Below are 43507 nucleotides of genomic sequence, written 5' to 3'. Positions count from 1 at the left end.
ACTTTTGCTTTCAAATCAAAACTATATTTAACCATACAAAAAGTGCTCCATAATCATTAGATTTCTTGTCTAACAATTATGAAGCACTTCATTTTTGGTAGCTTTTTTCCATTTGATTGTTAAATGGTGCCACTTGCTATCAACGAGATTTAGACCTGAACTTGAAGTTAAATAGTTCAAAGAATAAAAATTTTTAATATCTGGAGTTGGTAGATCCTTATATTTTGAATCATTTTTAAATCCATCTGGTTTTTCAACACTGTGTCGAAGATAAGTTGGGATTTTAGTTAAACCAACGTTATATTTGCTTTCAGGATTACCGGGATAACCAATCGCTATATGTTGACCAGATACTCCGTTGAGGTCAAATGAGGCTCCTTCGTTATTAATATCTCCATATGATTTAGAAGTGTCTGGATAAGTGTCAAACTCAATAGCCACACTATTTTGAATAGCATTTTTAGCGATATTAATAACGTTTGTTTCATCAAAATTCCAATCGGTTCCCCAAACACCTAAGGTTTCTCCATTTCCTGGCAACCATTGTTTCTCTTTTAAGTCGTAACCGACGGAATGAGAATTAACTCCGTTAGGATCATTATGTAACACAAAAGCCATACCATCTCCAGGCCTAGTACCAGCAATGTTGGTGATATTATCAGTATCTTTGTAAAATCCTAAATAGAGCCACATTGAAACGGTTTGGTCGTTATTGATATTAAAGAAATTACCACTAGTTAAATTGCTCCAGATTCCACCGACTTGTTTATGGTCGTTGGTCATTTGGATAACAGATGTATCTTTACTATTTGGATTTTTAGAACTTGGACTAACAATGGTAGCAGAATTGCCATCAAAGTTAGCTTTAACGAAGTTATTATCGCTCCATTTGAGCCCCTTTGGCGCGGTGTTTAAGGCATTGTTGAGATCTTGCGCATTACTATGTATTTCTCCGTCGCTATTTGCTGGTGCAGCTGAAACTTTTTGACTGGTCCCCATACTAGTCAGTAACAAAAAAATTATTGATAGAATTCTCAGAACTTTTACGTATCGTCGATATTTTTTCATGATGCCCCTTTTATAAATAGAAAACTCAATTTATAAAAAAAGTGTATCAAAAATATGACTTAATTTCCGTGATAAGGGGCTGGAATATCACTCTATTTTTATATAAAAAATATAAATAAATATTATATTAAATATATCATTTTCCTGATATCAAGATTTTAAATGGAATCTAACAGGGTCCAATTGATCACACCGGTATATTGACCAGCACTTGGATTATCATTTAAAGATAACAAGATACCACTCTGATCGGTCCAAGGTAGCGTGATATCTCTTGTCTCGGTTAGGTCATTTTGTTTGGTATATTGGGCAATGTTGACATTATGGGACAAATCAAGGGGATGACTATCCGGATTTTGACGGTAAACTAGTGAGCCATCGAGATCTTTTTTAGTATTTTTGTTGACCAAAGGTGTTGCTGCAGCTTGGACGACCCAACTAGTACCTTTGGAACGGCTGTCGATTACATTGACGTGCCAGTCGTTAATCCTTGGAATAAGTTTATTTTTGGTGCCATAATTAACGTCTTTGAATGCTACATGACTGGAAACTTCGCCAAAAGCTACGGTGCCACCAATCTGAATCGTTCGGTTCAACGTATTAGTTTCGCCGAGATCTCCATTTTCATCTTTTACAAAGAAGCTGACGTTGGTTGAATCGCTAGTTAATAACGATTTATCGATGTGTAAAGTAAAGGAGCCATCAGAGTTGACTAATCCGGTAATTGGTTTGGCGGCCTCATTATTGATTTTTTGATAGACAGTGAGTTTGGAAAAATCAATTGAACCGCTCCCGAGAAATTTCACCTGAGCCGGGATGTCGACACTTTCGTCTTTTTGAACCTTGATAATGTAAGGAGAACTACTCTCCAAAGTGATTGAACGAGGATCGATAATGAAAGATGAGGAGTCAGTATCAGTGATCAAGTTGTCACCATCGAAATGAGCATGGGCACTAGGAACGGTTAATTGTTCGTTAGCTGTAGCGGCAGCTCTTCCGTGTAGTGAAATAGTAGCTGTTCGATTATCTTTATTTAAATTTTGCAATAATGTGTAATTAATTTCTTTAGTTGAGGCGTCAAAAACACTACTTGGAATGGTTTCTGTTTGACCGTTAGCGTAAGTTATTTCACCACTATTGAATGTAACATTATTTGGAATGTCCATTCTGGCTTTAATGTTTGACCACTCTCTGGTCCAGCCGATATAACTTAAATTATAGTTGTACGTTATTTTGTCATTAGCGTTGACGTGACTATTTTCTGATACTTCAGTATTTTCGGTGTCGTTATGAATAGTGGATGTTGCTTGGGCGTCAACATATGAAGGAATTGACTCAAAAGCAATCAAATTATTTTCAGTATATTTACCAGTAGATCCAGTAAATCCCCAATATAATTTTCCATCTTTGGAAGCAAAGGTATTCGTGTCAACATTGATTGAGCGAGTTATTTCTGAACTTAGGGGAGTACTTGTAACGGGATCTTTGTCATCATAATGGTAGGTCAATTTTCCAATGGTACTACCAGTGTCAGGCTTTTGCCAATCAACAGTTAAGTGATGCCATTTGCTGTCGACTAAATTGAGAAATTCACTGGGAGTCCCACCATAAGCATTCTGGTGATACATTATGAAAAAGTTCTTTTTGTCACCATTGGAATTTTGTGCGTATTGGGGGATGTAGGTAATTGTCTTTCCGGGATATCCGAAGGCGATATGAGGGTCGTAATTTTTTGAACCAGAATATGACAGATCAAAAGAAGCACCTTCGCCTTTGATATCATCATAAGAACTTACACGGTCAATGAAGGTATCAAATTCGATGGCAATACTATTTTGAATAGCAGATTTAGCAATGTTAGCACTATTAGTTTCAGAAGTATCCCAATCAGTTCCCCAAACGCCAAGTGTTTCTCCGTCACCAGGAACAGTTTTACCATCTCTTATTCCGGTTGAATGAGCATTGATTCCACGTGCATCGTTATGTAAGACAAAGGCCATACCATCGCCTGGAAAAAAGCGGTTAGGGTCGGTGATACTTTTTGCGTAGCCAAAATACAGCCACATCGAAACTTTTTGATCATGGTTGATGTCAAAGTAATTATCCTTGTCGAAGTTGCTCCAAATTCCACCAACTTGATTATTAGTATTAGTCATTTTAATAATACTAGTATTAAGCGAATTAGGGTTCTTTGATTGAACGATTTGAGCTGAATTGCCTTCGAAATTAGCCTCAGAAAAAGCACCATCAGACCAGCTTAGTCCTTTAGGAACAGTCTCTAAGGCATTTTCATAGTCAGCCTGATTGGTATCAGCCGCTAAAGCTGATTGATAGGTTAGTGGTAGTATTAATAAAAATGTAAATAGAATAAATAAAAAAATATAAAAACTGTGGGTAAGTCTCTTATATTTATTCATAATAAATCCCTCTCAATTAAAAAAATCCTCAATATTCAATCGAAGTGTAACAGGTTTTTGAACTTATGTCATACTTTTAGTATATTTTTACCACTTTATTTTTATATAAAAACTATAAATAATAGTATATTAAATATATAGATAATCTTATTAATATAAATAATTATTAATGTAGACAAACCGTATAATAATAAAATTTGGCAACAATTAAATTGCTTAAAATAAAATGTTTTACAATTTCTTCGAATAAGCATAAAATATGTATAAATAATTGAAAAAGGAGGGGTTATTTTTGGAAATTTTTAAAGATAATCAACCAATTCCTTTAAATGATCACTTATGCTTTTCTTTGTACGCTACTTCGCGAGCAATTCAAAAGCTATATCATACTGGATTGAGTGAATGTAAGTTAACATACCCACAATATTTAGTTTTAGTTGCTTTATCAGAACACGATGAACTGACAGTTAAAAAATTAGGTGAGCTTTTGTCACTAGATTCAGGAACATTGACACCATTGCTGAAACGTTTGGAAAATGAAAAGTTGGTAATTCGGAATCGCAGTAAAGATGATGAACGTGTGGTTAATGTGGAATTGACTGAAGCTGGGAAAAAGAAGCGTCAAGAGGCCAATAACTTACCAGAAATTTTGGTCCAAAAAAGCGGTCTTTCAGAAGATGAATGGTTTCAACTAGAAAATTTGTCAAATAAGTTGTATAAAAATATTACCGATTAGAGAATAATTTTTAACAATCTGAATACGTTATAACGATAATAAAAAAAGAGGACATTACTGGTACTGCAGAATTGCAATACAGTAATATCCTCTTTTTTATTGTTAGTTCTATTTCAATTTTTTAACACGACTGAATAATGATTTGTCGTCAGGAGTTTTGTGATCGCCAGTTCGGCCAATATCATAATCAGAATCTTGCATAGCTTCAACTTTCCCCATCAAATAACCATTACCAACTTGTGAGAAGAAGTCATGGTTACTAGTACCAGTTGAGATACCGTTCATAACGATAGGGTTGACATCTTCAGCGTTGCCATCAGGAAAGAGTGGCTCTTGACCTAAGTTCATCAAAGCTTTGTTGGCGTTATAACGTAGGAAGACTAAAACTTCATCGACCCAGCCAACTTCTTTATAGAGTTCTTGGGTGTATTTTTCTTCATTATCGTAAAGAGTATAGAGTAAATCATACATCCAATCTTTCAATTCAGCTTGTTTGTCCTCACTCAATTCGTTAAAACCTAATTGGAATTTATAACCAATGTAAGTTCCGTGAACGGATTCGTCACGAATGATCAATTTAATGATTTCAGCAACATTAGCTAACTTGTTATTACCAAGATAATAAAGTGGAGTGTAGAAACCAGAGTAGAACAGGAAGCTTTCTAGAAAAACACTGGCAACTTTCTTTTGAAGGGGTGTGCCGTTTTGATAGATATTGTTGATATATTTAGCTTTCTTTTGTAAATACTCATTGTGATCGGTCCAGTCAAAGATTTCCTCGATTTCTTCAGCACTATTTAAAGTACTAAAAATTGAAGAATAACTTTTAGCATGAACGGATTCCATGAATTCGATGTTGTTGAAAACTGCTGTCTCAGCTTGAGTTCTGACATCTTTTAACATAGCTTGGATACCATCTTGAGATTGGAGAGTATCAAGCAGGGTTAAGCCGCCAAAGACGTGTCCAACAACGGTTTGTTCTGCAGGAGTCAAAGTGCGCCAATCATCTAGATCATTGGAAAGGGGAATTCTGGTATCGAGCCAAAATTGTGAAGTTAACTTTTCCCAAGTCTCTTTATCGATTTGGTCTTCAAGTTTGTTCCAATTCATTGATTTGTAATATGTGTCGACCATTATAAAAATTTCCTCCTAGATTGAGCAGCTTTCACACTCATTACTACCAATCTCATCATTATTTTCAGTGAAAGTTCTGACGTAATAGAGTGACTTGATGCCTTTGTAATATGCATAGTTACGCAAAATACTTAAATCACGTGTAGTTTGTTTAGAATCATTTTTCCATTCGTAAATACCAGCTGGAATTTCTGAACGCATAAAGAGGGTCAAACTCATGCCTTGATCGATATGTTCTTGGGCAGAAGCATAAGTGTCAATGACTTTACGCATATCAGTGTCATAAGCAGATTTGTAATACTTGATCGTATCATTACTCAAGAAAGGAGCTGGGAAGTACAACTTACCGTTTTTCTTTTCTTGACGTTCTTCAACGAGTCTAGTTACTGGTTGTAAGCTAGCACTAGTATTATTGATATACGAAATTGAGCCAGTTGGAGCAACAGCCATTCGGTAGGCGTTATAAATTCCATAACGCATAACATTTTCCTTTAAAGCTTGCCAGTCGCTGATATCAGGAATATCTATATCATTAAATAATTGCTTAACTAGTTCTGATTTAGGAGCAAAACTTTGAGTAGTGTATTTATCGAAGTAAGTTCCGTCAGCATATTTAGACTTTTCAAAATTAGCAAAAGTTTCTTTTCGTTCTTTAGCAATATTATTACTTTCAACTAAAGTCCAATAGTTTAACAGCATGAAGTAAACGTTGATAAATTCAATTGCTTCTGGTGAGCCATATTCAAGATGATGGCAAGCTAAATAAGTATGAAGTCCCATAGCACCCAAACCAATAGAATGGCTCATCTTATTACCATTGGCTACTGGAGGAACAGCAGAGATATTAGAAGCGTCACTGACGAAAGTTAAGGCACGAGTCATTGAACGAATCGATTGACCAAAGTCAGGGCTTTGCATCATATTTAAAATATTAGTTGAACCAAGATTACAACTGACGTCAGTTCCCAATTTAACGTATTCTTGAGCGTCATTTAGTTGTGATGGGATTTGGACTTGTTGAATCTCTGTACAAAGGTTACTCATGATAATTTTTCCATCGATTGGGTTGTCACGATTAACAGTATCGATGTTCAAAACATAAGGATAACCAGATTCTTGTTGTAACTTACTGATTTCATCCTCAAGTTCACGTGCTTGAATCTTATATTTTTTGATACGGTCGTCGTTGACCATATTGTCGTATTCTTTAGTGATATCGACGTATGAGAATGGAACACCGTAAACTCTTTCAACTGAATAAGGACTGAAAAGGTACATGTCTTCATTTTTACGAACTAATTCATAATACTTGTCAGGAACTATTACGCCTAAGGATAAAGTCTTCACACGGATTTTTTCATCAGCGTTTTCCTTCTTAGCAGACAGAAATTCGATAATGTCTGGATGGAAAACATTCAAATAAACTGCACCAGCACCTTGTCGTTGACCGAGTTGGTTACTGTAACTGAAACTATCCTCCAACAATTTCATAACCGGTAAGACACCTGAGGAAGAATTGTCGACTCCCTTAATAGGTGAACCGGATTCACGCAAGTTAGACAGTGTAATACCTACACCACCACCAATTCTAGACAATTGTAGAGCACTATTGATTGTTCGGCCGATACTATTCATATCGTCAGTCACTTGCAATAAGAAACAGGAAACGTATTCTCCACGGCGTTTTCTACCAGCATTCAAAAACGATGGTGTAGCGGGTTGATAACGTTGGGCAATCATTTCTGTAGCCAAGCTCTTGGCTAATTTTTCATCACCGTTGGCATATAAAAGGGCGTTAAAAAGGATTCTCATCTCATAATTTTCGAGATAAAAATTACCGTCATTAGTCTTTAAAGCATATTGATTATAAAACTTATAGGCAGCCATAAATGATTGAAATTGGAAATGTTGGTCTAATAAGTAGTTATAAAGTTTTTCGATGAAGCTTGGTGAGTATTCATCTAAAACATTTTTTTCGATAAAATCATTTTTTACGAGGTAGTCAATGTGGTTTTGAAATGAATCAAATTTCATTGTGTTCGGTTCAACATTCTCCGCAAAAAAAGCTGTGACGGCTTCCTTATCTTTATTTAGAGGAATTTTACCATCTTGGGGGATGTTGATTTCGTTATTTAATTTAAAATAACTAATTTTGCTTGCATCAAGGTTATTTAATCCCAATTTCATTCACTACTTTCTTAAAATTTTCGACATCTTTGTTGGTTCCATTGAATTCAAATTCAAAAACTACTGGGACTTCTAATCCAGCAGCGATGTCTTTGGCAGTGTGGTTGTAAAGTGTGTTGAAATTTCGATTGCCACCGCCAGCAACGCCAACACAATTTTGAGCATTATCTTTATATTGAAGAAAATCGATGACCGGATCCATCATGTCGTCGTCATAAGCTGGCACAATAAGAATAAATGGCCGACCCATTTGGTAAAATGGATCGGCGTCGGTTATTTCATAGCCATCTATTCCTAGCTTATTAACGAAACGTTTTGTTTGTCCGGTGATAGAATAATAAGCTATTTCTTTCATAATTTAGCCCACTAATGCCTTTAGACTATCAGGACGGAAACCAACGATTGGGTCACTGACTGAGTTCATAACAACTGGAACACTCTTAAATCCTTGTTTTTTCAAAGCATCAAGATATTGTGGATCTTGATTGATATTTCTCTCTTCAAAAGAAACATTATGTTCCTTTAAATATCTCTTAGTCATTTTGCATTGCATGCAATTATTCTTGCTATATACGATTACGTTATTCATGTAGAGCACCTCTCTTTAGTTACTAAATCAGTATAATCATTCGGTTGAAAAAACACAATATATTGTATTCGTTATAGTGATACACACACGATATAGCGTGGTTATACTGTAAGCGCAAACTTATGTACGCCTTGGGGTAGACAATTTTGCATCTCAATTTCAAATAATTTTCTGATTCGTGGTAAAATTAGCGTAATGACTATTATAAAGTTATTAGTTAAAATTGAAAGAGTTTTAGACAATTAATTTTGGTTGGGAGAAAACTATGAATTCTTGGAATTTTGTGGGAATTATCGCATGGATTATCGTGATTGCATTGTTAGTCTTTGTGGTATTCAATATTAGAAATCGTCACTTAAAAATTCTTGTACAGAAAAAAACAAAAATAACTTGGACTACGATTTTGGTCGATTTTTTAGAGATCTTAGTAGTTATTTTGATGGTAAGCGGATTGTTATACACTAGTCTGTTTACAAAAGTTGATTTGACAGATAAGAACGATGTTAATGTTACTTATAAATATGATCCAATGATTATCCAAACAACTGATGACGGACAAGGGTACTACGTAAAAATTGATAAGAAGGAATCCAGTTCTTCGACAGATGTTTATCAATATTGGTTGAATAATTCGAAATATACTATTTCTAGTCGTAATGCGACAATCTCTGATTCAACGTTACCATTCACTGTTTCAGGTTTGCGTTTAGATTGGCCAATGAAGAAAATTAATAAGTATGATTCGAAATATCAGTATGCATATGTAATTACGGTTCATGCTAAATATAAGAACAATTTCATCAATGGTTTAGGGTTAAAAGCTAATCGCTTTGCAATGGAATATCGAGTCTTGAGGGTTCCAGCTAGATCATTTATCAATGTAGGCAAATAAAAAAACTCGACCAATTGGCCGAGCTTTTTATTTGGTTAAGCTTTTTTAATCTTTTTGATACTAACAACGATCTTGTTGTTTAGTTCAGTTTTGTTTGCATTATCTTTGGGATCATTTTTAACGATTTCCATTAAAGCTGAATGTTCGTAAATCTTTTCAACTTTTCCTTGGAAAGGATAATCCATATCTTCATCAACGGAGCAGTTGTATACAGTGCCAACCTTCAAGTCTTCTATTTTCATATGTAAAATCTCCTCGGATTTATTAATTAACAGACTAGTATATTAATATAGTAAAAGAAATATTTCAAACATAGGGGTTCAGGAATGGATAAAAAAATTATCGTAATAACGGGTGCTAGTGGAACCGGTAAAACCACTATCAGTAAATATTTGAAAGATACCTATCATATACCAAGTGTTATAACTCACACTACTAGATTACCACGTGAAGGCGAAAAAAACGGTGTAGATTACTATTTTGAAACGAAAAATTCCTTTTTAAAGAATCATTATTTAGAAAAAGTCGAATACAGTGGCAATTGGTATGGTTCATCAGAAGAAAGTTTAAAAAAAACTTGGGAAAAGTATGATGCTGCCAGTATCGTAGTCGATACACAAGGCGCCATCTCTTATAAAGAAAAATATGGAAAAAATGCCGTTGTAATATTTCTTGAAGTTGATTTTGAAACAGTGACGAATCGTCTCAAGCAACGTGGGGATGAAACGAAAAGATTACTAAGTCGAATAAACAGCGATGAATTCAAACGTGATCTGCAAATACCGAGCGAATTAAGCGGTAAATGTTATAAAATTTCTAATAAAAATCTCGAAAATACTAAAGAAAACGTTAACAAAGTACTAAAATTGGAAAAAATCAAATAAATAATTAATTCACAAATGGGTTTTAACACTTGTTATATCGGGTGTTGAAACCCTTTTCTTTTGTGAATTTCAAAGTGTAACATTCTTATACAATTGTTGTAACAGTTCTGCAATATTCAGGGAGTAATATAGTGGTCGTTGAGTGATAAGAAATTAATAATTATAAAAAAATTAAACAATTAAAAACTATTTCACATACGGGGGATTTCAATCTTGAATACAAACGTTAAAAAAAGTCTAATTTCATTTACAGCTGCTGCAGCATTGGCAGTTACAGGTTTAGGTCTATCAAATGCATCTTCAGCTAAGGCTGCTACAGTTATCCAAAACGCACCTTCAGTTGTTCATACAAAGAATGATTCAGCATTATTCAGAAATCCATCATCAGATTCAAAGATCACAGGTCGTGCACTTGCATCAAATACTAGCTGGCGTGTTGCTAAGGCTGTTCAAGATGACAATGGTACAACATGGTATCTTGTAGGTTCAAACGAATGGGTAAGTAGCGTTGACGTTACTACACAAGCTGCTGTTACAGAATCAGCATCAACATCTACAACAGATTCAACACAAGCAACTGCTGAAAATGTTATCAGCACAGCTAAGAAGTATTTAGGTACACCATATGTATGGGGTGGCAAGACTCCTTCAGGATTTGACTGCTCAGGTTTCACATCATATGTCTTCAAAGAAGCAACTGGTAAGAACATTGGTTCATACACAGTAGCCCAAGAAAGTGCCGGAACAACAGAAGCAGTTTCACAAGCATCAGCCGGAGATTTACTATTCTGGGGTGGCAAAGGTTCAAGTTATCACGTAGCTATTTACTTAGGTAACAACCAATATATTGCTGCACCACAACCTGGTCAATCAGTTAAGATTTCAACAATCTCAGGTTACTTCATGCCTTCATTCGCTGTTAAGGTTCTATAATTCAATTGAAATCAACCCTAAAAGATCACCCTCTTCGGTGGTCTTTTTTTCTGTCTTAAAATAAAATAGAAGACGTATTACTGAATAAAAACGAAGAGGAATACCATGGAAAAATTAATTGAAGCAGCAAAAGCACAAATCAAACCCAAGATGCATGTTAGTTTTGGAGGAGGACGGACAGTAGGTCGGTTGATCAAAGCCGTAAAAGAAATGGATATAACTTTCTCAAGTCCTTCCGAAAGTACGCGCCAGCTTTGTGCAGAGTTAAACATTCCGGTTTTACCGCTTGATCAAGTAACTAAGTTTGATGTAGCTTTTGACGGTTGTGATAATTTGGATAAAAATTTAAACGTTTTAAAAAGTAATGGTGGAATTCACACATTTGAGAAACTGTATGCCAATTTATCCGACCGCTATATAATTTTATCTCCTAAGACACGCCTGAGTGATGTCTTAAATCCAGAAGTACCATTATGTTTGGAAGTATTAGCAGATGCAATTCCACAAATTTTACAAAAAGTAGAGCAATTGGGTGGTCACGGTCATGTCCGTCAATCAAGTGACATTGCCGGAATCGTCAGAACTAATAATGGATTTGGTTTAATTGACTGCAGCTTTGAGAATTATGAAAATATCTCCGAAATAAATCGTCAATTAGCCGTTATGAACGGAGTTTTAAGCACTTCTTACTTTGAAAATATTGTGACTGACGCTTTGTTGAGCGATGGGGATGAAGTAGTCCATTTGACGAAGTAGAATGGTTTTAGGATTCAGACTGAATTTAAAAAAAGAGAGGAACTTACTAGAATTACAGCAATTACTACAATTCTAGTAAGTTCCTCTTATTCAGAATCTTTATGTTCTTGATGCCATTTCTCAATGTAAGCTAATCGTTGTTTGAAGAACTTTTCCTTACCTTGTTCTGTTGGTAAATAGTATTTACTATTTTCAACTTCTTTAGGAACAGTCTTCATGGTCGTTAATTTATCCGCAAAATCATGTGCAAGTTGGTAATCTTTGCCGTAACCGAGATTCTTCATCAATTTAGTTGTTGCATTGCGAATCTGTAAGGGAACGGGAAGATTGCCATATTTTTTTACATCCTTTTTGGCTCTTAAACTAGCTTTGTAGACGGCGTTTGATTTGGGGGCAACAGACAAATAAATGACTGTTTCAATTAAATGGACGTCACATTCGGGCATACCAAGAAACTGGCAAGCTTGAAAAGCGTTGATAGCAACATTTAAGGCGTTTGTGTCCGCTAAACCAATATCTTCACTAGCAAATCTGACCAATCTTCTGGCAATGTAAAGCGGATCTTCACCGCCTTCAAGCATACGTGTCACCCAATAAATAGCAGAGTTAGTATCACTATTACGCATCGATTTGTGCAGAGCTGAGATGATATTGTAGTGTTCTTCACCGTTTTTATCGTATCTGAGCGATTTAGTGTTGAGTAATTGGCGAATATCATCTAAATCAACTTTCGTTTTCCCAGCTTCAGAATTCGAATTAATTACGGCCATTTCCAAAGTATTCAAGGCCACCCTAGCATCACCATTGGCATAACTAGCGATTAAATGGATCGTGTCAGGATCAATTTCGACTTCAGTTTGAAAGGCTTTTTTATTAGCGAGAGCTTTTTTTAGTAATTCGACTAAATCATTCTCAGTCAAAGACTTCAAGACGAAAACTTTGCAACGTGACAAAAGGGCAGAATTGATTTCAAATGATGGATTTTCGGTCGTTGCTCCAATTAAAGTAATGCTGCCTTTTTCGACAAATGGCAAAAAAGCATCCTGTTGGGCCTTATTGAAACGGTGGATTTCATCAATGAAGACGATCGTTCTTTGCCCCATTTCACGATTCATTTCAGCTTCTTGCATGACTTTTTTTATATCATTGATACCGCTAGTGACAGCGCTAAAAGTAATGAAATTAGCTTGCGTTTTTTTGGCGATTATTTCAGCAAGAGTAGTTTTACCAACCCCCGGAGGCCCCCAGAAAATCAAAGAGGGTATTTTGTCTTGATCGATGATTTCACGCAATATTTTTCCAGGACCAATCAAATGCTGCTGACCGACAAAACCATCAAGCGTGGTGGGACGAATTCGATTAGCTAGAGGTGAATTTTCGTCATCATTGTTACTAGAAAAAAGTGATTCTTGTTGCATACTTTACCTTCTTTAACTGATTGCTTGTTGAATCTTCTTTTCGTTATAACCAAGTAAAATTAAGAACATTAATAAATATAGTCCTAAAGGAATTAGAGCAAAATTCAAATTGATAGCTGAAATTGTTCCAGCCGACTGGGTTTGATTAGAGACATATCCAGAAATTTGTAAGGATTCAGCGGTGATCAAACCACCCAAACCAAGTCCTAAATTAACACCAAAGTCGTCAGTAGAAGCGAGTACTCCTTCAGCTTGAATTCCCATAGTGGTGCCATAACGGATCGTATCAGCAATCATTATTGAAACTAAGCCAATAATAAAGCCACCACCAATACAATTAATGAAAATACCAGTAAAAATTACTGGTAAAACTTCGGAATAAGCCCCAATCGTGATAATAATTTGACCAACAAAAGCAGTGACGATGCCAATTAGCATCGTATTTTTTTTGCCTAATTTAGTCGAGACGAAGTAGATAGCTACGACACCAATTAAAGCCGTAAAAGTGAAACTGTTGGCCAAAGAAACCATTTTTTCATCTTGGATAACGTATTTAAAGTAATAAATCGTTGTCTGATTTTTAATCGAAGTTGTTAACCAATACAAGAAAATCACTATTGAGATAACGATCCAAGGTTTATTTTGCTTCAGCATTTTCCAAACTTCAGTTAATGGTTGGTGACTGATTTCTTTGTTTGTGTAACGTTCTCGAACATGGAAGAATGTGTTGAGGATCAAAGCTAAAGAAATAGCTCCGAATAAAATGATTGTTCCTAAGAATCCTTTTTGCTGATCACCCTGACCAAATAGACTTACGAGCGGAATTGTGAAGACCGCTACGATAATCTGAACCGAACTACCACAAAATTGACGAATAACACCTAATAAAGTTGTTTCTTTTTCATTATTAGTCATCGTTGGCAAAATGGAAGTGATGGGCAGGTTAACAGCTGTATAAAAGAATCCTAGGCCTAAGTAAGTTACGTAGGCCCAAACTAATTTTCCCGTGTGGGGAAGAAAATTAGGTGTAACAAAGGTTAAAATGGCGAAAACGACATATGGAAATGAGTACCACAAAAAGAAGGGGCGACTTTTGCCCCATCTCGAATGAGTATTATCAATCATGACACCAATCAATAAACTTTCAAAAACATCAGCTGTTCGAGCCACAACAAATAAAATCGCAACTTCATTAGCCGAGAGTCCGAAAACATCAGTGTAGAAAAATAGTAAGTAAGTGGTCATCATTTGAAAAACTAAATTGTCAGCCGCATCGCTGAGTCCATAACTGATCCTTTCAGTTATAGAGGTTTTCCATTTATCCAAATTACTTAGTTAAACGACGATAAAGTTCACGTCCGACGATATCGTTTGTCCACATCCAAGCGATATGACCGAGAGCTTCAGAAATATGTTCTTCACTAGGTTGATCTGAGGGGCTTGGAACAGTCTTCATCATCGGCATGATTCCTAGATGAAAAGCGACCCAGATTGCTAAACCAAAAATAGCACCGCTACCTTTGCGAATGAAAGGTTTATATTCGGATAAAACTTCATAAATAACCGCAAATGAAGTTGAGAAACCAAAGTGCATCAAGAAACTTGCCCATGGCATTTTTTGTTCAGAATATGTATAAGTTCCACGAGTAATCTTCTTAGGAATGCCAAATTGTTCCATTAGAGTTTGGGGTGGGTTAACGGCATCACGTTCTGGAGTTCTAGGAGGCAAAACGTTTTCCCAACCTAATTTAACGAAACCAGAAATCAAACCAGCAGCCACACCAGCAGTGATAGCAGCTTTTAAATCAACTTTTTGTGCTTTATTCAAATGCATAACAAATCTCCCTCTATGATTATTTTAATTAAATTATAAATCAGAGAAAAAATGAATTCAGGTATTTAGTCTTGATAGAGGTGGATAAGTTTTATTGGGGAGAAAGATGCCGTCCTCCGCACAATCCCTGTGATGAGCTGGAACGCTGCCGGCACTATTTTGAGCTTTTTCAAGCCCGGAAAAATCTCAAAACTAGGCCTTTTTGTAGGTGCTAAAGCACCAACAAAAATTTGGCGGCTGAGTCATCACAGGGATTGTGCTCCGGACTAGATCCCAGTTTTATTTTTTATTTGTTTGCTATAAAAATAAGAAATCAATGCTAATGGAAATACCATTAATAAAGATTTTCTATATCTTTTATAACCAAACTAGAATGAGAACCATTGTACCGCACACAAAAAAATCATATTTTCATTACCGTGAATAGGATAACTATTCCTAAATAGGTAGAAGAAAATAAAACATAGAATCACCATTTAGTCTGGAGCAACAGCTCTGGGAAATGCTCAGCCGTGAAATTCTACTTAGCGCTTTAGCGCTTACGTAGAAGGCCGAGCTTGGAGACTTTTTCCGGGTCTGAAAAAGGCTTCAAGTCGTGCCCACAGCGTTCCAGCATTTCCCAGAGCTGTTGTGGAAGACGGCATATTTAAACCCCTTTCATACTTTCTTCACATATTGTTATTAATTAATTCGTAATTTGGATATCAGATATTCATAAATTACCGTTATTATTTAAGCATAGTCAAATAACAAAGAGGTGACCGGATGAACAAATAACCCTTCCGTTTTAATTAATGAAATAAAAATTATTGAAAACAAATACATGAATAGAAATAAACCCCTTAAAATATATTTAACCCTTAAACTTAATTAATATATCTCCCCCCTTAATAGATATATAAAATTGACGTAAATTTTTGAAAGAAGTGACCCGATGAAATTGGAGAAAATGCATTTCTAAATAATCACTTAATGAGATAGAACAAACCCTTATATAAAACCCTATTTTTTAAAAGTTTAATCCCCTTAAACATAAATAAAACTTTATCTCCCCCCTAAAGATAAAAGTTTAAAAATAAAGACAACCAAATTCCTCCCCTGAATTTGGTTGTCTTTTTATGGTTGATAAGTGTAGGGGATGTGTGCGACTTGTGGCACTTGATCCCAAGGTACAGGATAGCCAGCTCCGTGAGCACAAAAAACTGAATCCGGTGTGTTTTCTAAGTCGGAAACTGGTTGATAATCTCTTTCTTCGATAATTTCTTCGGCGTTATGACAAGGTTGATAACCTAAAACGACACATTCCAGATGACCTTGACCATGTGTGTAGGCAGTCACTTCTTTAGAGTAACCTTGCATCGTAGCGACAGGGGCAGTCCCTGTTAAAACGGAAACTTCGGGATTTAAAGTATTAGGTTCATCGAAAGTTCCGTGCATTTTCTGAATGTCATTTAAAGCCCGGCCAACATTTGCAGTATCAACTTCTAGTCGGAACTGGTACCACGGTTCTAGTAATTGACAGGCGTTTTTTTGTTTGAGCATCATCAAGCCCTGTCTAACAGCTCGCCAAGTTGCTTGTTTAAAATCGCCTCCGACCGAGTGAACATTGCTAGCTCGACCGTTGATCAGAGTGATCTTCATATTAGTTATGGGAGCACCGATTAAGACTCCTAAATGCTCTTTAGCTTTCAAATTTGAGAGCACTTGATGTTGCCAGTTGCTAGCTAAAATATCCAAATTGCAATCGCTGGCAAAACTCAATTCATCGGCAGGTTCCATCAATAAATGAACTTCAGCATAGTGGCGCAAAGGCTCGAAATGTCCGACACCTTCGATTTTGTCGGTAATAGTTTCTTTGTAAAGAATACTACCTTGGTCAAAGCCGATATCCAAATCATAGCGATCACGCATCAGTTGTTGCAAAATTTCGAGTTGAACTTCGCCCATGATCTGAACGCGGATCTCTTGTAATTGACTAGACCAAGTAACGTGAAGCTCTGGGTCTTCATCTTCTAATTGGCGCAGGGCAGTCAAACAAGTGTGTAAGTCGTTATCTTTAGGGTCGACGGTGTAATTCAAAACTGGTTGGATCAAGGGACTCTTTTCGTCGGTCTGTTTGCCCAGACCAAGTCCTTGATAAGATTTATCTAAACCGGTAATAGCACAAACTTGTCCAGCAGGAACTTCTTGGACCATGTCGAATTTAGCTCCATTATAAATTCGTAATTGATTAGCTTTTTGATCTTGATACAAGACAGATTTATTATGTAAAGTTCCACCAGTAACCTTGACCCAAGTTAGACGTTCACTTTTTTCATCGTGAGAAATTTTGAAAACTTTGGCCGCAAAATCAGTTTGGTAACTTGGTTCTACAGTCCATTTTTCCAAACCACTCAAAAATTCAGTTATTCCAGTTAACTTTAAGGCAGAGCCGAAGAAACAAGGAAAAATCTGACGTTTTTGGATCATTGTTTGAATAGTAGAATCAGCTAATTGACCAGTTTCTAAAAATTGATTCAAAACTTCGTCATCTTGAACAGCAATTTCTTCTAAGGTATCTTCTGATAAAGTCTCTGAAAAATTAATACAGCTATCAGTCAGATTTTCTTTAAGATCAGTTAACACCTTGTCAGTTTCGACCCCAAGCGCATCGATTTTGTTAACAAAAATAAAAGTCGGAATCTGATAGTGTTTTAACAAGTTCCAAAGGGTCCTAGTATAGCCAGAAACGCCGTCTGTGGCCGAAACAACTAAGATAGCATAATCTAAAACACTTAAAACTTGTTCAGTTTGAGCGGCAAAATCAACGTGTCCTGGAGTATCCAACAAAGTTAAGCTTAGATCGTCGAACGTTAAATTAGCTTGATGGGAGAAAATCGTGATACCACGTTTTTTCTCTAAATCATCAGGATCTAAAAAAGCATCACCCTTGTCGACACGACCAAGTTTTTTTAATTGACCACTGTGATAAAGCAGTGCCTCAGAAAGAGTAGTTTTTCCAGCATCAACGTGAGCAGTGATACCAGCAACGATATGTTTCATAATTTTTCTCCCTTCACTAATAGGTCTTATTGATGTTTTATAAATTGATTAGAAGAAGCATTACAGTAATATTATTGTTAATACAACTATTATTTCTAAATTAAACGAAATAAGAAATAGAATTAGGATTTAGTCTGGAGCACAAGCCCTGTGATGACTCAGCCGCCAAATTATCCTTAGTGCTTTAGCGCTTAGGATAAGGCCAAGCTTTGAGATTTTGCGTACTTTGCAAAAGCTCAAAGTTGCGCCGGCAGCGTTCCAGCTCATCACAGGGCTTGTGCGGAAGACGGCACTTTACACTATTAGTTAATATTCTATACTTAAAGCCGCCGTCATCAAAATTTCTTCATAATTAATTACTATTTATTTCGCAATTTACTAACCGTATATTCATAAATTCCCGCTATTATTTAAGCATAGTCAAATAACAAAGAGGTGAAAGCTTCAAGACTATAAATCTCCAAGAAATAAATAATCATTTAAAATTTAATTAATAAAATTAGATAAAAAATATATCCTCCCCAGATATACATCAATTTAAAACTAAAGGAAGTAAAAATTATGAAAAATAATATGACAAAAAGAGCTCGCCAAGCGGCAAGCTCTCTTCTTATGGGATTAATTTTTAATTTTTGCGGCCTGTTCATCATTACAGTAGAGGAAATGTCCAGGTAAGACTTCTTGTAGTCTTTGGTCATCCAAGAAAGGACGTTTATGGTCAAAGTCGATTCTTGTTCTTGTCTTCTCAACTTCAGGGTCTGGAACTGGGATAGCAGACAAGAGGCTCTTTGTGTATGCATGAAGCGGGTTGTTGTAAATCTCATCTGAATCGGCCAATTCAACGATTTTACCACGGTACATAACGGCGATACGGTCGGAAATATACTTAACCATGGAAAGATCATGGGCGATAAAGAGATAAGTTAGACCTTTTTTCTTTTGGATATCTTGCATCAAATTAACAACTTGGGCTTGAATGGAAACATCCAAAGCGGAAATAGGTTCATCGGCGATAATGAATTGAGGATCAACAGCTAAAGCTCTAGCGATACCGATACGTTGTCTTTGTCCACCTGAGAATTCATATGGGTAACGAGTCATATGTTCTGGGTTCAGATTGACCATATCGAGCAATTCGCGAACGCGCTTGTCACGTTCTTCTTCACTGTTGACAAGATGATGAACATCAAGTCCCTCAGCGATAATATCTTTAACTTTCATTCTAGGGTTCAATGAAGCATATGGATCTTGAAAAATCATTTGCATCTCACGACGGAATTCCTTCATCTTAGGGCCATGATTTTTAATAGTACTGATATCTTGTCCATTGAAGTAGATATGTCCGTCAGTTGGATTATAAAGTCTGATGATCGAACGTCCAGTAGTACTCTTACCAGAACCAGATTCACCTACTAAACCGAATGTTTCACCTTTATAAATGTCAAAAGATACATCATCAACAGCCTTAACCATGTTAGGTTTGCCAATGTTAAAATACTGTTTTAAATTTTTTACAGATACGATTACTTCTCTTTGATCAGTCATTTTCCACATCGCCTCCTAACTTCTTAAATTTTTCATAACGTTTCAAAATGCTTGCTGGTGGGGTAACTTTTGGTGCGTTGGGGTGAAGTAGCCAAGTTGCGGCGTAATGATGTTTGGAAACCTTGAAGAAAGGAGGTTGCTCTTCTTCATCAATTTCCATTGCATAAGCGTTTCTTGGTGCAAATGCATCACCCTTAGGTGGATTCAAAAGGTTTGGTGGCGTACCAGGAATTGAATTCAAACGGTCAGATTCACTAGTATCCAAAGTAGGCATTGAATCTAACAAGCCCCAAGTATATGGATGTTGAGGGTTGTAGAAGACATCGTCAACTGAACCATATTCAACGAGACGACCAGCATACATAACAGCCACTCGATCAGCAATACCAGCTACGACACCTAAGTCGTGGGTGATAAAGATGATAGAAGTACCAATTTTTTGTTGTAATTCTTTTAATAGATCAATAATCTGAGCTTGAACAGTAACGTCAAGAGCAGTTGTTGGTTCATCGGCAATTAGAATTTCTGGGTAATTAACGATGGCAATAGCGATAACGATACGTTGTCTTTGACCACCTGAGAATTGGTGAGGATAGTCATTCATACGAGCTTTAGGATTAGGAATACCAACTAGACGAAGAACCTCTTCAGCACGTTTTAAAGCATCCTTTTTAGAAACGTTGTTGTGAATCAAAAGTGGTTCGGCAACTTGTTTTCCAATTGTCATAGTAGGGTCAAGTGAAGTCATGGGGTCTTGGAAGATCATGGAAATTTTATTTCCACGAAGTTTGTCCATTTCCTTATCACTTCTTTGAAGAAGGTCATCTCCATGATAGAGGACTTCTCCTTGTGAGATTGTTCCATTCTTAGCTAATAACTGTAAGATGGAACGAACTGTGATGGATTTACCAGAACCAGATTCACCAACGATAGCTAAGGTTTCACCGGCGTTTAAGTGAAAATCAACACCACGGATAGCATGAACGACACCGTTATAGGTATCAAAATCGACATGCAGATTTTTAACTTCTAAAATTTTATCCATTTCGATTTCTCCTTAGTTAGTTTTCTGATGATTGTGGATCAAAGGCATCACGTAAGCCATCACCTAGAAGGTTAGTAGCAATCATGATAATACTCAAGATAATAGCCGGAGCCCACATTTGATATGGTAAGAATCTAAAAGCTTTTTGACCATCTGATAGAAGTGTACCTAGAGAAGCATTAGGTGCCGGAATACCGATACCAATGAAACTTAGGAAGGCTTCAAAGAAGATGGCATTTGGAATTGTAAACATTGTTTGAATAATAATTGTTGATGAAAGGTTAGGAATCAAATGTTTTGTCGCAATTTTCATTGACGGTTCACCAAGAGTTCTTGCGGCTAAAATATATTCTTGTTCTTTCAATTGGAAAGTTTGCGCCCGGACTAGACGAGCCATAGTGACCCAACCAGTGATTGCCAGAGCAATAACGATTGATGTTAGACCAGGTTTTAAAACAATCATCATCAAGATAACCACGATCAAGTTAGGGATTGAAGAAACGATTTCAACGATACGTTGCATGAATGTATCAGTTTTGCCGCCTTTCCAACCAGAAACGATACCATAAGGTACCCCGATAAGAAGATCAACTAATGTAGCTAAGATAGCAACGACTAATGAAAGTCTTGTACCATAAATGATTCTTGAGAGAAGGTCACGTCCAAGATAGTCAGTACCTAGAATGTAGAAAGCACCCTTAGGAGCACCGGCTTGCTTGTAAGCATCGACCATTTTACCACCCATGTTTTGGTAACCGTTCATACCAGGGATGTTTAAATTACCAAGTTTAGGGGGCAAGTTGGATAGTGTAACTTGTTGAGCATTAGGATTATGTGGTGCGATAACTGGGGCCAAAATTGCCACAACTACGATAATTGAAAGAAGTGACAAACAAACGACCGCAACTTTATTTTTGAATAAACGACGACGAACATCTTGCATGTAAGTTAATGACGGTGTACCAATTTTTTCTTGATCGGCGTTATTTTCGTCATGGATTAATTTAAATTTGTCCTTAGGAATTTGAGGAATCTGTTCCATTATTCTTTACCTCCGTTTCCTAGTCTAATTCTTGGATCGATTAGTCCGTAAAGGATATCGACGATCAAGTAAACTATGATTAATAAGAATGAATAGAAGATTGTTAGACCCATAATTGTTGGGTAATCATTAGTAGTAATTGATTTAACGAACTGTTCACCGATACCAGGGATGGAGAAGATATTTTCAACAACCATGGAACCAGTCATAACTGAAACAGCCATTGGTCCGATAATAGTAACAACTGGGATCAATGAGTTACGAAGAGCATGTTTTGTAACAACTTTCCAGTTTGAATTACCTTTTGATTTAGCGAGTTCGATGTAATCACTACTTAAAACATCGACCATTTCGGTTCTCATAAATCTGGCAACAGTACCAAGAGGTAGAGCTGATAAAGCTAATGTTGGTAGAACACTTGATTGGAAGTTATCCCACAAAGCAACTGGGTAGATTTTCCATTTATAAGCTAAGTAGAACTGTAAGAGAACAGCTAGAACGAAAGATGGAATTGATAGACCTAGAATTGAGATGAAAGTTGCAAGTGTATCAACCCATGTATTTTTACGAATAGCAGCGATAGCACCAAGTAAGATACCACCGATAGTACCAACGACCATTGCTTGAGCACCAATTTGCATTGATGGCACGATTCTTTGGCCGATTAAAGCAGTAACAGGTTCGTTGTTAAATTGGAAAGAAGTACCAAGATTTCCTTGTAACAACCCACCAAGATAACGAACGTATTGAACAAATACCGATTGATCCAATCCATATTGAGCCTTAACGATCTTCAGTTGTTCTGCCGACATTCGGTTTTGATTAGAAAACGGAGTACCAGGCAGCATCTTCATCATGAAGAATGTTATTGTCGCAATAATGAAAAGGGTCAAGAATAAATAAAGAATTCTTCTGAGAATATATTTAGTCATTATTTAATCTCCCTCAACATGATTATTTTTTGTAAGCTGTAACTAGATTATAACTACCATTTGGTGTGATCTTGTAGCCGTGAACATTGCTTCTAGTCAAGTTAGCTTGGTTAGCTTGATACAACGGAATTGCCCCTTGTTCATCAGTTAAGATCTTTGTAGCTTGTAAGAGATCTTGCCATCTAGCATCTTCATCTGTTGCATCAGTAGTCTTAGATTTGTTAATCAAGGCATCGTATTCAGCATTTGAGTACTTACCATTGTTTTGAACGTTGTTTGTTGTAAAGATATCCAAGAATGTAACAGGATCTGGATAATCGGCGTTCCAACCAGTAACAACCATGTCGAAGTTACCAGAACTTGATTTATCTAGACGAGACTTAAATGGAACATTTGATAGTGTGATTTTAAGTCCAGGCAAATTCTTTTGTAATTGTCCTTGGAGGTATTCGTTTTGTTTCTTAGAACCATCAGTATCATCACCTAAGAGAGTGAATTCGAGGTTCTTTTGACCAGTTTCTTTGATACCTTCCTTCCAAAGCTTAGTTGCTTCTTTAGGATTATATTCAGTGTATTGATTTGAATCTTGAAGAGTCTTTTCTTTTGTGAAATCAACATTTGTTTCTGGGTTGTAAGACATTCCTACTGGCACAAGAGTATGTTCGATACTACCAGTATTACCTAAAACATTTTCCGTTAATTGTTTACGGTTGATAGCCATAGAAATGGCACGTCTGATCTTAGTATTTCTGAAGAACTTGTATTTCTTCTGGTTAAGCTCGATATAGAAGTTACCAGTCTGCTTATCCATTGAGAAAGTCTTATAGTTGGAAACTTGACGAGCAGTGTCACCCGGCAATTTTTCATAACGATTGATACGGTTTGCATCATAGAGGTTTAAACCAGTATTAGCATCCTTAACCACGTAGTACTCTAATTTCTTTAATTTAACTTCTTTAGCATTCCAGTACTTGTCGTTTTTAACTTCAGTCCAACTATTTTTAGAAACATTCCAATTAGTTAGTTTAAAAGGTCCGTTGAAGACCATACCTTTACTACTCAAACCATATTTCTTACCAGCTTTTTCAACTGATGGTTTGTATTGTGGGTAGAAAGTAGAACTGGCCATCAAAGTGTTGAAATAAGGGATGGCATTTTCCAAAGTAACTTGGAGCGTATAATCATCCAAGGCTTTGATACCCAAGGTATTTACTGGCTTCTTACCGGCATTGATCGCATCAGCGTTCTTAATTCCAGTATAGATGTATGCGTATTGAGAAGCAGTTTTAGGATCAACTGTTCTTCTCCAAGCGTAAACAAAGTCTTGAGCAGTCACAGGTTTACCATTTGACCACTGAGTGTGTTTTAGATTGAAAGTATAAGTTTTACCGTTATTAGTTGGTTTAACGACCTTCTTAGCGATAGCTGGCTTAAGTGTTTTGCCATCGTAACGATAAAGTCCCTCCATCGTATTTGTTAAATTTTGAGCACCGATCGTATCAGTGTTCATGGATGAATCCATTGTCGCAATAACATCTCCGGAGTTAATTGCAAGTGTATCTTTACTATCTTTTTCTGTAGCGGATCCACAACCGCTAAGAACTAAAGCGAATAGAAATATCGGTAACAATGCAAGTAAATACTTCTTAGATTTCATTGTTTAACCTCCCTAAAATAATTTTCTTAGAATGCCCTAATGAACATTAAAATAGAATTGCCCTTAATTAGAAAAATTCTAATTGTTGATAAAATAATAATACATTTTGTCTAAAATTGCAAAGAAAAAAAGAGCTATCTATCAAATAGATAACTCTGTTTCGACGTATTTATTAAATTTTTCTAATTCTTCGGGGCTCAAGTTGGCAACGATCAAAGAACCGTCATTAGTGAACTCTTTAGTGATTATTTGGGAATTTCTCATTATTTCTTCAGCAATTTTTTGATCACTGTAAGGAATTAAGAGAGTAGTTTTTTTATAATTAGAAAATATTTTTTGCTTGATAACTTTAATTAAGGTTTCAATCGATTTTTTATCTAGCGCCGAGTAGTAGACGTTGTCACCCTCGATCGTTGGAAATTGTTGACCAGCTTTTAGATCGGCTTTATTGAAAGCATAAATCATCGGTTTGCCGACAATCCCAATTTCTTTGAGGGTTTTCTCAGTTACTTCCAACATATTTTTCCAATGCTCGTCAGAAACGTCGATTACTTGAATCAAAACGTCAGCGTCTTGAGCTTCTTTTAAAGTCGTCTTGAATGATTCAACTAGATTGTGTGGCAACTTGCTGACAAAGCCAACTGTATCGGATAAGAGGAAACTAGTATTGTCCTCCAAGTCGATTCGGCGAACACTCGTATCCAAAGTAGCAAAAAGCATATTTTTCTCGAAAACTTTCCGATCTTGGGAGTCTTCTTTGTTAAAATTCAATAGTCCGTTCATCGTCGTCGACTTACCAGCATTAGTGTAACCAACTAAAGAAACCAATGGCAAAGTAGTGTTGGTTCTTCTACGACTTTGAACGTCGACTGTCTTATCGACCGTTTTAAGTTCGTTACGCAAAGCGGTGATTCTTTTTCTAATAACACGACGATCAAGTTCGAGTTTAGATTCACCGGCACCACGGTTAGCTAATCCGCCAGAAGCAGATTGTTGATCCAAAGGATTACCAGATGGGTGAATTCTAGGTAGCTGATATTGAAGTTTTGCAATTTCAACTTGTAATTTGGCTTGTTTGGTTTGAGCTCTAGTAGAGAAGACTTGTAAAATAAGTTCAGTTCGGTCCATGAAACTCAATTTAGTTTCTTTTTCCAAGTTTCTAATTTGTGAAGGCGTCAATTCGTCATTTAAAACGACGATCGAAACATCATCAGCATTGGCAATTTCTTTGATCTCGGTAACTTTACCAGAACCAAAGTAAGTGGCACCATTGACGGTATCAGCTTTTTGCTTGATAACATCAGCTACTTCCATATTATTAGCTTCAACTAGTGAGGCAAGTTCTTCCATTGTATATTCGAAGTCAGGTTGTAAGTGGCTAACTCCGGCAACGATCACGCGAGTTTTTTCAAATGTATTTTTAGATTCAGTCATAAATCCTCCTGGTGGCACTATTTACCCCAGGGATAATAATGCCTTTTTATTATTGATGTGCAATGATATTCTTTAATTTTGTGCTCATGATTTAATACCATCCTTTCGGTAAACTGTCTAAATAATACCATGGAAGTTGGCCAAACGCTATATAATAGGTAGAAAACGATTACCAAATCATTTTTTTATTGAAGAATCGTACCTATTAACTAAACCGCATTTGTTTAAATAAGTTATACTATTAAATATACGCCATTCAGTAGAGGGTAAATAAAATTATTGGTGGGTGAGAAAATGGATCATTCTAAACAGAAGTTGTTACTTACCTTATTGATTGAATTTGGTAATTCATTCTCTAAGCAGATCAATGAATCAGCAATTAATCAGGAAATGGAACGCTACATTAGAAAAACTGTTCATGATTTTATTGAGAGACAATATCGAGGGTCAGTTTTTGATAAGGAATTTAAGAAGTTAGTTGAAACAATTAATGAAGCAAAAGATAAGCAAAATTTAGTTTTCAATTATCATACGAATCGAGTTTGGACTGAGATTTCAGAGTTATCAGTCAAAACGACTAGTTTTACGAATGCTTATTCGATTATTGATATTTTGGGGAAGAATAAGGATGCTTTTTTCTAGGCTCTATTTTTATTTTGGTTAAGTATGCCGTCCTCCATAGCAAAGCCGATTTTGGCTGGAACGCTGCCGGCGCAACTTTGAGCTTTTTCAAGTTCGGAAAAATCTCAAAGATTGGCCTTTTTGTAGGTGCTAAAGCACCAACAAAAATTTGGCGGCTGAGCCAAATCGGCTTTGCTATTCCGGACTGAATTTCACACTTATTGGTTATTTGTGTTCCGTTCGTTTAGGAATACCAATTCTATTCTGAGTTAGAACTTGTATCTTAATAGGCTATTGTGTCTTGTACGTCAAAGTAAGAACTAATGAATAAAGAAAGAGGATATTACTATATTGCAGAATCTTGCAGTATTAGTAATATCCTCTATTTTTTTAGTTTATTAATTAAATCAATTAAAATATTTAAGCGCTATAACGCATCCAGACTATAAAACAGTTCAATGATTATTATGAATAGATTTGTATCCATTTCAGAATTCACAAAAACAATCGCAAAGAACTGAAATCTAGTCTGGAGTAACAGCTCTGGGAAATGCTCAGCCGTGAAATTTTGGTTAGTGCTTTAGCACTTACCAAAAGGCCAATCTTGGAGACAATTTTCGAACTTAAAAATTGGCTTCAAGTTGCGCCCACAGCGTTCCAGCGTTTCCCAGAGCTGTTGCGGAAGACGGCATCCAATTATCATCCAACCAATAGAACTAACAATTTATTGCCAGACACCAACCGTTATATTACCGTTACATCAAAAACTTAATCTAACATTGTTGTTGCCATGTGAATAATTGTTGATTTTGACGTCTGAATCGAGACCGTCGAGGAACTGATTTAGTTTCTTGATGGTTTCTTTTTTGTTATAGATAATATCTCTTGAAATATCCAACTTGATCTTTTGACCATCTTTTAATGTGACACTTAAACTAACTTGGTTGTTGGTCATTGAGATTGCACCTGAAAACATTCCTAAACCAGCGTTGTAAATTAAGGCAAACGGCATTTGTTTTAAGTCAAAATTGCCGTTGATTGCAACGGATTGGATATCTTTTTTCGAGAAAGTTTTTAGGTTTAAAAATGTTGGGAAAATCAACATTAATAAACGGTTACTAGCGTTATCGTTATCACGATAATTGATGGTATCCTGATTTACTTCCCAATAATTGAATAATGTTCTGGATGTTCCCCAATAATATCCTAAAAGTATCAGTAAAAAGAAGAAAACTCCTGTGATGAAACCGATACTGGGGTTGGTCAGCTCATTGGCAAACATTCCGAATGCCACTCCAAACCCTAAACTGATGATCAGTGGTCTAAAAGTAATTCTTTTCCCAAATTTTAACATAATAAACATTCCCTTCAATTTTACTTGAAACGGTCTGAATCTATAGCTAAAAATTCATTTTCTATACTTTAAATATACACCTATATTGTAATACAAAATAAATAATATCCTAAATGAGGGGATAATTATTCACGAATGAAAATTAAAGTGTTTTTTGAAGCAATGCCCTTAGTTTTCGTGATTTCCCGATGGAAAATTTTTGTTTTGTGCCATTGATAAATTCAATTTCTCGAGTTGAAAAATCAACTTGATGAATATTTTGCGGATTAATTAAACAAGAACGACTGATTTTAAAGAAAAAGTCGTGTTTTTCTTCAATTTCACTTAATTTTCCATAAAAATCGTAAACTCCATTAACTGTATAAGCTTCAAGGTGATGTGGCACATCAGAAGTTTTGATGAGTACTACTTCGGATTTATCCAGATTATACACTTGTGAACCGACAGTAAAAGAAAAATTTTGTTTTTGTACAGTTAAAGTTTCATCAGTCAGTTGCTTAGAATAGGAAAGAGCATCAAATATTTCTTGGCGGAAATCGTCGAGTGTTTGATCTTTTTCAATAAAATCAATTGCCGCAACCTTTTTCTTTAAAGTAAGAGGAGCTAATTCGTCGTGAGTCGTTACGAAAATAATTTTGGCTTGGACGTCATGTTGACGAATAATTTGAGCTAAACGAATTCCATCGATATCAGCTTTGAGATCAATATCTAAAAAGTAAATGCCATTTTTAGATTTAGCGGTATCTAAGTAAGTGATCACTTCTTCTGGAGTGGTGGCAGCTAATTCGATTTTGAAAATTTTCTCGTGAAATAATAAATAGTCACTAATTAATTTTTTTAGACCAGCAAGTTGGGTAGAATCGTCTTCACAAATAATGATGGGATACATGATTAATCTCCTTTGGTAATTAAAGTAACGTGAAATCTGAACCATTTAGAATTTTGATTGTATTGGATGAATAAATTGGAATATTTTTGTTTTAATTCCTTGATGTTGAGTGCTTCTAAGTGTCCATTTTCCTCAGTGGAGGAGTTCTTAGTAATGGAGTTGTAGATTAAAAAAGCTAGCTGATGACCTTCTTGCGTGACACTTAAATAAATCTCACCGGGATCTTGTTTTCTTGAAAAAAAGATGGCATTGTCGATAGCGGTGTCAAGTAGACCAATTAGATCGTAAATATTCATGGGAACTTCTGATAACTGCTGGCTGCAGTGGAAGTGACACGCAATTTGATGTTGGTTGATGAGATTTAATTTGCCAATAAAAAGGCTCTTCAAATAAGGATTTTGGACGTTTTTCAAATCTTGATACAGATCCATTGAAAGACCATTCAAATATTCATCTGAATAATTTTCTAACTTATTGATAGCCTCGTTGATTTTCTGGGTATCTTTAGTTTGGACAACCGTTTTTAGACTGAAAAGCAAGTTCTTGTAGTCATGTTTGAAGTGACGCAATTTTAGTTGGTCAGCTTCAAGTTGATCGGTATACATTTTTAAATTCTTGATCTGTTCAGTAGAGAAGCGGTCTTGATACGTTTGCTGACGCTTATTTCGTTGATGAAAAAAAATCACACTCATCACAATCGTTTGAAATAAGATAAAAATTAGAACGCTAGTAGTAAAAGTAGGGTACGTCGAGTACTGCTTTAACAAAACTACTATTGTATCTAAAACAATCAAAATGTAACCAAAGATGATACTGGTTAGTGGGGTTTGGTTGCGAATGTATTTTTCGAGATGTAGTAAATGGCACAAACAAAGCAAGATTAGTGGCAGGATGATTTCCAATAAGAAAATCAGTAAGTTATTCGATAAAAAATCGTTGCTAGTTTGAGTGATTATTTGGATGATTAAGCTCAGTGAAATAGCATTAAAGAGGATGTAATCTTTGGTTTGGTGTAAAACAAGATAATCTACAATAAAAATTAAAATTACGTAATACGGGAAGAGGGTATCGATCATAAATGAGATGATCGTTAAAATCAGAAGTAACCAAGGGTTGAATCGTCTTTGAGATAGTTGACTGAGGATGAAGTAATAAATTATCCAAGAGAATAATTGAAGAAAATACGGTGTCATCGTCAATTGAGTTCACCTTCTTTAGTGATTTGAATGCTGAGTTTAAACTGATTATTAATTTGGTGATACTGGATGAACAAATTGGGATATTTTTTTTGAATCTCTTGGATGTTGACCATGCCAAAACCGGAATGATTTTTCTTGGTAGTGTAGCCGGACTGCATCATAGTTTGAAGATCGACTTTATCAGTGATGGTGTTATTAATCAGAAAAATTAACTGCCCGTTTTGGACAATTGCAATTTGAATTTCGCCGTTTTCCTGTTGTTTGGTAGCTTCGATAGCGTTATCGATTGAAATTCCAAGCAAACGTACGAGATCAAAAACATCGATGGCTACTTGATTTACCACGTCGCGGCATTCGAACTGACAGTTGATCTTATTTTGACTGATGAGGGTCAACTTGCTGATCAACAAACTCTTCAAATAGGGATTTTGAACATTACCTAAATCTTTGAATAGTTGCATGGAGATATTGTCAAAATAACTATTAGAGTAAATTTCCAATTGGTGTAAAGATTCATTGATGGCTTGATAATCGTTTTTGTCAGCCAGCATCTGTAAAATTGTAAAAATATTTTTGTAATTTCTCTCAAATTTTCGCAAATGTAATTGATCTTTTTCCAACTGGTCAGTATAAAGCTTGAGATTATGCAATTGGTCTTTAGTCAATTCACGACGGTAAGCTAATCTTTGTGTTTGATTAGTCTTCAAAAATAGGATAACGATAAAAGCAATCTGTAACATGATGAAAAGGAAACTGCTAGCTAATAAATCAGCGTTGATTTGTTGAATAAGGTGCATGAATAAGTAGATAACAACAAATAAATACGTTAATAAATAACTGATCAAATTAGATTTGGCTAATTGCCAGTTTCGTTTAAAAGAAAAACGTTGATAGAGAAAAACGAAAATTACAACAATCACTAATTTAATTAGTATATTTAACGTTATAACGATGAAAATATTTTGATTTGGAAGTAATATCTGCATCGCTTTAGCGACGATTTCTGAAATCAGACGTAATAGTGAGGTCAATAAAATAGTATTCAGTAACAGATGCCATGAATCATTTTTAAAAAGTACCGAGTAGAGCATGATAGCAACTAGTAGGTATGAAATATCATGCCAGTACCATTGACTTAGACTTGAGATAACGAGGAAGAATCGTAAATAGATGATTTTTGATGGATACAATTTATAAAAAACATAATAGAAGATTAACCATTCTACAATAATATTAATGATTGTGATATTGACCCCTCCCCGATATATTTATAAATTAATTATTACATATCTTTGAGGGTTCGCCTTACCGATATTAAAAAAATTAAGTAACCGTATACTTCGTTGTGTGATGGGGATTTATTAAATTTTATCTATCGTATTTTTTTCGTATCTAAAAAATTTACTTTTTGATAGGATAAAAAGAAAAAAGGATGATTTAATGATTCGTCTGATAATACTTGGGTTAATGCTTATTTTAGTGGGGTGTTCCGGCCACCAGGCTGATAATAAATTGCCACATCGAATCAATATGGAACAGGATACTTTAAATATTTTTCAAAAGAATCGTTTGCGTTGGAATCGGGAAATAAAGAAAGTGCGAATTGTTGATCGAAAATTTTTTGACATCTCGCCAAATTATCATGGCACGAGCTTTCAAGAATTGAAAAACAACAATTTGTATGTGGTTAAAGCAACGGTGATGAATTTGAAAAAGGTCAAATGGTCGTCGCCAATGCCACAGACAAAGATCACTTTCAAAGTTAAGAAGGTCATCAGTGGCAATAAAGGTTTGGAAAAAAAACGGCTGTATTTAAATTTCCCGGGTGGTTTTGCCCGCGAACGTGATATTTATACGACTAACCAAGGAACTTTGACTACAGCTGAACCGGATAACGAAATTTTTTACCGTACTCCTAATACTCCATTACCAGAAATTGGGTCGACTGTTATCATGTGTCTGAGAAATGATAGCAGCCAACCCAATTCGCTTGATAAATTATATATCAATGATGTTGAACACACTTTTTGGATCAAAAATAAGGATAAGTATGTCTTGAATAATCCTGCTTTTCAAACGGCTGATCGTAAGTTGAAAATTTTTAAACTGACCGAAGAACTAAATCAAATCAAAAATTAGACAAAGCATGTTGAGTCGTTGAATTTAAGCTGATTTGTTCTGGTTTGAAATCTTGTAAGAAAATTTTGACTTTTCCTAAAGTTTTTGCCGGGTGGTAGACGTAGTCCTGTGAGAGATCTAAAGAGATTTTTTGACCATCAGTTAACGTCAATTCTAGTTTTACGGGATGGTGCATCATCACTAGAAGATTGTAGAGGAATCCACCTTCTGTTGAAACGACTAAGGCAGAGGAAAGTAAATTAGTTTTCATTGGTAAGCCTGTAAGGGTAATTGACTTGATTGATTTTTTGTCAATAACAGTTAGTTTATCTAAACCGGGGAAAATCATTGTAAAGATCCGTTTGCCAAAATTAATTTCATCGTTATAACGGATGAATCTGGAATCAGAATCCCAATAATTGAAGATAACTGGCAAAATCAATAAATAATGACCTAGAAATATCAATGTAAAGATGATGAGACCAACTTTGAGTCCTAGTGAATGGGAGATATTGAATCCAAATAATCCACCAATCAATAATGCACTTAGCGTACTGACCAAGAGTGGACGATAATTAATTCTTTTTCCAAATTTGAGTATAGTATCTCAGCCCCTTTTATCCAGTCCCAATTCGGTTCTAATTTACCATGAAAATTTCTTTATGATTCATAAATTCTCAGGACGTTTTGTATAAATTATTCATTAACGAATACAAATAATACTGATGGACTTTACTGTTAAATCTATAGGCAAATAGAGTAAGATAATGTTAATCAAAGAGAAAGGAAGACGGATATGTGAAGTTCAATAATGATTTTTATAAAAGTAAATATTTTTGGTTAGGAGTTTTTGGAACATCTTTTATTGCGGGATTTCCGTGGGAAGATGTCTGTTCAGTACGGGGAATCATTTACTTAATAATTATTGTTATAGGGGCTAGTTCACTAGTTGGGTCGATCTTCAATTTTTCGAAATATTTTTCATGATTTTCTTTGATAGATGGAATAACAGAAAGAAGCTGATTCTATCAATCTCAAATTTATTGGTATTTTAGTAGTTTTAATTGGAATCTGGCAAATTGCAGTTGCTCAAAAAATGTATACGGATATTCGACGGACCGTAAAAAATCCTAAGACATCAGTATTTTTTGGCGTGACAGTTTGCATAATCATCGGCGTTATTTGCTTGATGATTGGGGGATCAATGTTACATTAAAACAAAAACAGGTATTCACTAGAAAAAAATTTCCAGTGAATACCTGTTTTTTTTAACGGGTTCCCATTAAGTAAACAGCTAATCCAATAAAAATTACTGAAATAATTGCTAAATACCAAATAAAAACTTTTTCAGATATGGACAAATTTTGAGATTTCTTCATCTTAGTGACGATTCCTTCGATGAACAAGGCTATGGGTGAGTATACACACAATCCAGCTAAGGATAATGCAAATAAATCTATCCAAGGATCGTTAATGGATCGTTGGTACATACTGAAAATCAAAAGTCCCATCAATGCAATAGTAGGGACAGTTTCAATCGTTTTTCGCATCAAATTCACCTCTGATAATCATAATTAAAAACTACCAAATTGAATTTAACAAACAAAAGGCTCAAAGAAAATTTCATAAAAATAATTCTTGTAGTAATTTATTGATGTTTCATATTAATTTATCTTCTGTTTGTTGAGTTTATCCATATCGGCGATCAAATCTTTAACTTTGTCGATACTGTCAACGTAGGCGCCACTAGCTAAGGGATGACCGCCACCACCGTATTGCTCAGCGATTCCATTGATAGGGATGCATTTTGAACGAAGGTTGACTCGGAAACGATTGAGATTTTTTTCACTGACGACGATCCAATTGTTAACCTTATTTATTCGACCAATCAAAGGTACAACGTGGTCGATCTCTCCATCATCTAGTTGGAAATTTTCCAAAGTATCTTTGCGAATAACAATATAGCCGAAACCAGAATCAGTGATTTTTAAGTGATTCAAAATATAAGCCTCTAAATGAGCCACTTGTAGAGACATTTCGTCTTCCTGCAAACTGATTTTAGAAATATCAATACCAGTTTTAGCCAACTTTGCTGAAGTCATTAAAGTACGATAACTCGTTTCGCCATTCAAAAATCTGACCGTATCACCAATAATACCAGCGTATAACGGTGCAGCGACTGTCTTATTCAATTGGAAATCAGGAATTTTTTCAGTGAGAGAGAAAATCATTTCGGCACAACTAGAAAAAGTGTCATCTACCCAATTGATATCACCGAACGGATCAACATTAGGATGATGATCGATTTTTATAATTTCAGCAGCCTTCTTGTAAGCGTCGTTGCAGTCAATGCGACGTTCATTGGCAGTGTCAACTGCGATTATTAGGGCATCTTGAAAAGTCGATTTAGAAATCTTTTCCATCGGACTGATCCAATCAAGGACAGGTAAGTCGATTCCTGTGATATAGATATTTTTTTGCGGATAAACTTGTTGAAGGATGGCACGTAAACCAGCTTGAGAGCCAATTGCATCGGGGTCAGGATTTTGATGTCTGATAATTACAATTGTTTTATACTGTGCAATCTTTTTTAAAATGTCATCTATCATATGCTCTTCCTCACTAATTATGAAATTATTATTAAATTAACCTTTTTTAATATTATAAGTCAAAACATAGCTCTTCTCTTGTCTTTGTTACGAAAAGATAATAAAACATTTCATTTCCTTACAAAAATGTAAGGAAATGTAAGAAGAATCGCACGACTAAAAAACGCCCAGCCGTTATTATAAATATATCGATTAGGAGTTAAACAAATGACTTATTTCAAGTGGAGGGAAGTACGAAATGCAAAAAATTGTTGATGTACAAAATGTTGAAAAAATTTATGGGAAAGCTGGAGAGAAACAATTTAAAGCTTTATCCGATGTTAATTTTGAAGTAAAACCAGGTGAATTTGTTGGAATCATGGGTGCATCAGGTTCAGGTAAAACGACGCTTTTGAATATCTTGTCAACATTAGATACGCCAACAAGTGGCCAAGTTAAAATTGCAGGACAAGATATCACTAAATTAAATAACAACCAAATGGCAGATTTTCGTGCTAATAAAATTGGTTTTATCTTCCAAGATTTTAATCTGTTAGAAAATTTGACGGCTTATGAAAATATCGCTTTGCCACTAGCACTGCAAAATGTGAATACGAAAAAGATTAAACCGGCTGTAAGTAGTATTGCTGAAAAATTAGGCTTAACAGAAATTTTGAACCATTATCCAACCGAATTATCTGGTGGTCAAAAACAACGTGTCGCTGCGGCTCGAGCTTTGGTTCATGAACCATCAATTGTTTTTGGTGATGAACCAACTGGAGCACTTGATTCAAAGAGTGCTCGAGCATTATTAGATACATTAGCCAAAATTAATCGTGACGATGATGTTTCAATTTTACTAGTAACGCATGATCCATTCTCGGCTAGTTACTGTGACCGAATTTTATTTATTAAAGATGGTGAAATCGGTCAAGAATTGAAGAAAGAAGATAATTCACGAGCTGAATTTTATCAAGAAATTTTAGATTCACTTGGAACATTTGCAGAATAGGGGAGGAAAATATGTTAAATAAATTAGCTTTGAGTGGCATTAAGCATCGAATTCGTGATTACAGCGTTTTGTTTTCCGGTTTAATGATTGCTTCAGCCATCTTTTATATGTTTATGTCATTAGCGACGAATCAAGCTTTCTTGAGTTCTAATTCCCCAGCTTCCGCAACTAGTTTTATCTTTGCTTTTGGGATCGTCCTTTTGGCAATTATCACGATTGTCTACATCAATTATGCCAACACCTTTTTGTTGAGCATGCGTCAAAAAGAGTACGGGATGTTCATGATGCTTGGTGCTAAAAGTAGTAAAATTTCTCGCATGATTTTTGTTGAAACTTTTGCCATTGGTGCTATTTCAACTTTAATTGGTTCTGCTATTGGAATTGTAGCAACAAAATTTGTTGGTCAATGGTTGATCAGTGCTTTAGATATGCAGGTTAAACACTTCAGTAGTTTTTACGCTCCAGCTTTACTTTGGACTTTGTTATTCTTCGTAGTGATCTTTGCTTTTTCCGCAATTAGGAATGCAATTTCACTTCGTCGTAGTAAAGTGTTAACGCTATTGAATCGCGATAGCCAACCAGTGAAAATTAAACGTAACGGCGTTATAAAGGCTGTTCAAGCTGTTTTAGGTTTGGCTTTACTAGCGGTTGGTTATTTCACAATGTATTTCTCCGGTAATAATCCTGGTGCCATTTATGTTGGTATCCCAGTCGCTCTAGTAACAATTGTTGGTGGCTCATATTTTACCATCAACGCCTTTGTAACCTCAATTATCGTTATGTTGAAGAAGAAAACTAGTTTTTCTCAAAAAGGTTTAAATAATTTCACGCTTTCACAATTGAGTTTTAGAATTAATGATTACACTAAGATTTTATCAATGGTTTCAATCATGTTCGCTTTAGCATTAGGTGCCATCACCGTAGGTTTAGGTTTCAATAATCAAATTGATAACGTAGTTAACGGTCAAAATTATTATGACGTTCAAGTAACAGATCCTAACCAAGCACAAACAAAGCGCATTAAGAGTTTAAATGTTTCAAAGAAAGTTACTTATAACTTTAAGACTGACGGTAAAGCAGTTTATTATCGTAGTAGCCAATTCAAGTCTCAACCAGTTGGCTATTCACAGATGAATATGCAAACGATGGCCTTCAAAATGAAATCATCAAGTGATCCAGCCAACAATTCAAATGCCCGTTATGAATTGATGAATACTCGTTTACCACAATATCGAGTACTTGATGCTAAGTTTGTTAGCGATGCACAATATGATGCCATCAAAGGAAAAGAAACAACCACTGTTTTAGTAAAAACAAATTCCTTTAAGAATAATTTACCAACGATCAAAGCAATTTCTAAGGCAGAAAACAAACGTTATCCAAGTTTGAAACAAGCTGGTGGTGACAAGTATGCAGCTTATACGATTGTTAATGGCTTCTTCTCTGGCTTAGAATTCATGGGCTTCTTCCTAGGAATTGCTTTTCTAGCAATGTTAGCAAGTTGCTTGATGTTCAAGATTCTTTCTGGTGCTAACGGAGACGTTAAGCGTTACAACATGCTTTATAAAATTGGAACCAAGCAAAAAGTATTGCGTAGTACGATTAATAAAGAAATTGCCGTATTGTTCTCCGTTCCAGCTATCTTAGGTATTATTCATGTGTTAATTGGTTTACAACTCTTCGTTAAGATCTTGTATCAACCATATCGAAATATTGAAATACCATTCGCAATTTTCTTAGTACTTTATCTTGGTTATTACTTCTTAACTAGATATCTTTACAAGAAGATCGTACTCAAATAGGTAACCGTTCCCTTCCGGGGAACTGCGATCGGTGGGTATTCACCTGTCGATCGCAGCTTCTCGGAAACGAGAAGCAGACCCTTCCCCTTAATAAAAGAGGGTGGAGCAAGAAGTTGTCTTGCGCAACCCGTTTAGCCAAACCAACAATTTGGCAACCCCAACAAATAGTTTGGATCACTCAACAATCCAAATATTCAAAAAACACTGCAATTTCCTCAACAAAAATTGCAGTGTTTTTTTGAATATTAAGCATAATTTTGAGAAAAAAAGCCTTGTTCGAAAAAAAATATTAAATTATTTTCTATTAATGTTTTTATTTAAATAATCCTGTTCTTATGGAGTTTATAAGGAATTTCGTAATAAAAAAATTGACAGACAAAGCTTTCACAAGAAATTTTTTTGTTGCCAAATTAAAAAATACACATTAAAATTTTCTTAAGCAAATAAAAAGTTTTTTAAGCTTAGAAAGAAAGGGGAACTAAATTATGTCAATGATTGAATTCCGAGATGTTCAAAAATATTACGGAAACTTCCATGCTTTGAAAGATATCAATTTGAAAATTGATAAGGGGGAGACTGTTGTCCTAATTGGTCCCTCTGGATCAGGAAAAAGTACGTTAGCAAGAACGGTCAATGGACTGGAAACTATTCAAGAAGGCCAATTGATCGTTAATGGTCGCGATATTGCTGAAAAGTCGACCGATATCAACCGAATTAGAAGAGATGTCGGCATGGTTTTCCAACACTTCAACCTCTATGCCAATAAAGATGTTTTAGAAAATGTAATGTTAGCGCCAAGAAACGTTTTGAAATTAGATGAAGCAGAAAATAAAAAGACTGCTATGGCTTTATTAGATCGAGTAGGTTTGGCCGATAAAGCACACAATATGCCATCGCAGATTTCTGGTGGTCAAAAACAACGTGTAGCAATTGCAAGGGCCTTAGCCATGAAGCCACGTTGTATGTTGTTTGATGAGCCAACTAGTGCTTTAGATCCAGAGATGATCGATGATGTATTAGGTGTTATCAAGTATGTTACTAACCAAAGTGACATGACTTCCCTGATTGTGACCCACGAAATGGGCTTTGCTCAAGAAGTTGCTAATCGAGTTATCTTTATGGATCAAGGTCAAATTCTAGAAGATGATCCAACCGAAGTATTCTTTAAACAGCCAACTAATGAGCGGGCTAAGCAATTCTTAGGTAAGATCATTAAACATTAAGGAGGAAATGATGATGAAACGTTTAAGCAAGCTAGTCTTAATTATCACATCGTTGCTCCTATTTTTGTCCCTTAGTGCTTGTGGGTCAAAGCCACTATCAGAACAGAACGTTTTAGAGAACGCTAAAGCTGATAAGACGATTACGTGGGGAGTTAAAGCTGATACTAAGTTAATTGGTTTAATCGATGTGAAAGATGGTCAGGAAAAGGGATTTGAAATTGACTTGGCAAAAGCCATCACGCAACAGATGCTCGGTAAGAAAGCCAAAGCTAAGTTCGTTACGGTAACGTCACAGTCAAGAATTCCACTGTTGAAAAATGGTAATATCGATGCCATCATCGCTACAATGACCATAACGCCGGAACGAAAAGAAACAATTGATTTTTCTAAATCTTATTTTGATGCCGGACAATCGATTTTAGTTAAAAAGGGATCTTCAGTTAAGAACGTTCAGGATTTAAATGGCAAAACCATTATCGGGGTTGTCGGCTCTAATTCGGTCCAAAATGTTAAAAAGTTTGCCCCGAAGGCTCAAGTTCTGCAACTGCCTGACTATGCTCAAGCGTTGACAGCTTTGAAGTCAGGTCAAGGTGATGCGTTGACGACTGATAACGTTATTTTGGCCGGAATGGCGGTCAATAATCCAGGATATGAATTAACAGGCAAAGCTTTCACAACTGAACCTTACGGTATTGGTATCAACAAAGGACAGACTGAATTTAAGGCTGCCATTAATAAAGCTTTAGATGAATTGATCAAAGATGGCACTTATAACAAATTGATTAAAAAATGGTTCGGTGATGTGCCAGGATTCGATTACAAGGAGGTGTTGCGCAATGATTAAGTTACTTGCCGATAATTGGAGTGCCTTTTTAAGTGGCTTTGGTTGGACAATTTTATCCAGTATTTTAGCATTGTTCTTTAGCTTAGTTATTGGGTCACTCGTCGCTATTTTAGAGGTGCTACCAAATAAGTTTGCACGAATAGTAGGTAACGTCTACGTAGAAGTCTTTCGGAATATTCCATTATTGGTTATTACGATGTTTTTCTACTTAGTAATTCCACTCTATGTAGTTAAAATCAATGGTTTTACCGCTGGAACTATTGGATTGACGATTTATACATCAGCCTTTATTGCCGAAACAGTTCGTGCTGGAATCAATTCGGTCGACATCGGTCAGATGGAAGCTGCTCGTTCACAAGGGATGACTTTTTGGCAAGCGATGCGTTATATCGTTTTGCCACAAGCTTTTAAACTAGTGATTCCACCGTTAGGCAATCAATTTGTTAATTTGGTGAAGAATTCTTCAGTATTAGCATTTGTAGCTGGTTTTGATTTGATGTATCAAGCTAATGCAATCGCATCACAGACATTTGATACAGTGAATACTTACTTAGTAGTTGGAGTATTTTACTTGGTGATTACTTTGCCAATCAGTTATTACATGCAATATCTCGAAAGAAAGTTAGCTTAGGAGGAAATCGATTATGCAAAATTGGGTTAATGCTTACTCATGGATCAATATCAGATTTCTTCTACAAGGGCTAGAAGTTACGATTTTGATCTCCGTTATAGCGGTGATTTTGAGCTTCATCTTTGGCTCTATCTTGGGAATCATCCGCTATTCAAAAATTAAATATGTTTCAAAAATCGTCGGTATCGTAATCGATGTGATTAGAAATCTACCGTTACTGTTGATTATCTTTTTTGTTTACTTTGGACTGCCAGCTTTTGGATTCAAGCCAGATACGATTCCAGCAGCGATTTTAGCAATGACGGTTTTCGAATCAATGATGATTGCTGAAATCATCCGTTCAGGGATTTTAGCAGTCGACATTGGACAAATGGAAGCTGCTCGAGCAGTCGGGATGAATTTCATTCAAGCCATGTGGCACGTTGTTTTGCCACAAGCTTATAAGAAAATGATTCCAGCAATGGTTAGTCAATTTATTTCATTGATCAAAGATACATCTTTAGCAACAATCATTGTTGTACCGGAATTGATGCAACATGGACAAGTCGTTTATGGTCAAAATCCTAATTACATTATTCCCGTCTTCGTCATGATGGCTTTGATGTACTTCGTCGTCTGTTATGCACTTTCACTATTATCTCGTTACATTGACCATAAAATGGCATAAAGAAGTGGATGACTGGGAACGTTATAACGACTCTTGTTTTGGTTATAAAAGATACAGAAAAATCCTATCCAGACCATCACAGGGCTTGTGCGGAGGACGGCATCATACACCAAAAGAAAAAATTATTGGTTGACATAAAAATAATTAACAGTTATAGTTGGTGTCAATCAAATAAACAAATATAAGTGTCTGAATCAAGTAGTAATGTATCTGGGTGTAAGAAAGCCGGTGGTTGATGCGAACCGGTCAGGGTGCAGTTATGAAATACCAGGCATGACTTGGTTTTCCAAGCGGAAAAGAAGATCCGTTAATCTTTTGAGTGGAGTAGGTGCTTTTTTGAAGTACTTCTCAAGCTGGGTGGTACCACGGTAAATCGTCCCTGTTGCAATTTTTGCAGCAGGGACTTTTTTTTCGAGGTAATGATTATGAAGAGAACATGTGGGGGCAATCCCCGATATTAATTTTTCCAAAACTTAAATAAAAAATGGAGGAAATATTAATGGATAAGAAGAATATTAGTTTTAAAGAAGCTATCGCAATCTTAATTGTGATGTTAATTGTTTTAGGAACAAGCGTGATTGGATTTGGGCTATCACCACAAACTCCCGTTTTAGTCGTAATAGCTTTACTAGTTTTATGGAGTAAATTGCGTGGTAATTCTTGGGATGATGTCTCAGATGGAATCGTCAATGGGGTTAAAAATGGTATCGTGCCAATTTTCATTTTCATCTTGATTGGGGCTTTGATTGGAACTTGGATTGCCGCCGGAATTATTCCTTCAATGATGGTTGCCGGTTTTCATATGATTTCAGTGCGCTGGTTCGTACCATCAGTCTTTCTAGTTTGTGCTTTGATTGGAACTTCAGTCGGCAGTGCCTTCACAACTATCTCGACTTTGGGAATCGCACTTTTTGGAATGGGACAAACTTTAGGAATGAACCCTTCACTAGTTGCCGGAGCAATCATTTCTGGAGCAATCTTTGGTGATAAGATGTCACCCTTGTCAGATTCAACTAATTTGGCAGCTGCCATTGCTGAAGATGATTTATTTGCTCATATTAAAAATTTAATGTGGACGACTGTACCAGCTTTTCTAATTTCCGTTATCCTTTACGCTTTAATTGGTAACAGTGGTACCAACGCTAGTCTTGGTAAAATCGACACAACGTTAAATGTTTTGAATAGTAATTTCGTAATTTCATGGTGGGCCATTCTACCAATTCTTTTATTATTCATCTGTGCCATTAGAAAAGTTCCAGCTATCGCTACTTTACTTTTAAATATCGCTGTAACAGTCGGGATGATCTTTATCGAAAAACCAAGTACTAAATTAGCTGATATTGCTGGCTTCATTGAAAATGGTTTTGTTTCTAAGACTGGTAATGCTAGCGTTGATGCCTTGTTAACTCGTGGTGGTATTACTTCAATGATGGGTACCGTTTCCCTGATTTTCTTAACGTTGTCATTAGGTGGTCTACTAATGAAGTTTGACGTTATCCAAACAGCAATGGAACCATTAGCTGAAAAATTGAAGACACCAGGTTCAGTTGTGACAGCAACGATTCTTTCGGGAATTGGCGTTAACATTTTTATCGGTGAACAATACTTATCAGTTATTTTGCCAGGTAAAGCATTTAAAGAAACCTTCAACCGTCGTGGACTAGATAATTTGGCCTTGAGTCGAGTTCTTGAAGATGGTGGGACAGTGATCAATTACTTAGTTCCCTGGGGCGTTGCTAGTGCCTTTGCGGCTAGTACTTTAGGAGTACCAACTTTAGCTTTCTTACCATTCTGTTTCTTCAGCTTGTTATCACCAGTTCTTTCTATTATCAGTGGTTTCACCGGAATCGGTTTGAAACGTTTGCCAGAAGTTGATGATGACGATAATGCGAGCAGTAGAAAAGTAGTTACAGCTTAATAAGAGAGTGGAACAAGCCGGTTAGACTCAGACAGATAGCCTAATTCCACGAATTGCACACCGGGCTTGTGTGTGATTTGGGGAATATAGCTATATGGCTGAGTCTGGCTTGTGTAACTCGTTTCAAATAGAGAGTGGAACAAGAGCGGTCAGCTCCCGGAGGATAACGTAATTTCAGGAATTGCTCGTTGCACTTTGCGAGTGATTCCTGAAATTTTGTTATCTCGGAGGGAGTTGCTCTTGTGTAACTCGTTTCAGCTAAAGAACCGGACAGGACATGAGTATTAAGGAAAATAAACCCGGGTAATCGCACTTCGATTACCTGGGTTTATTTGTTTTAAGCGCAAAGTTTATGTCCCAAGCTCTTTATTTATAGGTGAAGAAAAATTATGAATATTCAGAAATAAAATCAGTTTTGCATGATTTAAAAATCGTATCATGAGATAATCCCAATAAAGGGGGCATCAATGATGAAAAAGCTTCTAGTTTTAAGTCTATTGTTATTACTACCACTGACGGGATGTCAAAAAAATTCTGTGACGACGAAGAAAGAAAATACTAATACCGAAATAATAGAAAAGAATCAACAAAAATTTCAAAAAGCTCGCAAGAATGCTTTGGTCATACATACGAATGATTTTACTGGGGATTATTTGGGACCTGCCAATACATTAACTGAATTGTTGAAGAACAGAAGTAAAGGATATGCCGTGATCAAGGGGACAGTTTACAATTTAGAATCAATGTCTGAACCTAAGAATATGGTTTGGACTAAGACTTCAATTCGAGTTGATCAGATTTTAACTGGAAAAAAGAGTCTAAGGGGGAAAACTTTACAAGTTCCGTTAAAAGGTGGCTTGAGTACGACGGAGTAATTTGTGGGTCAAAGAACCAGGCAAAAAGAAATTTGTTTTGAACAGTTCTTTAATTAAAAATCAGAAAAAAACAAATGGTATGGATTATGCTGCAGGGATGGAAAAATTAACTGAAGAAATCAATGCGAAATATGAAGTGCAACAGAAAAGTTAGACAAAATTATATTTTTTAAATTACTAAGGTATGTTCCCTGTATTCACGGGGGGACATACCTTTTGTT

40 protein-coding genes are annotated in these 43507 nt (G+C 35.8%); 16 read left to right on the top strand and 24 right to left on the bottom strand.

The genetic code is table 11. The features are described from left to right. Window positions 1–69: 69 nt before the first annotated feature. Window positions 70–1068, bottom strand: a complete 999-nt coding sequence (locus U8521_RS12415) for an L-type lectin family protein (RefSeq protein WP_334352895.1) — start codon at window positions 1066–1068, stop codon at window positions 70–72. A 158-nt stretch (window positions 1069–1226) separates the two neighbouring features. After that, complete coding sequence (locus tag U8521_RS12410) at window positions 1227–3485, bottom strand: L-type lectin family protein (protein WP_334352894.1); 2259 nt, start codon at window positions 3483–3485, stop codon at window positions 1227–1229. A gap of 292 nt (window positions 3486–3777) precedes the next feature. Here U8521_RS12410 and U8521_RS12405 point away from each other — a divergent pair, with 292 nt between their 5' ends. Continuing rightward, window positions 3778–4221 carry a MarR family winged helix-turn-helix transcriptional regulator gene (locus tag U8521_RS12405; protein ID WP_334333547.1) on the top strand — a complete coding sequence of 148 codons (444 nt, stop codon included), beginning with the start codon at window positions 3778–3780 and terminating at the stop codon, window positions 4219–4221. A 108-nt stretch (window positions 4222–4329) separates the two neighbouring features. Here U8521_RS12405 and nrdF read toward each other — a convergent pair whose 3' ends face one another. Genes nrdF through nrdH form a run of 4 tightly spaced genes read right to left on the bottom strand, consistent with a single transcriptional unit; the run spans window position 4330 to window position 8131 of the window. After that, a complete protein-coding gene (gene nrdF / locus U8521_RS12400) occupies window positions 4330–5355 on the bottom strand; it encodes a class 1b ribonucleoside-diphosphate reductase subunit beta (protein ID WP_334333546.1) in 1026 nt (341 codons plus the stop codon). Window positions 5356–5370: 15 nt separating this feature from the next. Continuing rightward, window positions 5371–7542 carry a class 1b ribonucleoside-diphosphate reductase subunit alpha gene (nrdE, locus tag U8521_RS12395; protein ID WP_334352893.1) on the bottom strand — a complete coding sequence of 724 codons (2172 nt, stop codon included), beginning with the start codon at window positions 7540–7542 and terminating at the stop codon, window positions 5371–5373. Next, window positions 7523–7897: a class Ib ribonucleoside-diphosphate reductase assembly flavoprotein NrdI gene (gene nrdI, locus U8521_RS12390; protein ID WP_334333544.1), complete on the bottom strand. Its 375-nt coding sequence runs from the start codon at window positions 7895–7897 to the stop codon at window positions 7523–7525. The genes nrdE and nrdI overlap by 20 nt, the downstream gene beginning before the upstream one ends. Window positions 7898–7900: 3 nt before the next feature. Beyond that, entirely contained in the window at window positions 7901–8131 is a 231-nt protein-coding gene (gene nrdH, locus U8521_RS12385; RefSeq protein ID WP_334352892.1) for a glutaredoxin-like protein NrdH, read from the bottom strand. Window positions 8132–8396: 265 nt separating this feature from the next. Between nrdH and U8521_RS12380 the strand changes: the two genes are divergently transcribed. Then, complete coding sequence (locus tag U8521_RS12380; RefSeq protein ID WP_334333542.1) at window positions 8397–9023, top strand: LVIS_2131 family protein; 627 nt, start codon at window positions 8397–8399, stop codon at window positions 9021–9023. Between the two features lie 35 nt (window positions 9024–9058). Here the strand turns inward: U8521_RS12380 and U8521_RS12375 are convergent, their stop codons facing one another. Continuing rightward, window positions 9059–9265 carry a hypothetical protein gene (locus tag U8521_RS12375; protein ID WP_057738107.1) on the bottom strand — a complete coding sequence of 69 codons (207 nt, stop codon included), beginning with the start codon at window positions 9263–9265 and terminating at the stop codon, window positions 9059–9061. Between the two features lie 84 nt (window positions 9266–9349). Here U8521_RS12375 and U8521_RS12370 point away from each other — a divergent pair, with 84 nt between their 5' ends. The 3 genes from U8521_RS12370 (at window position 9350) to U8521_RS12360 (ending at window position 11596) form a co-directional block, all read left to right on the top strand. Continuing rightward, a complete protein-coding gene (locus tag U8521_RS12370; RefSeq protein WP_334352891.1) occupies window positions 9350–9907 on the top strand; it encodes a guanylate kinase in 558 nt (185 codons plus the stop codon). Window positions 9908–10120: 213 nt separating this feature from the next. Continuing rightward, window positions 10121–10840: a C40 family peptidase gene (locus U8521_RS12365; RefSeq protein ID WP_334333540.1), complete on the top strand. Its 720-nt coding sequence runs from the start codon at window positions 10121–10123 to the stop codon at window positions 10838–10840. Between the two features lie 105 nt (window positions 10841–10945). Further along, window positions 10946–11596, top strand: a complete 651-nt coding sequence (locus U8521_RS12360; RefSeq protein ID WP_334352890.1) for a ribose-5-phosphate isomerase A — start codon at window positions 10946–10948, stop codon at window positions 11594–11596. 86 nt (window positions 11597–11682) lie between these two features. Here U8521_RS12360 and U8521_RS12355 read toward each other — a convergent pair whose 3' ends face one another. The 10 genes from U8521_RS12355 to hflX all read right to left on the bottom strand — a co-directional run bounded on the left by U8521_RS12355 (window position 11683) and on the right by hflX (window position 25545). Next, window positions 11683–13014 (bottom strand): replication-associated recombination protein A, encoded by a 1332-nt coding sequence (locus U8521_RS12355; RefSeq protein WP_334352889.1) that lies wholly within the window; start codon window positions 13012–13014, stop codon window positions 11683–11685. 12 nt (window positions 13015–13026) lie between these two features. Continuing rightward, a complete protein-coding gene (locus U8521_RS12350; protein ID WP_334352888.1) occupies window positions 13027–14340 on the bottom strand; it encodes an MFS transporter in 1314 nt (437 codons plus the stop codon). A gap of 1 nt (window position 14341) precedes the next feature. Beyond that, window positions 14342–14848 carry a YagU family protein gene (locus U8521_RS12345; RefSeq protein ID WP_334333536.1) on the bottom strand — a complete coding sequence of 169 codons (507 nt, stop codon included), beginning with the start codon at window positions 14846–14848 and terminating at the stop codon, window positions 14342–14344. A 1116-nt stretch (window positions 14849–15964) separates the two neighbouring features. Then, window positions 15965–17890 (bottom strand): GTP-binding protein, encoded by a 1926-nt coding sequence (locus tag U8521_RS12340; RefSeq protein WP_334352887.1) that lies wholly within the window; start codon window positions 17888–17890, stop codon window positions 15965–15967. Window positions 17891–18508: 618 nt separating this feature from the next. Next, a complete protein-coding gene (locus U8521_RS12335) occupies window positions 18509–19435 on the bottom strand; it encodes an ABC transporter ATP-binding protein (protein ID WP_334333534.1) in 927 nt (308 codons plus the stop codon). Beyond that, window positions 19428–20480: an ABC transporter ATP-binding protein gene (locus U8521_RS12330; RefSeq protein WP_334333533.1), complete on the bottom strand. Its 1053-nt coding sequence runs from the start codon at window positions 20478–20480 to the stop codon at window positions 19428–19430. Before U8521_RS12330 ends, U8521_RS12335 begins: the two co-directional genes overlap by 8 nt. A gap of 16 nt (window positions 20481–20496) precedes the next feature. Continuing rightward, window positions 20497–21522, bottom strand: a complete 1026-nt coding sequence (locus tag U8521_RS12325) for an ABC transporter permease (RefSeq protein WP_334333532.1) — start codon at window positions 21520–21522, stop codon at window positions 20497–20499. Further along, complete coding sequence (opp3b, locus tag U8521_RS12320; protein WP_334352886.1) at window positions 21522–22454, bottom strand: oligopeptide ABC transporter permease; 933 nt, start codon at window positions 22452–22454, stop codon at window positions 21522–21524. The genes U8521_RS12325 and opp3b overlap by 1 nt, the downstream gene beginning before the upstream one ends. A 22-nt stretch (window positions 22455–22476) precedes the next feature. After that, complete coding sequence (locus U8521_RS12315; RefSeq protein ID WP_334333530.1) at window positions 22477–24111, bottom strand: peptide ABC transporter substrate-binding protein; 1635 nt, start codon at window positions 24109–24111, stop codon at window positions 22477–22479. Between the two features lie 141 nt (window positions 24112–24252). Next, entirely contained in the window at window positions 24253–25545 is a 1293-nt protein-coding gene (hflX, locus tag U8521_RS12310) for a GTPase HflX (protein ID WP_334352885.1), read from the bottom strand. A 294-nt stretch (window positions 25546–25839) separates the two neighbouring features. On the opposite strand from hflX, the gene U8521_RS12305 reads away from it, so the two are divergent. Further along, on the top strand, window positions 25840–26187 hold the full coding sequence (locus tag U8521_RS12305) for a hypothetical protein (RefSeq protein WP_334333528.1): 348 nt from the start codon (window positions 25840–25842) through the stop codon (window positions 26185–26187). Window positions 26188–26926: 739 nt separating this feature from the next. On the opposite strand, the gene U8521_RS12300 is transcribed toward U8521_RS12305, so the two are convergent. The 4 genes from U8521_RS12300 to U8521_RS12285 form a co-directional block, all read right to left on the bottom strand. Next, window positions 26927–27520 (bottom strand): hypothetical protein, encoded by a 594-nt coding sequence (locus U8521_RS12300; RefSeq protein WP_334333527.1) that lies wholly within the window; start codon window positions 27518–27520, stop codon window positions 26927–26929. Window positions 27521–27662: 142 nt separating this feature from the next. After that, window positions 27663–28409, bottom strand: a complete 747-nt coding sequence (locus U8521_RS12295) for a LytR/AlgR family response regulator transcription factor (RefSeq protein WP_334352884.1) — start codon at window positions 28407–28409, stop codon at window positions 27663–27665. 2 nt (window positions 28410–28411) lie between these two features. Beyond that, window positions 28412–29608 carry a hypothetical protein gene (locus U8521_RS12290; RefSeq protein ID WP_442886157.1) on the bottom strand — a complete coding sequence of 399 codons (1197 nt, stop codon included), beginning with the start codon at window positions 29606–29608 and terminating at the stop codon, window positions 28412–28414. Then, window positions 29605–30798 (bottom strand): GHKL domain-containing protein, encoded by a 1194-nt coding sequence (locus tag U8521_RS12285; RefSeq protein ID WP_334352883.1) that lies wholly within the window; start codon window positions 30796–30798, stop codon window positions 29605–29607. Before U8521_RS12285 ends, U8521_RS12290 begins: the two co-directional genes overlap by 4 nt. Window positions 30799–31048: 250 nt before the next feature. On the opposite strand from U8521_RS12285, the gene U8521_RS12280 reads away from it, so the two are divergent. Continuing rightward, window positions 31049–31747 carry a hypothetical protein gene (locus U8521_RS12280; protein WP_334352882.1) on the top strand — a complete coding sequence of 233 codons (699 nt, stop codon included), beginning with the start codon at window positions 31049–31051 and terminating at the stop codon, window positions 31745–31747. Here U8521_RS12280 and U8521_RS12275 read toward each other — a convergent pair. The 3 genes from U8521_RS12275 to U8521_RS12265 form a co-directional block, all read right to left on the bottom strand. Next, window positions 31737–32264 carry a hypothetical protein gene (locus tag U8521_RS12275; protein WP_334352881.1) on the bottom strand — a complete coding sequence of 176 codons (528 nt, stop codon included), beginning with the start codon at window positions 32262–32264 and terminating at the stop codon, window positions 31737–31739. The genes U8521_RS12280 and U8521_RS12275 overlap by 11 nt on opposite strands. 730 nt (window positions 32265–32994) lie before the next feature. Further along, entirely contained in the window at window positions 32995–33276 is a 282-nt protein-coding gene (locus U8521_RS12270; protein ID WP_334333522.1) for a LasU family protein, read from the bottom strand. A gap of 114 nt (window positions 33277–33390) precedes the next feature. Continuing rightward, window positions 33391–34335, bottom strand: coding sequence for a DHH family phosphoesterase (locus U8521_RS12265; protein ID WP_334352880.1), 945 nt, complete (start codon window positions 34333–34335; stop codon window positions 33391–33393). Between the two features lie 238 nt (window positions 34336–34573). On the opposite strand from U8521_RS12265, the gene U8521_RS12260 reads away from it, so the two are divergent. The 9 genes from U8521_RS12260 to U8521_RS12220 all read left to right on the top strand — a co-directional run bounded on the left by U8521_RS12260 (window position 34574) and on the right by U8521_RS12220 (window position 43440). Further along, the gene (locus U8521_RS12260) at window positions 34574–35326 is read left to right on the top strand and encodes an ABC transporter ATP-binding protein (protein WP_334333520.1); all 753 of its coding nucleotides are present in this window, start codon (window positions 34574–34576) and stop codon (window positions 35324–35326) included. A gap of 11 nt (window positions 35327–35337) precedes the next feature. Next, window positions 35338–37128 (top strand): FtsX-like permease family protein, encoded by a 1791-nt coding sequence (locus tag U8521_RS12255; RefSeq protein WP_334352879.1) that lies wholly within the window; start codon window positions 35338–35340, stop codon window positions 37126–37128. Window positions 37129–37613: 485 nt separating this feature from the next. After that, the gene (locus tag U8521_RS12250; protein WP_334333518.1) at window positions 37614–38351 is read left to right on the top strand and encodes an amino acid ABC transporter ATP-binding protein; all 738 of its coding nucleotides are present in this window, start codon (window positions 37614–37616) and stop codon (window positions 38349–38351) included. Window positions 38352–38364: 13 nt separating this feature from the next. Further along, complete coding sequence (locus U8521_RS12245) at window positions 38365–39195, top strand: glutamate ABC transporter substrate-binding protein (protein ID WP_334333559.1); 831 nt, start codon at window positions 38365–38367, stop codon at window positions 39193–39195. Beyond that, window positions 39188–39826, top strand: a complete 639-nt coding sequence (locus U8521_RS12240) for an amino acid ABC transporter permease (RefSeq protein WP_334333517.1) — start codon at window positions 39188–39190, stop codon at window positions 39824–39826. The genes U8521_RS12245 and U8521_RS12240 overlap by 8 nt, the downstream gene beginning before the upstream one ends. Window positions 39827–39839: 13 nt before the next feature. After that, window positions 39840–40493, top strand: coding sequence for an amino acid ABC transporter permease (locus U8521_RS12235; RefSeq protein WP_334352878.1), 654 nt, complete (start codon window positions 39840–39842; stop codon window positions 40491–40493). 499 nt (window positions 40494–40992) lie between these two features. Beyond that, complete coding sequence (nhaC, locus tag U8521_RS12230; protein WP_334352877.1) at window positions 40993–42411, top strand: Na+/H+ antiporter NhaC; 1419 nt, start codon at window positions 40993–40995, stop codon at window positions 42409–42411. A 467-nt stretch (window positions 42412–42878) separates the two neighbouring features. Continuing rightward, window positions 42879–43286 (top strand): hypothetical protein, encoded by a 408-nt coding sequence (locus tag U8521_RS12225; protein ID WP_334352876.1) that lies wholly within the window; start codon window positions 42879–42881, stop codon window positions 43284–43286. 1 nt (window position 43287) lies between these two features. Then, a complete protein-coding gene (locus U8521_RS12220; RefSeq protein ID WP_334352875.1) occupies window positions 43288–43440 on the top strand; it encodes a hypothetical protein in 153 nt (50 codons plus the stop codon). Window positions 43441–43507 lie beyond the last annotated feature (67 nt).

Source organism: Companilactobacillus miaonis (assembly GCF_036913615.1).
Classification (GTDB): Bacteria; Bacillota; Bacilli; order Lactobacillales; family Lactobacillaceae; genus Companilactobacillus.
Note: the sequence above shows the minus strand (reverse complement) of the source record. Positions and strands in the feature narration are given on the sequence as shown.

What these genes read in the sequence shown, in the direction of transcription:
- U8521_RS12235 (WP_334352878.1), top strand. Translation starts at nt 39,840, where the DNA reads ATGCAAAATTGGGTTAATGCTTACTCATGGATCAATATCAGATTTCTT.
- U8521_RS12305 (WP_334333528.1), top strand. Translation starts at nt 25,840, where the DNA reads ATGGATCATTCTAAACAGAAGTTGTTACTTACCTTATTGATTGAATTT.
- U8521_RS12300 (WP_334333527.1), bottom strand. Translation starts at nt 27,520, where the DNA reads ATGTTAAAATTTGGGAAAAGAATTACTTTTAGACCACTGATCATCAGT.
- U8521_RS12410 (WP_334352894.1), bottom strand. Translation starts at nt 3,485, where the DNA reads ATGAATAAATATAAGAGACTTACCCACAGTTTTTATATTTTTTTATTT.
- U8521_RS12270 (WP_334333522.1), bottom strand. Translation starts at nt 33,276, where the DNA reads ATGCGAAAAACGATTGAAACTGTCCCTACTATTGCATTGATGGGACTT.
- opp3b (WP_334352886.1), bottom strand. Translation starts at nt 22,454, where the DNA reads ATGACTAAATATATTCTCAGAAGAATTCTTTATTTATTCTTGACCCTT.
- nrdH (WP_334352892.1), bottom strand. Translation starts at nt 8,131, where the DNA reads ATGAATAACGTAATCGTATATAGCAAGAATAATTGCATGCAATGCAAA.
- U8521_RS12245 (WP_334333559.1), top strand. Translation starts at nt 38,365, where the DNA reads ATGAAACGTTTAAGCAAGCTAGTCTTAATTATCACATCGTTGCTCCTA.
- nrdF (WP_334333546.1), bottom strand. Translation starts at nt 5,355, where the DNA reads ATGGTCGACACATATTACAAATCAATGAATTGGAACAAACTTGAAGAC.
- hflX (WP_334352885.1), bottom strand. Translation starts at nt 25,545, where the DNA reads ATGACTGAATCTAAAAATACATTTGAAAAAACTCGCGTGATCGTTGCC.
- U8521_RS12345 (WP_334333536.1), bottom strand. Translation starts at nt 14,848, where the DNA reads ATGCATTTGAATAAAGCACAAAAAGTTGATTTAAAAGCTGCTATCACT.
- nhaC (WP_334352877.1), top strand. Translation starts at nt 40,993, where the DNA reads ATGGATAAGAAGAATATTAGTTTTAAAGAAGCTATCGCAATCTTAATT.
- U8521_RS12260 (WP_334333520.1), top strand. Translation starts at nt 34,574, where the DNA reads ATGCAAAAAATTGTTGATGTACAAAATGTTGAAAAAATTTATGGGAAA.
- U8521_RS12255 (WP_334352879.1), top strand. Translation starts at nt 35,338, where the DNA reads ATGTTAAATAAATTAGCTTTGAGTGGCATTAAGCATCGAATTCGTGAT.
- U8521_RS12295 (WP_334352884.1), bottom strand. Translation starts at nt 28,409, where the DNA reads ATGTATCCCATCATTATTTGTGAAGACGATTCTACCCAACTTGCTGGT.
- U8521_RS12240 (WP_334333517.1), top strand. Translation starts at nt 39,188, where the DNA reads ATGATTAAGTTACTTGCCGATAATTGGAGTGCCTTTTTAAGTGGCTTT.
- U8521_RS12325 (WP_334333532.1), bottom strand. Translation starts at nt 21,522, where the DNA reads ATGGAACAGATTCCTCAAATTCCTAAGGACAAATTTAAATTAATCCAT.
- nrdI (WP_334333544.1), bottom strand. Translation starts at nt 7,897, where the DNA reads ATGAAAGAAATAGCTTATTATTCTATCACCGGACAAACAAAACGTTTC.
- U8521_RS12340 (WP_334352887.1), bottom strand. Translation starts at nt 17,890, where the DNA reads ATGAAACATATCGTTGCTGGTATCACTGCTCACGTTGATGCTGGAAAA.
- U8521_RS12315 (WP_334333530.1), bottom strand. Translation starts at nt 24,111, where the DNA reads ATGAAATCTAAGAAGTATTTACTTGCATTGTTACCGATATTTCTATTC.
- U8521_RS12335 (WP_334333534.1), bottom strand. Translation starts at nt 19,435, where the DNA reads ATGACTGATCAAAGAGAAGTAATCGTATCTGTAAAAAATTTAAAACAG.
- U8521_RS12360 (WP_334352890.1), top strand. Translation starts at nt 10,946, where the DNA reads ATGGAAAAATTAATTGAAGCAGCAAAAGCACAAATCAAACCCAAGATG.
- U8521_RS12330 (WP_334333533.1), bottom strand. Translation starts at nt 20,480, where the DNA reads ATGGATAAAATTTTAGAAGTTAAAAATCTGCATGTCGATTTTGATACC.
- U8521_RS12280 (WP_334352882.1), top strand. Translation starts at nt 31,049, where the DNA reads ATGATTCGTCTGATAATACTTGGGTTAATGCTTATTTTAGTGGGGTGT.
- U8521_RS12370 (WP_334352891.1), top strand. Translation starts at nt 9,350, where the DNA reads ATGGATAAAAAAATTATCGTAATAACGGGTGCTAGTGGAACCGGTAAA.
- U8521_RS12250 (WP_334333518.1), top strand. Translation starts at nt 37,614, where the DNA reads ATGTCAATGATTGAATTCCGAGATGTTCAAAAATATTACGGAAACTTC.
- U8521_RS12380 (WP_334333542.1), top strand. Translation starts at nt 8,397, where the DNA reads ATGAATTCTTGGAATTTTGTGGGAATTATCGCATGGATTATCGTGATT.
- U8521_RS12265 (WP_334352880.1), bottom strand. Translation starts at nt 34,335, where the DNA reads ATGATAGATGACATTTTAAAAAAGATTGCACAGTATAAAACAATTGTA.
- U8521_RS12415 (WP_334352895.1), bottom strand. Translation starts at nt 1,068, where the DNA reads ATGAAAAAATATCGACGATACGTAAAAGTTCTGAGAATTCTATCAATA.
- U8521_RS12225 (WP_334352876.1), top strand. Translation starts at nt 42,879, where the DNA reads ATGATGAAAAAGCTTCTAGTTTTAAGTCTATTGTTATTACTACCACTG.
- U8521_RS12375 (WP_057738107.1), bottom strand. Translation starts at nt 9,265, where the DNA reads ATGAAAATAGAAGACTTGAAGGTTGGCACTGTATACAACTGCTCCGTT.
- nrdE (WP_334352893.1), bottom strand. Translation starts at nt 7,542, where the DNA reads ATGAAATTGGGATTAAATAACCTTGATGCAAGCAAAATTAGTTATTTT.
- U8521_RS12355 (WP_334352889.1), bottom strand. Translation starts at nt 13,014, where the DNA reads ATGCAACAAGAATCACTTTTTTCTAGTAACAATGATGACGAAAATTCA.